The sequence below is a fragment of the Streptomyces sp. BK340 genome, from assembly GCF_007827595.1.
Lineage (GTDB): Bacteria > Actinomycetota > Actinomycetes > Streptomycetales > Streptomycetaceae > Streptomyces.
Genome location: NZ_VISR01000029.1, coordinates 114,562 through 161,977, shown reverse-complemented (window position 1 = coordinate 161,977; position 47,416 = coordinate 114,562). Strand labels below are relative to the sequence as shown.

The following is a 47,416-nucleotide window of genomic DNA, read 5'->3' as shown; positions in this document are numbered from 1 at the left end:
ATCCGCAACTTCGGTGCGAAGTCCATCGACGAGGTCAAGGCGAAGCTGGCCGGCATGGGCCTGGCCCTCAAGGACAGCCCGCCCGGATTCGACCCGACCGCCGCCGCCTTCGACGCGGACGACAACGGGGGCACGGGCTTCATGGAGACCGAGCAGTACTGAGCGCCTACCGGGCGGTCTTGCTCCGCAAGGCCGCCCGCACGTCCGACCGGGACGGGCAAAGTCGAAGGGCCCCACTGCGAACAGTGGGGCCCTTCGACATCGTGCCCGGTGAGGCACTGGCGGAGGATACGAGATTCGAACTCGTGAGGGGTTGCCCCCAACACGCTTTCCAAGCGTGCGCCCTAGGCCTCTAGGCGAATCCTCCGGTGGGAACATTACATGACCGAGGGGAGTGCTCGCGAACTCGTTCCCGCAGGCTGTCATCGGGTGCAGTACCCGGGCCGCGATCGGGTACTGTGGGGCCCAGCCCCTCACGCGGCGCTATCTGACTGAACTCCCCCAGGGCCGGAAGGCAGCAAGGGTAGGTCGGCTCTGGCGGGTGCGTGGGGGGCGCTTGCGTGTGCCGGGCGGAAGCCTTCGGCGGGGTGGGTTGTCGGTGGGCGCCTATAACCTCGTATGCGTGTCGTCTCTCGCGCTGTACCGCCGCTATCGCCCGGAGACCTTTGCCGAGGTCATCGGGCAGGAGCATGTCACCGACCCGCTGCAGCAGGCGCTGCGGAACAACCGGGTCAATCACGCGTACCTGTTCAGCGGGCCGCGTGGCTGTGGCAAGACGACCAGCGCGCGGATCCTGGCGCGCTGCCTGAACTGTGAGCAAGGTCCCACGCCCACCCCGTGCGGCGAGTGCCAGTCGTGCCAGGACCTGGCGAGGAACGGGCCGGGGTCCATCGACGTCATCGAGATCGACGCAGCGTCGCACGGTGGTGTGGACGACGCCCGTGAGCTGCGCGAGAAGGCCTTCTTCGGGCCCGCCTCCAGCCGGTACAAGATCTACATCATCGACGAGGCCCACATGGTCACGTCGGCCGGCTTCAACGCGCTGCTGAAGGTCGTCGAGGAGCCGCCGGAGCACCTCAAGTTCATCTTCGCCACCACCGAGCCCGAGAAGGTTATCGGGACGATCCGGTCACGTACGCATCACTATCCGTTCCGGCTGGTGCCCCCGGGGACGCTGAGGGAGTACCTCGGCGAGGTGTGCCGGCGGGAGGACATCCCCGTCGAGGAGGGTGTGCTGCCGCTCGTCGTGCGGTCCGGCGCCGGCTCCGTGCGTGACTCCATGTCCGTCATGGACCAGCTCCTCGCCGGTGCGCGGGAAGAAGGTGTGACCTATGCCATGGCCACCTCCCTCCTCGGCTACACCGACGGCTCGCTCCTCGACTCCGTCGTCGAGGCCTTCGCCACCGGTGACGGCGCCGCCGCCTTCGAGGTCGTGGACCGGATCATCGAGGGCGGCAACGACCCGCGTCGTTTCGTCGCCGACCTGCTGGAGCGGCTGCGGGACCTGGTGATCCTCGCGGCCGTGCCGGACGCGGTGGAGAAGGGGCTCATCGACGCCCCGGCCGACGTCCTGGAGCGCATGCAGGCCCAGGCCGGCACCTTCGGCGCGGCCGAGCTGAGCCGCGCCGCGGACCTCGTCAACGAGGGCCTCACCGAGATGCGCGGCGCCACCTCGCCCCGCCTCCAGCTCGAACTCATCTGCGCCCGCGTCCTGCTCCCGGCCGCCTACGGGGACGAGCGGGCCGTGATGGCCCGCCTCGACCGTCTGGAGCGCGGCGTCAACTTCGTGGGCGCGGGTGCCGCACCCGCCATGGGGTACGTCCCCGGCCCCGAGGCCCACGCGGGCACGGCCCAGGGCGGTGCGCCCGTGCAGCCCGGCGGCGGACCCGCCGCCGCTCGTGCGGCCGTACGGGCCTCGGGTGCCCAGGGTGGCCCCGTCGGCCCGGGCGGCCCCGGCGGCCCGTCTGGAGGGGCGCCCACGGCCCCTGCGCCTGCTCCTGCGCCCGCCCCGGCACCGGCTCCGGCACCTGTGGCGCCCGCTCCGGCGGCCGTCGCCCCGGCCGCCCCTGCCCCGGCGGCCCCTGCCCCGGCGGCGGCCTCGGCTCCGCCCGCCGCTGCCGCCCCCGGCGCGTGGCCCACGGCAGCCCAGGCCGGCGGCGGCCGACGTCCGGGCGGCTGGCCCACGGCCGCTCCCGCGGGCGGCGCCCCGCAGAGCCCCGCGCCGGCCCCGCCCCAGACCCCGTACCAGGCACCCGCTGCCCCGGCGGCGCCCTCGGCCCCGGCTCCGGCCGCCGCCCCCGCCGGGGGCCTCGACCCCCGCATGCTCTGGCCGAACATCCTGGAGGCCGTCAAGAACCGCCGCCGCTTCACCTGGATCCTGCTCAGCCAGAACGCCCAGGTGGCCGGCTTCGACGGCACCACCCTCCAGCTCGGCTTCGTCAACGCCGGCGCCCGGGACAACTTCGCGAGCAGCGGCAGCGAGGACGTGCTGCGCCAGGCGCTGGCCGAGCAGTTCAACGTGCAGTGGAAGATCGAGGCGGTCGTCGACCCCTCGGGCGGCTCGGCGCCCCCGCCGTCCGGCGGCTCCCCGGGCTTCGGCGGAGGCGGCGGCGCGGCCTACGGCGGCGCGCCCGCCGGCGGTGGCCACGGCGCCCCGGCCGCGACGCGCCCCGCGGCACCCCAGCCGGCGGCCCCCGCGCCCGCCGCGCCCCAGGGACCCGCCCGGCCCCAGTACCAGGCACCCTCCGCGCCGCAGGCCGCCTCGGCCCCCGAGCCGCCCCCCGTCGCCCCCGAGGACGACATCCCCGAGGACGACGACCCCGACCTCAACGAGTCGGCCATGTCCGGCCACGAACTGATCGTGCGGGAGCTGGGGGCGACGGTGGTGGAGGAGTTCTCGAACGAGTAGGTGCGGGCACGAGAGCGGCCCGTCCGGCGTTCCGGGACGAGGCCGTCCGTGCCGAAACGGTGGGCCGGGGGCGGCAGCCCCCAGGCAGAGGCCCGCACCGGCACCACCTCGTTCGTAGGAAGGTACAGCTTCCCCGCCCCCCGACCTTCGGCAACCTTGCCATTAGGCTGACCCCCGTGAAGGTCCTCGTCATCGGTACCGGCGCCCGCGAACACGCCCTGTGCCGCTCCCTGTCCCTCGACCCCGACGTCACCGCGCTCCACTGCGCTCCCGGCAACGCCGGCATCGCCGAGGTCGCCGAGCTGCACCAGGTCGACGCGCTCGACGGCAAGGCCGTGGCCGCGCTGGCCGGCCGGCTCGAAGCCGACCTCGTCGTCGTCGGTCCGGAGGCCCCGCTGGTCGCCGGTGTCGCCGACGCCGTGCGCGAGGCGGGCATCCCGGTGTTCGGCCCCTCCGGGGAGGCCGCGCAGCTCGAGGGGTCCAAGGCCTTCGCCAAGGACGTCATGGCGGAGGCCGGGGTGCCCACGGCCCGGTCGTACGTCTGCACCACGGCGGAGGAGGCCGCCGAGGCCCTCGACGCCTTCGGCGCCCCCTACGTGGTCAAGGACGACGGGCTGGCCGCCGGCAAGGGTGTCGTCGTCACGGACGACCTCCAGGCCGCCAAGGACCACGCCGCCGGCTGCATGGGGGAACCTCCCGCGCCTTCGGGGCAGCGGGGGAGGGTCGTCATCGAGGAGTTCCTCGACGGGCCCGAGGTGTCCCTGTTCGCCATCACCGACGGCCGTACCGTGGTGCCGCTCCAGCCCGCGCAGGACTTCAAGCGCGCCCTGGACGGCGACGAGGGCCCGAACACCGGCGGCATGGGCGCGTACTCCCCGCTGCCGTGGGCGGACCCCAAGCTGGTCGAAGAGGTGCTGGAGACGGTGCTGCAGCCGACGGTGGACGAGCTGCGCCGCCGTGGCACGCCCTTCTCGGGTCTGCTCTACGCCGGGCTCGCGATCACCTCGCGCGGCGTCCGGGTCATCGAGTTCAACGCCCGCTTCGGCGACCCCGAGACCCAGGTCGTGCTGGCCCGCCTGAAGACCCCGCTGGCCGGTGTCCTGCTGGCCGCCGCGAACGGCACCCTGGACAACCTGCCGCCCCTGCGCTGGAGCGAGGACGCGGCCGTCACGGTGGTCATCGCCTCGCACAACTATCCCGGCACCCCACGCACCGGCGACCCCATCACCGGCCTGGACGAGGTGGCCGCCGAGGACGCCCCGCACGCCTACGTCCTGCACGCCGGGACGAAGCGGGACGGTGACGCCGTCGTCAGCGCGGGCGGCCGGGTGCTGTCCGTCACGGCGACCGGCGAGGACCTCGCCGAGGCCCGCGACCGGGCCTACCGGGCGGTGGCCCGCGTCCGCCTGGACGGTTCGCAGCACCGCACGGACATCGCGGCGAAGGCTGCGGGCGCAAAGGAAGCCGAGTCGGCCGGGGAGTCGACGGAGGCGTAGAACCGCCGGTCAAGCGCATCCCGTACCCACTCAGGCCCCGGACGAATATCCGGGGCCTGATCTTTGCTGTCTGTCATCCACCTCTGACCAAAGCCATTCCATCGAGTGAGCAATCGCCCATCCGGCTGACGGGGGCCGAGGCCCCAACTAGGGTGCGGCGCAAGCGTTCCGGCACTTGGCCCACCGGCATTGCGATGTCGGTGCCGGGTGCCACAGTGGGGGAGTGAGCAACGCCAGGACAGCGTGGGATCCGCAGGGAGGGGGTGGAGTCCGCTCGTGACCGGAATCGGTGTGGAGGTGGGTGCGCAGGCCGCGCGCTCGCGGGCCCTCGCCGTGCTGCGCATCCGCGGCCGGGCGCTGGCCGTGGCCGTGCTGCCGGCGGCCGCCGAGGTGATCCTGCTGACCGGCGGTTCCACCGGCCATTTCGTCGGCCCGGTCTGGTCCGCCGCCCGCTTGGTCGTGGGCGTGCTGGCCGTGGTCGTGCTGCTGGCCGCCGCCGGTATCGCCCTGGTCGTGGCCCGTGCCCGCCCCGCCGTGACCCCCACGGTCCCGATCCCGGAGGACTCCGCCCCGGACCTGTACCGGCTGGTGCGCGACCTCGCCGACCGGCTCGAAGTCCCCGCGCCCTCGGCGATAGCGCTCACCCCGGACTGCGACAGCTGGCTGGAGGACCGCACCCACCCGGCCCACGGCCCGCCCCCGCGGCCGGTGCACGACGAGCTGGCGGGCCCGGGCCAGGGCTCCGGTCTCGGCGCCCACCGCCGAGCCGTCACCGCCCCGGTCCTCGTCATCGGCTCCCCGTTCCTGTGGTGGATGCGCGTCGGCGAGCTGCGCGCGGTACTCGCCCCGGTCGTCGCCGGTACGGGCCCCTCCGCGCACCCGGACATAGCCGCCGCCCGTCGCTTCGTGCGCGGTCTGGACGCGGCGGTCGCCGTGGCCTCGACGCCCGGCCGCTGCCCGCTCACCCGGGTCGTGTGCGCGGCCGTCGGCTGGGTCGCCCGGCTGCTGCTGCGCGGCTGCCGCGAGCACGCGGCCCTGATGGAGCGCGGGGTCGCGGCGGCGGCGGCCGAGCGCGCGCAGACCGTGGACTACGGACTGCGGATCGTCGCCCAGGAGCAGGTCGGTCTCGCCTACGCGGGCTGGGACCGGCTGCTGACCCGGGTGGCGCTGCCCGCGTGGCGCATGGGCCGCTGGCCGGCCCGGCTGGACGCGGGCGTCGTGGCCGCGCTCACCGAGCTGTCCCGGCGCGACCGGCTGGCCGAGGGCTTCGCCTCCCGCCTCGGCGAGCGTCCCGCCTGCGATCTCCTGGAGGAGCCGGGCACGGTGGACGAGGCCGCCTCCCTGCTCGCGGCCCGCCTCTTCCACGGCGGCCCGGCCGAGTGCGGCCCGGACTGGGCCCCGGTGGACTGGCAGGCGTACCCGGAGGAGGTCGTCGACCGCACCTGGCGCGCCGACGCGGCCCGCCTGCACCGCGTCCTGGACTCCCTGGGCGTCCGCCCCACCGCCGACCCCACGGCTCCCGAGGCCGCCGGCCCCACCTTGGCCCGCGTCCTGGACCACCTGACCGACCCCCCCGATCGGAACGCCCCGCCGGCCGCCGGCGCCGAGCACGCCCCACAGGGGCCACTCGCACCCGGCGACGACAAGGAAGCCGAGGCGGACCCGCCCGAGGACGCCGACCCCGGTACGGAACGCAGCGCCGCCCTGGCCGCGGTCCTGACCGCCGCGCTGGCCCGCGAGGAGGCCGCCGTGCCGAGAGGCGCGACCGCCGTCGGCCAGGGCCCCGACAGCGCCCTGTGGGACGACGGTGCGCTCCCCCTGTTCCCGTTGCAGCCCCCGCGTACCGCCCGTGACCTGCTCGCCGATCACGTCACGGCGATGGTGTGCTGCGCCGCCGTCGACACGGCCGGGGCGGTCCCCGGTCTCGACTGGCTCGACGGCCCCTCCCTGCTGCTGGGCGGCGAACGAGCCGGCGACCTCGCGCCCAAGGTGCTCAGCCTGATCGAGGAGGGAGATCCGGGCCCCCTGCGCGACTGGCTGGCCGCGTCCGGGATACGCCCGGAGAAGCCGGTGCGGCTCGTCTGAATCCGGACAGAGTCGAATGCCGTGGAGTACCCGGCGGCCTGGGCGTTGTAACGGAGAAGCGTCTTCCACTTCAGGTCAATTCGCAACGAATAGTGACCAGACCCATGCGTTATGTGATGTGCTGGGGATCGACCTCGCACATGGCAAGCGCATGCGACATACGACAGCATCACCGAGCACCACACCGCACCACCGTCAGAGCGACACGGGGGCATGAGGGAGGGGAGCGACCATGGCCTCGGACCACATCCGCCGCTGGGAGTCCGGAGCACTCGCGCACGCCGTCACGGACCCCTTCGGCCTGGGCCCGGTCCCCTGGCTGCGCGGCAGTGAGACCTACTTCGACGACACGGGACACGTCGTGCCCTGGTACGTCGACCCGAGCCCGCAGCAGCCGGCCGGGGAGCGGCCGCGCGTCCCGGCGCCGCGCACGGCAGGCTCCGGCCCCCGCTCGGCCGACGACGTGCACCGGCAGATCAAGGGCTTCACCTCCTCCGGCGCGGTCACGCCCGGCGCGGCGATCGACTTCCACATCACGGTCGACCCGCCCCAGCAGTTCAGCGTGGACATCTACCGCATCGGCCACTACGGGGGCGACGGCGCTGCCAAGATCACCACGAGCCCCCGGCTCTCCGGCATCGTCCAGCCCGCGCCGCTGGCCGCCGACCGCACGGTCTCCTGTCACCACTGGTGGCTGTCCTGGCGCCTCCAGGTGCCCTCCCACTGGAGCATCGGCGCCTATGTGGCCGTCCTCACCACCGTCGACGGCTACCGCTCCCACGTGCCGTTCACGGTCCGCGACGACCACCCGGCCGACCTGCTCCTGCTGCTGCCCGACATCACGTGGCAGGCGTACAACCTCTACCCGGAGGACGGCCACACGGGTGCCAGCCTCTACCACGCCTGGGACGAGAAGGGCCGGCTGCTCGGCGAGGCGGACGCGGCCACCACGGTCTCCTTCGACCGCCCGTACGCGGGCGCGGGCCTGCCCCTGCACGTCGGCCACGCCTACGACTTCATCCGCTGGGCCGAGCGCTACGGCTACGACATCGCCTACGCCGACGCCCGCGACCTGCACGCCGGCCGCGTCGACCCCAGCAGGTACCGGGGCCTGGTCTTCCCGGGCCACGACGAGTACTGGTCGCTGCCGATGCGCCGCGCCGTGGAGGACGCCCGTGACCGCGGCACCTCGCTGGTCTTCCTCTCGGCCAACACCATGTACTGGCAGGTGGAGTTGGGGCCCTCGCCGTCCGGTGTCCCCGACCGGCTGCTGACCTGCCGCAAGCGCAAGGGCCCCGGAAGGCCGGTGCTGTGGCGCGAGATCGACCGGCCCGAGCAGCAGCTGGTCGGCATCCAGTACGCGGGCCGGGTCCCCGAGCCGTACCCGCTGATCGTCCGCAACGCGGGCCACTGGCTGTGGGAGGCGACCGGCGCGCACGAGGGCGACGAGATCGAGGGCCTGGTCGCCGGGGAGGCCGACCGCTACTTCCCGCGCACCCCGCTGCCCGAGCACGAGGAGCGCATCCTGCTCGCGCACTCTCCCTACACCGACAACGACGGAGCCCTGCGCCACCAGGAGACCTCGCTCTACCGCGCCCCCTCCGGCGCCTGGGTGTTCGCCTCCGGCACCTTCGCCTGGTCCCCGTCCCTGGACCGCCCGGGCCATGTGGACCCCCGTATCCAACGGGCCACGGCGAACCTGCTGGACCGCATCTGCAAACGGGACTGACCCCCGGCGGACCGCCACCGCCCCCCTGGCCGAAACCGAGCGTCCGCATAAGGGAGAATCGAGGCACTTGGACAGAACCACGGGGAGGAACCGTGTCCGGATTCGTAGAAAAGCCCGAGCCGATCCAGGTTCCGGGCCTGGTGCACCTGCACACCGGAAAGGTGCGCGAGCTGTACCAGAACGAGGCGGGCGACCTCGTGATGGTCGCCAGCGACCGAATGTCCGCGTACGACTGGGTGCTGCCCACGGAGATCCCGGACAAGGGCCGCGTCCTCACCCAGCTCTCCCTGTGGTGGTTCGACCAGCTGCGCGACCTGGCCCCCAACCACGTGCTGAGCACCGAGCTCCCGGAGGGCGCCCCCGCCGACTGGGCGGGCCGCACGCTGGTCTGCAAGTCCCTGAAGATGGTCCCGGTGGAGTGCGTGGCCCGCGGCTACCTCACCGGCTCGGGCCTGGTCGAGTACGACGAGTCCCGGACCGTCTGCGGCCTCGCCCTGCCCGAAGGACTGGTCGACGGCTCGGAACTGCCCGGCCCGATCTTCACGCCGGCCACCAAGGCCGAGGTCGGCGAGCACGACGAGAACGTCTCCTACGAGGAGGTCGCCCGCCAGGTCGGCGCCGAGACCGCGGCCCAGCTGCGCCAGGCCACGCTCGCCGTGTACTCCCGCGCCCGGGACATCGCCCGCGACCGGGGGATCATCCTGGCGGACACCAAGTTCGAGTTCGGCTTCGAGGGCGACACGCTCGTCCTCGCCGACGAGGTCCTCACCCCGGACTCCTCGCGCTTCTGGCCGGCCGACCAGTGGCAGCCGGGCCGCGCGCAGCCGTCGTACGACAAGCAGTTCGTCCGCAACTGGCTGACCTCGGCCGAGTCCGGCTGGGACCGCAGGAGCGAGCAGCCCCCGCCGCCGCTGCCGCAGCACGTCGTGGACGCGACCCGGGCGAAGTACGTGGAGGCGTACGAGCGCCTGACGGGCATGAGCTGGGCGTAACGCGAAAGGCCCCCGGTGAGAACCGGGGGCCTTTCGCTGTGGAGCGGACGACGAGGCTCGAACTCGCGACCTCAACCTTGGCAAGGTTGCGCTCTACCAACTGAGCTACGTCCGCAGTGCGCCGTGGCGCGAGGCCAACTATACCCAACCTCGGTCGCGTGCGAGACGCACTGCCGCATGACGGTTCTCCGCACCGAGTTTGGTGACGGCCGAGGAGAGGTAGTTCCGCACGGTTCCCGGCGACAGCGCGGCCCGCTCGGCGATCTCCGCGACCGGCGCGCCGTCGGCCGCCAGCTCCAGCACCTCGGCCTCCCGCGCGGTCAGCGGGGAGTCCCCGGCGGAGATCGCGTCGGCGGCCAACTCCGGGTCGACGTAGCGGTTTCCCGCGTGCACGGTCCGGATGATCTCGGCGAGCCGCTGGGCGCTGACCGTCTTCGGGACGAACCCCCGCACACCGGCCGCGAGGGCCCGTTTCAGGTGCCCGGGCCGACCGTGACCGGTGACGATCAGCACCTGACAGCCGGGCAGTTCGGCGCGCAGGGATGTGGCGACCTTCACACCGTCGGCGCCCGGCATCTGCAGATCGAGCACGGCCACGTCGGGTTCGTGCGCGCGCGCCATCGCCAGCGCCTCCGGCCCGCTCGCCGCCTCCGCGACGACGATCAGGTCGTCCTCCAGGGAGAGCAGGGCGGTCAGTGCGCCCCGGATCAGATGCTCGTCGTCGGCGAGCAACAGCCGTACCGGGCTGCTCATGAGGTGACTCCACTCACTTCCTGTTTCACCGGTACCTCGGCCACCAGCCGGAACCGGTCCCTGCCGACGAGCCCGGCCTCCAGCGTCCCGTCCACGGCGGCCAGCCGTTCCCGCAGTCCGGCGAGTCCCGAGCCGCCCCCGCCCGTCGGGTCCGCCGCCCCGTCGTTCTCCACCGTCAGCACCACACGTCCCTCCCGCACCCCCAGCCTCAGCGCACACCGCCCCGCGTCCCCGTGCCGCAGCACGTTGGTGGCCGCCTCGCGCACCACCCAGCCGAGCGCGGACTGCACCTCGGCGGGCAGCCCGCCGGCCTCGGCGCGGACCTCGCAGACGATCCCGGCAGCCGTCAGCACGCCCTGCGCACCGGCGAGTTCGACCAGAAGGTCGGCCTCCCGGTAGCCGCGTACGACGTCCCGCACCTCCCGCTGCGACTCCTGGGCGATGCGCTGCACCTCGATCATCTGGTCCACGGCCTCCGGCCGCCCGCGCCGGGCGAGTTGGACGGCCAGCTCGCTCTTCAGGGAGATGACGGAGAGGTTCCGCCCCAGCACGTCGTGCAGATCGCGGCCGAAGCGCAGCCGCTCCTCGGCGACGGCGAGCCGGGCCTCGATCTCCCGGGCGCGTTCCGCCTCCCACAGCACGGCGAGGGTCCAGGCGCCGCAGCGGCCCGCGAGCAGCGCGAAGACCACCTGGAAGGCGATGATCAGGGCGGTCGCCACCAGGCCGGGGGCGTCGCGGTCGGCGAGCCCGATGACAGCCGTGAGCAGGACCGTGAACACCGCCGACCGGCGCAGGAACACCCCGACCGGGACCGTGAGTCCGTAGAGCAGCGCGAACGGGAGCAGCAGGCCGCCGATCGAGAACCGGATCGCCATCGGGGTGGCCGCGTCCAGCCCGGCGAGCGCCACGAGCAGCGCCAGGGCCAGCCCCAGCAGGACGGCCGGGGTGCGGTACGTGCCGGCCGGCAGGTCGGCGCGCCCGAGGTAGTGGTCGAGCGCGGTCCTGGTGAGCTTGTTCGAGAGCACGCACTGCAGGATCCCGGCGAGGGCGACGAGGGCGCCGAGGACGACCGCCACCGGCCGGTGGGCGAGACCGCCGCCGACCAGCGGCAGCAACAGCCAGCAGCCCATGATGAACCAGACCGTGCTGTACCAGGTGAGGAGGCTGTACAGCTCGACCCGCTCGGCCTTGCTGCGCTCTCCCCAGTGCCGCTGCTGCCACCGCCGTATCCGCCCGACCATGTGTGCCCCCGTGCTCAGCGCCGCGGCTCCCACCGGAACCACCGCCGTACAGCAAACACCGCCACGACGGTCCAGGCCAGGGTGGTCGCCACGGCGCCCAGCACCTCGTACGTGCTCAACTGGCCGGTCCAGCCCGCGCGGACCAGCCGGATCGCGGGGGACAGCGGAAGGAGTTCGCAGACGGAGGCGAGCCGGTCGGGCAGGACCTCGGTCGGGATCGCGATGCCGGAGCCGATCATCGAGAAGAGCACCAGCGGCAGCGCGGTGACCTGGCCGCTCTCCACGCTTCGGGTCACGGACGCGGTGAGCGCGGCCAGCGCGGCGCTCAGCACGAGCCCCGCCACCAGCCCCAGCAGGGTCAGGTACGGCGCCTTGGGCGCCCCGGTGTGCAGCAGCACCGCGCAGCCCGCGCACAGCAGCAGGGACTGGGCGAGGCCGATGCCGACGGCCGGCAGGGCCGTGCCGGTGAGGATCTCGGCGTCGGAGAGTTCGCCGGTGCGCAGCCGTTTGAGGACGAGTTCCTCGCGGCGGGCGACGTAGGCGTTGACCAGGGAGGTGTAGACGGCGAAGAGGAAGGAGAAGCCGACCGCGGCCGTCATCATCACCGCGCCGACGGAGAGCCCTTCCTTTTTCAGGTCTATCTGGTCGAGGGCCGGCCGCACGCTGAACGGCAGGGCGAGCGGCATGACGAGCGCGGTGAGGACGACGCCGCGGTTGCGGCCGAGGAGGGCGAGTTCGGCGCGGGCCAGCGCCCGCAGCCGTCGGCCCGCCGGTGCCCACGTGAGAGTGCTCATGCCATGACCTCCTGCTCCCGCGCGATCCCGAGGAACGCCTCCTCCAGCGAGGCCGAGCGCACATCGAGCCGGCGCAGCTCGACCCCGGCCCGCTCGGCCCAGGCCAGCACCCCGGCGGCGGTCCGCTGCAGCTCCCGGGTACGCAGCCGTACGAGGCGGCCGTCGTTCTCGTGCCCGCAGACGCCGAGGTCGGCGAGGGGCGGCAGATCGCCGAGGAAGTAGCCGTCGGGCAGTTCGAAGGACATCCGGGAGGGCCGGCCCGCGGTGACCTCGGCCGGGGTTCCGGACGCGGCGATGCGCCCCTCGTGCAGGATGGCGAGCCGGTCGGCGAGGCCTTCCGCCTCCTCCAGGTAGTGCGTGGTGAGCAGCACGGTCGTGCCCGCGGCCCGCAGGCCGCGCACCAACTCCCAGGTGTCCCGGCGGCCTTCGGCGTCGAGCCCGGTCGTCGGCTCGTCCAGGAACAGCACTTCGGGGTCGCCGAGCAGGGCGAGCGCCAGGTCCAGGCGCCGGCGCTCGCCACCGGACAGCTGCTTGACCCGTACGTCGCCCTTCCGGGCCAGCCCGACCAGCTCCAGCACCTCCGCCGCCCCATGACTCGTTCGCCTCCGGGGCGCTCCAGTCGGTGTCGAGGGTGCGACCGTGCTCAGCCCTTCGGGCCTCCGCGCCGTCGCACCCTCGACACCGACGCGCCCCTTCGGCTCACTCGCGACGGGCCGGGCCCCGCTGGTGCAGCCCGCCCACATCCGGGCGGTCTCGGCGATGGTCAGGTCGGAGGGGAAGCCGCCCTCCTGGAGCATCACCCCGGTCCGCGGGCGTACGGCGGCCCGCTCCCGGTAGGGGTCGTGGCCGAGGACGCGGACCTGGCCGCCGACCGGTGCCGCGAGGCCTTCCAGCAGTTCGACCGTCGACGTCTTGCCCGCGCCGTTGGTGCCCAGCAGGGCGAAGATCTCCCCGCGTGCCACGGAGAAGGTGATTCCGCGTACGGCCTCGAACCCGCCCCCGTAGACACGCCTGAGGTCGGTGACCTCGATCACGTGCTCGTGTTCGTTGGTGTTCATGTCTTCAGCGTCCCGGCGCGCGGGCCGGAAGAGCAGTGCGCGGTGTCATCACCCCGCGTGACAAATGTCAGACGGCGGAGGGCACACGAAAAGACCCCGGTCCAATGGACCGGGGTCTCATTCCCGAGCGGACGACGAGGCTCGAACTCGCGACCTCAACCTTGGCAAGGTTGCGCTCTACCAACTGAGCTACGTCCGCACTGCCCCCGACCGGCTCCCACCGATCGGTGCGAGCACCAGCCTACCTGATCCACAGGAGTGGTCGTGTCGACCGGTGCCAGAGCGGGTGACAGGAATCGCACACTGCGCCTTCCCCCTGGAAGGGGGATGTTCTGCTACTGAACTACACCCGCATGTCCGTGGGATCCGGCCTTTCGGCCTCGCCCCTCGGCGTGCCCCAGACATTAGCTGATCAGCAGGGGGGTAGCGCAAGTCGGTTCCCGGCGCGGCCAAGTGCACGGTCCTCAGGGTCCGCTGACGAACCCTGAGGACCGCCCCTTCGCGGGCTTCACTGCGCGGCGCTGAACGCCTCGTAGACCTTCTTCGGGATGCGTCCGCGCGCCGGCACGTCCATCTTGTTCGCCTGGGCCCAGGCCCGGACGGCCGCCGGGTCGGGAGCGACCTCCGTCTGCTTGTACGCCTTGCCGGAGCGCGAGCGCTTGCGGCCGGCGTCCACGTAGGGCGCGAGCACCTTGCGCAGTTTCTTGGCGTTGGCTTCGTTCAGGTCGATCTCGTACGACTTGCCGTCGAGTCCGAAGGCGATCGTTTCCGCCGCTTCCGAGCCGTCGATGTCGTCAAAGAGAGTGACCACGACCTTTTGCGCCACGAATATCGGTCCCTTCGTGCGGCACGTCGATACAGCTCATCGGCGATGACGTGCCGAGTATCGGCTATTGCCAATTCATTTGTACAGTGCCCGGCAATGCAAAGTGAAGCCCGACTAAATCCGTCAGCGTGTCCCAGTGCAATAGGCGTCGTGGGTGGACCTGTGGAACTTTCCCAGAACTTTTCGCGAGGGTGCCCGCCTGTCACCCGATCGTGATGCGCCTCACGTAGTTTCCTACAACTCTACTCGCGTAGAAATTTTGTGCGGGTAGTCTGAAGGAACCTGCTCAGCACCACACACCGGGAGTGCCAGTGGCACGCGTCGTAGTCGACGTCATGCTCAAGCCGGAGATCCTCGACCCCCAGGGCCAGGCGGTCCAGCGTGCGCTGCCGCGCCTGGGTTTCGAAGGGATCTCGGACGTACGTCAGGGAAAGCGTTTCGAACTGGAAGTTGACGGGCCGGTTGACGAGGCCGCGCTCGCCCGCATCCACGATCTTGCGGAATCCTTCCTCGCCAACACCGTGATCGAGGACTTCACCGTCAAGGTGGAGGAAGTCGCGGAGGCCGCGAAGTGACCGCTCGTATTGGCGTCGTCACTTTCCCGGGGAGTCTCGACGACCGGGACACCCAGCGCGCGATCCGCCTCGCGGGTGCCGAACCGGTCGCTCTCTGGCACAAGGACAAGGACCTCAAGCAGGTCGACGCCGTGGTGCTGCCCGGCGGTTTCTCCTACGGCGACTATCTGCGGGCCGGTGCCATCTCCCGGTTCTCGCCGGTGATGGAGTCCGTCATCGAGCAGGCGAAGGCCGGACTTCCGGTCCTCGGTATCTGCAACGGCTTCCAGGTCCTCACGGAGGCCCACCTTCTTCCGGGCGCGATGCTCGGCAACAACCACCTCCACTTCATCTGCCGCGACCAGAAGCTGCGGGTGGAGAACGCGGGGACGGCCTGGACCGGCGACTACCGCGCGGGCCAGGAGATCCACATCCCGCTGAAGAACATGGACGGCCGGTACGTCGCCGACGAGTACACGCTCGACAAGCTGGAGGCGGAGGGCCGGGTCGTCTTCCGGTACCTCGACTTCAACCCGAACGGCTCGCTGCGGGACATCGCCGGCATCACCAACGAGGCCGGGAACGTCGTCGGTCTCATGCCGCACCCCGAGCACGCCGTCGAGCCGCTGATCGGTACCGGCCGTACCGACGGCCTCCCGTTCTTCACCTCGATCCTCAAGAAGCTGGTCAACGCATGAGCCGGACGCCTCTGGACACGGTCGAGCACGCGGCCGCGACCCCCGACGTCGAGCTGCCCTGGGCCGAACTCGGTCTGAAGAAGGACGAGTACGAGCGGGTCGTGGAGATCCTCGGCCGCCGGCCCACCGGTGCCGAGCTCGCCATGTACTCGGTCATGTGGTCCGAGCACTGCTCGTACAAGTCCTCCAAGGTCCACCTGCGCCAGTTCGGCGAGAAGGCCCCCGAGAACGACGCCCTGCTCGTCGGCATCGGCGAGAACGCGGGCGTGGTCGACGTCGGCCAGGGCTACGCGGTCACCTTCAAGGTCGAGTCGCACAACCACCCGTCCTACGTCGAGCCCTACCAGGGCGCGGCCACGGGTGTCGGCGGCATCGTGCGCGACATCATCGCGATGGGCGCGCGTCCGGTGGCCGTGGTCGACCCGCTGCGCTTCGGCGCGGCCGACCACCCCGACACCAAGCGCGTCCTGCCGGGTGTCGTCGCCGGCATCGGCGGCTACGGCAACTGCCTGGGTCTGCCCAACATCGGCGGCGAGGTCGTCTTCGACGCCTGCTACCAGGGCAACCCGCTGGTCAACGCCGGTGCCATCGGTGTGATGCGGCACGAGGACATCCACCTCGCCAAGGCCTCCGGCGCCGGCAACAAGGTCATCCTGTACGGGGCCCGGACCGGCGGCGACGGCATCGGCGGCGCCTCGATCCTGGCCTCCGAGACCTTCGACGACGCCAAGCCGTCGAAGCGCCCCGCGGTCCAGGTCGGCGACCCCTTCCAGGAGAAGCTCCTCATCGAGTGCACCCTGGAGGCCTTCCGGGAGAAGCTGGTCGTCGGTATCCAGGACCTCGGTGCGGCCGGCCTGTCCTGCGCCACGTCCGAGCTGGCCTCCAACGGCTCCGGCGGCATGCGCGTGACCCTGGACGACGTACCGCTGCGTGACTCGACTCTCTCGCCCGAGGAGATCCTCATGAGCGAGTCGCAGGAGCGCATGTGCGCGGTGGTCGAGCCGGAGAAGGTCGACCGCTTCCTGGAGATCTGTGCCAAGTGGGACGTCATCGCCACCGTCATCGGTGAGGTGACCGACGGCGACCGCCTCGAGATCTACTGGCACGGCGGCAAGATCGTCGACGTCGACCCGCGGACCGTGGCCCATGAGGGCCCGGTGTACGAGCGCCCGTACGCCCGCCCGTCCTGGCAGGACGAGCTGCAGGCGGACGACGCGAACAAGCTCGCGCGCCCGCAGACCGCCGAGGAGCTGAAGGACCAGGTCCTGAAGCTGGTCGGCTCGCCCAACCAGGCGTCCAAGAAGTGGATCACCTCGCAGTACGACCACTTCGTGCAGGGCAACACGGTGCTGGCCCAGCCCGAGGACTCGGGCATGATCCGCATCGACGAGCAGACCGGCCTCGGCGTCGCCATCGCGACGGACGGCAACGGCCGCTACGCCAAGCTCGACCCGTACACGGGTGCCCAGCTGGCGCTGGCGGAGGCCTACCGGAACGTGGCGACGACCGGTGCCAAGCCGCTCGCCGTCTCGGACTGCCTGAACTTCGGCTCGCCCGAGGACCCTGCGGTCATGTGGCAGTTCGCGGAGGCGGTGCGCGGTCTCGCCGACGCCTGCCAGCAGCTGGGCACCCCGGTGACCGGCGGCAACGTCTCCCTCTACAACCAGACGGGCGAGGTGGCCATCCACCCGACCCCGGTGGTGGCCGTGCTGGGCGTCATCGACGACGTCGCCCGCCGCACGCCGGTCGCCTTCCAGGAGGAGGGCCAGCTCATCTACCTCCTCGGCGACACCCGGGAGGAGTTCGGCGGCTCGGCCTGGTCCCAGGTGGTCCACGACCACCTCGGCGGCCTGCCTCCGCGGGTCGACCTGGAGCGCGAGCGCCTGCTGGCCGAGATCCTGATCTCCGCCTCCCGCGACGGCATGATCGACTCCGCGCACGACCTGTCCGACGGCGGTCTGGTCCAGGCGGTCGTGGAGTCGGCGCTGCTCGGCGGCAAGGGCGCGCGTCTGGTCGTACCGGACGGGCTCGACGCCTTCACCTTCCTGTTCTCCGAGTCGGCCGGGCGTGCGATCGTCGCGGTGCCGCGCTCGGAGGAGGTCCGCTTCAACGACATGTGCGGTGCCCGGGGCCTCCCGGTCGCCCGTATCGGTGTCGTGGACGGCACGGCGGCCGACGCGGATGCGGTGGTCGAGATCCAGGGTGAGTTCGCGCTGACCCTGGCCGAGCTGCGCGAGGCGCACGAGGGCACCATCGAGGCGCTGCTCGCCTAGGCGGCGGCACGACGCGAGGGGCCCGCCCGGATCCGTCCGGGCGGGCCCCTCGCCGTCTGAGCCGCGCGGTCACCGAGGGAAGCCGGCGCCGGGCGTCCGCTGCCGGTTCACGAGGCCCGAGTGCCGTGTCGGACGTCCGCGGGGCCGGACGGGACCCGGTCCTCGGCACGGAGTCCGCGGGCCGTTCCGGTCTCCGCCGGCGGGACCGGAGCCTGCGCCGGGCGGGACCGCGGCAGGCGCAGCGCCAGCACCAGGCACAGGGCCATCACCGCGGCCCCGCACAGGAACACCGAGTCCATCGCGGAGACGTACGCGGCCACTCCCCGGGCGTGTGCGGCGCCCCGCAGGGCCACGAGCGAGCCGATGTCGCCGGGACCGTCGTACAGGCGGCCCAGGAGGGTGCCGAAGAGGGCGGCGCCGAGGGCCGTGCCGAGGGTCTGGAAGAAGCGGATCGCGGTGGTGGCCACGCCGAGCTGGTGGCGGGGCGCCGCGTTCTGCACCAGCTGGATCAGCTGGCCGAGCAGCTGGCCGAAGCCGATGCCGACGAGCAGCAGGGCGGCGCGCAGCTGCCACAGCGAGGTGTTCGTGCCGGTGGCGGCGAGGAGCAGGAAGGCGCCCGTGGTGACCACGGACCCGCTGATCACGAAGGTCCGCTGGGACCAGCCGCGTTCGGTGAGCCGGCCGGTGACGGTGCCGACCGCCATGATCCCGGCCGCCATCGGGATGAGGAACAGCCCGGCGGAGGAGCTGGCGACGCCGCGGGCGACCTGGAGGTAGACCAGGACGTAGTACATCGCGCCGGTCATGGCGATGCCCATCAGCCCCTGGATCGCGAAGCCAAGGCGCAGCTCGGGGACGCGGAACAGCGAGGGCGGCAGGATCGGTTCGGCGGCGGTGGACTGGCGGTGCAGGAAGAGGGCGAGCGCGGCTGCCGAGGCCAGGCCCAGGGCGAGGATCTGCGGCGAGGCCCAGGCGTACTGATTGCCGCCCCACTCGGTGACCAGCAGCAGCGTGGTGGAGAACGCGGCGGCGAGGGCCGCGCCGGGGAAGTCGATGGCGCGGCTGTGCGTGTCGCGCGGGAGCCTGAGGACCACGGCCGCGGCGGCGAGGGCCGCGATGCCGAGCGGCAGGTTGATGCAGAAGGCCCAGCGCCAGCTCGCGTGGTCGGCGAGGAAGCCGCCGAGCCAGGGGCCGACGGCCATGCCGCCGCCGGCGACGATCCCGCCGGTGCCCGCGCCCTTGTTCTTCTTGTCCCCGGGCCCCTGCAGCTGCGCGATCACCACCATCGTGACGCTCATCAGCCCGCCCGCCCCGATGCCCTGCACGGCCCGGGACGTGATCAGCCAGCCGATCGAGGGGGCCGCGCCGCACAGCGCCGAGCCGGTCAGGAAGGCGCCCAGGGCGCCGAGGAAGACGCGCCCCGCGCCGAGCACGTCGCACAGCCGGCCGTACAGGGGCAGCACCGCGGCCGACGCCAGCGAGAAGGCGCTGACCAGCCACGGGATCTTGTCGACGCCGTGCTCCGGATCGAGGTCCCGGACGATCGGCACGGTCGCCGCGGACACGATCTGCATGTCGAGGACGGCGAGAACGATCGTGACGAGACAGACGAGGAAGCCGATCTTGCGCTGGGTTTCGGTCATGGGCATCACCATGCCGTGTGTTCATGGACCGAGTCAATATTTCAGCTCGGCTCAATCTTCATCCCGGCATAAATTTCATCGCGGTAAGGTGTCCGCATGGCTGAGGCGATGGGGCTGCGCGAGCGCAAGAAGCTGCAGACGGCGATGCGGATCTACCAGGTCGCGATCGGCCTGTTCGTCGAGCGGGGCTTCGACAACGTCTCCGTGCAGGAGATCGCCGACGCCGCCGAGGTCTCCAAGATGACCGTCTTCAACTACTTCGGCACCAAGGAGGACCTGGTCTTCCGGCCGATGGAGGAGCACTTCGGCGACGCGGCACGGGCCGTGCGCGAGCGGCAGCCGGGCGAGTCCGCCGTGGCCGCCGTGCGCCGGCAGTTCCTGGAGATGGTGCAGAGCCGCGACCCCTCCATCGGGCTGAACCCCGAGCCGTTCGCCCGCCAGGTGCGCCATCTCGTGCGGGAGACCCCGGTGCTGATGGAGCGCGCCTTCCTCGCCGCGCAGAAGGGCACCCGGGAGCTGGCCGCCCTGCTGGCCGCCGAGACCGGCGACCGGATGCAGGCCACGATCGCGGCCGCCACCCTCAGCGCCGCCCGCAACGCCCTGATCGAGGAGCACCACTTCCGGATCGCCGAGGGCGAGAGCACCGACCAGGTCGCCGCCGACGCCGCCGAGCGCGCCCGCGCCGCCTTCGCCCTGGTCGAGAACGGTCTGAAGGACTACGCGGTGAAGCAGTAGGCGGCCCTCGCACAGCAGAGGGGCCTGCGCGGCCGGGGCGAAATCCGGCTGAAGCCGCGCCCTCGGCAGGCATAGGGTCACCGCATGCCACCGGCCAAGAAGCGCGCCCGCAGCTACGACCCCGCCAAGACCCGCGCCGCGGTCTTCGCCCAGCTCGGCAACGTACGGGAGGCCGTACGCGGTCTCACGCCCGAGCAGTTCGCCCGGCCCACCCGGCTCGGCGACTGGACCGTACGGGAGCTGGTCGCGCACATCGGCATGGCCGTCACGGCCGTGCGCCGGTCCCTGGACCTGCCGGCCCCGCCGAAGCAGGACGTCCAGGTGGTCGAGTGGCCCTTCGCCACCGCCGCCGCCTCCGCCGCGATCGCCGACTTCACCCGGAACCTCGCCGCCGAGCACCCCGACCTCGACAGTTACCTCGCCGACGTCGAGCAGAGCCTGCGCGCCCTGCTCGACGCACACCCCGGCAGCCGGCTCCTGCAGACCAACGCGGGCGCACTGCCCCTGGACGACTACCTGGTCACCCGGGCCGTCGAGCTGGTCGTCCACACCGACGACCTCAACGCCGCCGTCCCCGGCCTCCAGGTGGCGTACGACCGCCAGGCCCTGGCCGCCGCCACCCGGCTCCTCGCCGACGCCCTCGCCGTGAAGGCGCCCGGCGGCTCCACCGAGGTGCGCGTGCCGCCGTACGCCGTCGTGCAGTGCGTCGAGGGGCCCCGGCACACCCGCGGCACCCCGCCCAACGTCGTGGAGACCGACCCGCTGACCTGGATCCGGCTCGCCACCGGCCGCGTGGCCTGGACGGACGCCGTCGAGGAGGCCCAGGTCAGCGCGAGCGGGGAGCGTGCGGACATCGGGGTCCTGCTGCCGCTCATGTCGTGACGGAACCGGCGGCCCGGACCGGCCGTCGAATCCGTATGAACCGGTACGAGCAACTGAACCGGCACAGGCAACCGAACCGGCACGACCGGCCGAACCGGCACAAGCAGCGCATGACCCTGACGGCGGCCGCCGTGCTCGTCCCGCTCACGCTGGCCTGCGGCAGCAGCCGGGCCGGGCAGGCGGAGGACGGCCGGCCCGCCGCACGGCAGCCCGTGACCGGCGTCGACTGGCGGGTGGACAGTCTCACCGCCGACGGCACCACCCGGCAGGCGCCCGCCACGGCCCACATCCGGATCGGCGCGGACGGACTCGCGGCCGGCAACCTCGGCTGCAACCAGTTCGGCGCCCGGGCCACCGTGCGCGGCGACCGCATCACGATCGGGGACATCCGCGCCACCAGGATGGCCTGCGCCCCGGAGCGGATGGACTTCGAGCGCGCCTTCGCCCGCACCCTCACCACCGGTACGCTCACCGCCCGGACCGACGACGGGAAGCTGACGCTCACGGACGGCGACGGTGATGTCGTGCACCTCGGCCGCGGCGCACCAGAATGATGTGCGACACCTCACTCATGCATGCGGTGAATGGGTCCGGAGCTGCCGTCCACAGGGCCGCCGACGGTCGTCCCGGCCGCCTCGGAGCCTTGCTGACCTGCAGAAACGAAGAAACCGCCAAGGTGATCGGCAAGCCCTCACCCGTTGCCGTCGCGCATCCCCAATTCGGACCAGTGGTCGACCTCGCCTACACTCGGTGCCGTGCCACGTGGTGACGGTCGACTCAATCACGATCTGCTTCCCGGCGAAAAAGGCCCCCAGGACGCTTGCGGCGTCTTCGGTGTCTGGGCTCCGGGTGAAGAGGTCGCAAAGCTCACGTACTTCGGGCTCTACGCCCTCCAGCACCGGGGTCAGGAATCCGCGGGAATCGCGGTCAGCAATGGCTCCCAGATCCTCGTCTTCAAGGACATGGGCCTCGTGTCCCAGGTCTTCGACGAGACCTCTCTCGGTTCGCTCCAGGGTCATATCGCGGTCGGACACGCCCGCTACTCGACCACCGGTGCCTCCGTGTGGGAGAACGCCCAGCCGACGTTCCGTGCCACCGCGCACGGCTCGATCGCGCTCGGCCACAACGGCAACCTGGTCAACACGGCGCAGCTCGCCGAGATGGTCGCCGAACTCCCGAACGACAGCAACAGCCGTTCCACCCGGGTCGCGGCCACCAACGACACCGACCTGCTGACGGCCCTGCTGGCCGCTCAGGTCGACGAGGACGGCAAGCCGCTGACCATCGAGGAGGCCGCCCACACGGTCCTCCCGAAGGTGCGGGGCGCCTTCTCCCTCGTCTTCATGGACGAGCACACCCTCTACGCCGCCCGTGACCCGCAGGGCATCCGCCCGCTGGTCCTCGGCCGGCTGGAGCGCGGCTGGGTCGTCGCCTCCGAGTCCGCCGCCCTCGACATCTGCGGTGCGAGCTTCGTCCGCGAGATCGAGCCGGGCGAGTTCGTCGCCATCGACGAGAACGGTCTGCGCACCTCCCGCTTCGCGGAAGCGAAGCCCAAGGGCTGTGTCTTCGAGTACGTGTACCTGGCCCGCCCGGACACCGACATCGCCGGCCGGAACGTGTACCTCTCCCGGGTCGAGATGGGCCGCCGCCTGGCCAAGGAGGCCCCGGTCGAGGCCGACCTGGTCATAGCGACCCCGGAGTCCGGCACCCCGGCCGCCATCGGCTACGCGGAGGCCTCCGGCATCCCCTTCGGCGCCGGTCTGGTCAAGAACGCCTACGTGGGCCGCACCTTCATCCAGCCCTCGCAGACCATCCGTCAGCTGGGCATCCGCCTGAAGCTGAACCCGCTGAAGGAAGTCATCAAGGGCAAGCGCCTGGTCGTCGTCGACGACTCGATCGTGCGCGGCAACACCCAGCGGGCCCTGGTCCGCATGCTGCGCGAGGCGGGCGCCGCCGAGGTCCACATCCGGATCTCCTCGCCGCCCGTGAAGTGGCCCTGCTTCTTCGGCATCGACTTCGCCACCCGCGCCGAGCTGATCGCCAACGGTATGACCATCGAGGAGATCGGCACCTCGCTCGGCGCCGACTCCCTGGCGTACATCTCCATCGACGGCATGATCGACGCGACCGCGATCGCCAAGCCGAACCTGTGCCGCGCCTGCTTCGACGGCGAGTACCCGATGGAGCTGCCGGACCCGGAGCTGCTCGGCAAGCAGCTGCTGGAGACCGAGCTGGCCGCAGGTCCGGCCGCCACGGCCGCGGCCGACGCGATCCGTCGCCCGTAAGCCCCCGTAGGACGACACGAAAGTTCTCAAGGTCATGTCAGCTGAGTTTGATCAGCGTGCCCCGCACGCGGCCACTGGTGCCAGCTACGCGAGCGCGGGCGTCGACATCGAGGCGGGCGACCGCGCCGTAGAGCTGATGAAGGAGTGGGTGAAGAAGACCCAGCGCCCCGAGGTCCTGGGCGGCCTCGGCGGCTTCGCCGGGCTCTTCGACGCCTCCGCCCTCAAGCGCTACGAGCGCCCGCTGCTCGCCTCCGCCACGGACGGCGTCGGGACGAAGGTCGACGTCGCGCGCCGGATGGGTGTCTACGACACCATCGGCCACGACCTGGTCGCCATGGTCATGGACGACATCGTGGTGTGCGGTGCGGAGCCGCTGTTCATGACCGACTACATCTGCGTCGGCAAGGTCCACCCCGAGCGGGTCGCCGCGATCGTCAAGGGCATCGCGGAGGGCTGTGTGCTCGCCGGCTGCGCCCTGGTGGGCGGCGAGACGGCCGAGCACCCGGGTCTGCTGGGCGAGGACGACTTCGACGTCGCCGGCGCCGGTACGGGTGTCGTGGAGGCCGACCGGCTGCTGGGCGCGGATCGTATCCGGACGGGTGACACCGTGATCGCCATGGCGTCCTCCGGGCTTCACTCGAACGGGTACTCCCTGGTCCGTCACGTGCTGCTGGACCGTGCGGGGCTGGCCCTGGAGTCGGAGGTCGCGGAGCTGGGCCGCACGCTCGGCGAGGAGCTGCTGGAGCCCACCAAGATCTACTCGCTGGACTGCCTGGCGCTGACCCGCACCACCCAGGTGCACGCGTTCAGCCACATCACCGGCGGCGGGCTCGCGGCCAACCTGGCCCGGGTCATCCCGGACGGGCTGCACGCCACCGTCGACCGGTCCACCTGGACCCCGGGCGCGATCTTCGACCTGGTCGGCAGGACCGGGAACGTCGAGCGCCTGGAGCTGGAGAAGACCCTGAACATGGGCGTCGGCATGATCGCGATCGTGCCGGAGGAGTCCACGGACGTGGCCCTCACGACCCTGGCCGACCGCGGGGTCGACGCATGGGTCGCGGGCGAGATCACCGACCGGGGCGACAAGGAGACCGGCGCGGAGCTGGTCGGGACGTATTCAATCTAAAGGCGCCGCCGTCTGAACCTGCGGGTAGCACAGAACCCGGTCGGTGGCTGTGCCACCGACCGGGTGAGTGCTCAATGCAGGGTCAAGCGCCGCGACGGTGTTGTGAGGGACCTTCGTCCTCGTCCTCGTCGTCCTCATAGAGGTCGGCGTATCGAGAGTAGAGATCGTCCTCGTCATGCTCATCGTCCTCGAACGGCTCGCCGTTCGGCGGCTGGCTCGAAGTTGATGCGCCCAGTTCATTGGCCAGACGTGACAGGTCAGTCCCACCGCTGTTGTACTTCAGCTGGCGGGCGACCTTTGTCTGCTTGGCCTTGGCCCGGCCGCGCCCCATGGCTCGACCCCCTCGGTGACGGGGCTTGACGGCCCCAGAGTCTGACACGCGTTCATGATCCGGAACGGACCCTCCGCAGAGAGGCCGGTCCGTAGGGCTTCCACGGTACCTGAGCCCGCGCCCATACGGTACGTCGCCCGCAGCACGCGCGTGTGCACAGGACCCTCGAGGTGCCCTGTCCTCGCTGGTCAGTGGCGATTTTAACCACTTATCGGGGTACGACCCGCCGGTGGAAGTGAGAGTTCTCTCCAAGTTCCCGCCGGCGGGTACCGCTCATGCGTGCGATCGGACACCCGATCGCGAGCGTCAGCGTGCCGCGCGGGCCTCGGCCATGCGCTGCTCGGCGATCCGGTCGGCCGCGGCGGCCGGCGGGATCCCGTCTTCCTTCGCACGTGCGAAGATGGCCAGCGTGGTGTCGAAGATCTTCGCCGCCTTCGTCTTGCACCGCTCGAAGTCGAACCCGTGCAGCTCGTCGGCCACCTGGATCACGCCACCGGCGTTCACCACGTAGTCCGGCGCGTAGAGGATCCCGCGGTCGGCGAGGTCCTTCTCCACACCCGGGTGGGCGAGCTGGTTGTTGGCGGCGCCGCAGACGACCTGGGCGGTCAGCACCGGCACGGTGTCGTCGTTCAGGGCGCCGCCCAGGGCGCAGGGGGCGTAGATGTCGAGGCCCTCGACGCGGATGAGCGCGTCGGTGTCGGCGACCACCTGCACGGTCGGGTGCTGGTCGGAGATCCGCCCGACGGCCTCGCGCCGCACGTCCGTGATGACGACCTCGGCGCCCTCGTCGAGCAGGTGCCGGACCAGGTGGTGGCCCACCTTGCCGACGCCCGCGATACCGACCTTGCGGCCGCGCAGCGACGGGTCGCCCCACAGGTGCTGGGCGGAGGCGCGCATGCCCTGGTAGACGCCGAAGGCGGTGAGCACCGAGGAGTCGCCGGCGCCGCCGTTCTCGGGCGAGCGGCCGGTGGTCCAGCGGCACTCGCGGGCCACGACGTCCATGTCGGCGACGTACGTGCCGACGTCGCACGCGGTGACGTAGCGCCCGCCGAGCGAGGCGACCATGCGGCCGTAGGCGAGCAGCAGTTCCTCGGACTTGTCGCGCTCCGGGTCGCCGATGATCACGGCCTTGCCGCCGCCGTGGTCCAGGCCGGCCATGGCGTTCTTGTAGGACATCCCGCGCGCGAGGTTGAGGGCGTCGGCGACGGCCTCGGCCTCGGTCGCGTAGGGGTAGAAGCGCGTTCCGCCAAGGGCCGGGCCCAGGGCGGTGGAGTGGATGGCGATCACGGCCTTGAGACCGCTGGCGCGGTCCTGGCAGAGCACGACCTGCTCATGGCCGCCCTGGTCCGAGTGGAACAGGGTGTGCAGGACATCAGCAGATGCGCCGGTTACGTCGGTCACTGTGGTGACTCCTGTGTAAATAGCGGCGAGTGGGGCTCAGCTCCCGTGCGGGTGGCGGGTGCTGTGGCATGAGCGTAGAGCCTGTGCCCACCAGCCATCCTCGCAGTGTTCAGGATCACTCTGCCGTGCCTTTGGCGTACGCATGACCGTGGCACGATTTGCAGTGGTTTCGAGCCGGGTCCGATGGGGAGGGAGCAGGCGTGCCCAAGGTGTCCTCCGTGGTCGTCCCCTATGCCGCGTACCTGCGCGTCTACGAGCCGCTGGCCGCCTTCCCGGAGCCGGAGCGCACCCACTGGGCGCGTTACGCCCGGCGCCCCGACCGCCCCTCCTACCAGGACGAACTGCGCCGTTCGCTGGCCGACTTGCTGCCCACCCCGCCGATCCCGGTGCCGGTCCACGAGAGCAGCGACGCCTTCGTGCTGGACATCGACGGAGTCGTCTGCGTCTGCCCCTGGCGGACCCGGCTGCGTGGCTGGCAGGCCCTCGGCGAGCTCGCCGAGGAGCTGCCGGCTCCGGTGCTGGACGCGGTGCTGCCGCCGCTGGTGCGCCACCAGGCCGCCCAGGACTACGAGCGCTGGCTGGCCCGCAACCCGGACGCCCGCCCCTGGATCCGCACGGCGACCTGGCAGGTCCCGCTGAACTGGTTCGTGCTGGTCTCCGACGAGGAGCGCCGGTACGAGAAGGGGTCCGGCGAGGTGCCGCCGATGCTGCGCTACCGCACCCCGATGGTGCAGGCCAGGCGCCGGGTGGCGCGGGCGCTGCGCACGCTGAGGGACACCATCCAGGAGGGGCCGCTGATCGACGGCCTGGTGGACGTCGGCCGCTGGCTGGAGGAGTTCCACCCGCGCTCGCTGGTCGAGCTGGACTACGGCGGCCTGGTGCACGCGGTGCCGGCCGGCGAACTGGAGGGCGACCACTCGGCGGCCGACGTCGCCGACGGCATCGAGGCCCTGCGCCGGGGGGACGGGACGGCCGCAGGGGAGGCCTACGGGCGGCTGGTGGAGCGGTGGCGGGCGGTACGGGACCGGCGCTCCGCGAACTGAGTGACGCACGTCACGGTCAAAACAGCCCTGAACAACGTACGGTCTACCGCACTTGACCACCTGACGGGACGTTGATCCCGATCCGGGCTTTTGTCCCAAGGGTGATGGACGGCACTTACACGGCTCTTGCGCCGCTTGCCACCCCTCATGCCAAAATAGGACAAGGAGTCCGGGGAGGGCTCTGTCCGTCCAACTATGCTCCACTCTGGGCGGAATCCCAGCATTGCGAGCTTTGGGGGGTCTGGTGCCTCCTGATCGCCCTGTGACTGATCGTCACAGTGGCGTGACTGTCCGCTATGGCATGGTCCATCGGCTTCCGCGGCTGATGAACACCTGGGAGGGCAATTCCATCGGTTTGGCCGACGTGGCTGGACAGATGGTGTAGTTGTAGTGCCGAGGACAAGCCGTTCGTCCTATAACCGACTCGGCCCGCGTCCGCCATTTCGGGCAACGTGGGTCAAGGTGCAGAATTTAGAGGAAAGAACCGAGAAGGTTCGGTTCTCCCGAGGAGGCCGCTCATGACCGCTCGCACCCCTGATGCCGAGCCGCTGCTGACCCCGGCTGAGGTCGCCACGATGTTCCGCGTGGACCCGAAGACGGTCACGCGGTGGGCGAAGGCCGGCAAGCTCACTTCGATCCGTACGCTCGGCGGGCACCGCCGTTACCGCGAGGCCGAGGTCCGCGCTCTGCTCGCGGGCATCCCGCAGCAGCGCAGCGAGGCCTGAACAACTGAATAACCGGGCAAACCGGCTGGTCCCCCAACTGACCGAGGTGCCCGGAACCCTAGCTTCAAGCGACGCGGGACCTGCCCCAACAGGGCCCACGCCCAAGCCGAAGAGCACGTTGTAGGCAGCGACACAGGGTGCGTCGTAGATCGCGCTGGACTCCGCCGGGTCCAGCGCGATCTTTTTTGTGCGCCGACCGTGGGGGTGCCGAGGTCGCCGTGAGCGGCCTTGTCGGAGTCTGGGGAGGGCTGTCGGAACTTCTGTGCACGGTCCCTGAGTCGAGTGCAATTGCACATATTAAATTGACCAGTTGTAGGAGGGGGGTAAGTTCCACCGTTTCAAAAAGTCATGCGGTGACTCCCGTCACACGCCAGGGATCTTGTTGCCTCCGGCACCGGTGCGGTAGTGGAACCACCCCTTCCAGCGTGCCACGTCCGGGCGGGTGTTGGGTCCGCCGCCGGTCACGCGCTCCGGGGGCTGTCGTCCTTCAGGGCCTCTTCGCCCGTGTCCTCGGGTCGCGGGCCGGTGTCCATCGCCAGCCGAAGCAGGTGATGGCAGATCGGGCAGTGTCGGGTGAGGTGCCGCCGGTAGGACGAGGCGGCCGACAGATGCGCCCTGAGCAGCGCCCGTGTCTCGTGCCTGGCCGATGCCGCCATACACCACCTCCAGGGGCCGCACAGGGGGGCGGGCCCTGGTTTCTGGGTACCGGCGGAATGTGACGTCGTCAATCCCCGGGGGGCGGGCTGGGTGCAAGAAGAAAGCCCCCATCCGGATCGGATGAGGGCTTCTTCGTTGCGGTCCTGACGGGATTTGAACCCGCGGCCTCCACCTTGACAGGGTGGCGAGCACTCCAAACTGCTCCACAGGACCAGGTTTCGCGGCGCTCTGCTTGCTGCGTTGCGCTGCGAGAAGGACTGTACAGGAGGGTGAGGGTCCTGGTCGAACTCACCCTCCGTACGCGCGTGATCACGGTGCGGCGGCGTCGATCGCCTTCACGATCCGCTTGTCGGAGACCGGGTACGCCGTGCCCAGCGCGTGGGCGAAGTAGCTGACCCGGAGCTCCTCGAGCATCCAGCGGATGTCCAGGACCTGCTGCGGTACCGGCCGGCCCTGCGGGAGCTGTTCCAGCAGCCAGGCGTACTCGTCCTGCATCTCGTGGACCTTCTCCATGCGCGTGGTGTCCCGCTGGACGCCCGTCGGCATCTGCTGCAGGCGCCGGTCCGCGGCCACCAGGTAGCGCATGAGGTCGGGCAGGCGGCGTATCCCCGCCCAGGTCACGAAACCGGGCTTCACAAGGGCGTCCAGCTGCTTGCGGACGTCCGTGAGGTTCGCCAGCAGGACGGGGCTGCGGGTGGCCTTCAGACGGCGCTCACAGGCCTGCCAGGCGGCGAGGACCTGCTGCACCTGGGCGACCGTACGGACCGTCGTGTCGACGATCTCCGCCCGCACCTTGTCGTACAGCTTCCGGTACGACTCCTCGTCCCACACCGGCCCGCCGAAGTCCGCGATCAGCTTGTCGGCCGCGGCCATCGCGCAGTCGTCGAAGAGGGCCTGGATCGAGCCGTGCGGGTTGGCGGAGAGCGCCAGCTTCTGGGCGTTCGTCAGCTTCTCGGACGCGAACTTCGCCGGGTTCACCGGGATGTTGCGCAGGATGAGGCGGCGGGTGCCCTTCCACATGGCTTCCGCCTGCTCGGCCTCCGTGTCGAAGAGGCGGACCGAGACCGTGTCGCCGTCGTCCACCAGCGCCGGGTAAGCCTTCACCGGCTGTCCGGCCCGGCGGGTCTCGAAGACCCGGGTGAGCGTGCCGATCGTCCAGTCGGTCAGGCCCTTGCGCTCCAGGGACTCCCCGCCCTCGCGGGAGGCGGTCGCGGCCGCCGCCTGGGACAGGGCCTTGCGCGCCTTCGGCTTCAGCCGGAGCTTCAGCGCCTCCAGGTCCTTGTCCTCGGCGAGCCCCCGCCGCCGCTCGTCCACGATCCGGAAGGTGATCTTCAGATGGTCGGGGACCTTCGCCCAGTCGAAGTCGTCCGCCTCGAAGGGGACGCCGACCATGCGCTTCAGCTCGCGGGTCATGGTGACCGTCAGGGGCTCCTGCAGCGGCACCGCGCGCTCCAGGAACGCCTTCGCGTAGTTCGGCGCGGGCACGTAGTTGCGGCGGATCGGTTTGGGGAGGGTGCGGATCAGCTCCGTCACCACTTCCTCGCGCAGACCGGGGATCTGCCAGTCGAAGCCCTCGTCCGTGACCTGGTTGAGGACCTGCAGCGGGATGTGGACGGTCACACCGTCCGCGTCCGCGCCCGGCTCGAACTGGTAGGTCACCCGGAACTTGAGCTGCCCCTGCCGCCAGCTGTCCGGGTAGTCGGCCTTGGTGACCGCCTCCGCCGACTCCCGGATGAGCATCTCCCGCTCGAAGTCCAGGAACTCGGGCTGTTCGTGCCGCTTCCGCTTCCACCAGGAGTCGAAGTGGGCGCCGGAGACGACGTGTTCGGGCACCCGCTGGTCGTAGAAGTCGAACAGCGTCTCGTCGTCCACGACGATGTCCCGGCGCCGCGCCCGGTGCTCCAGCTCCGCCACCTCGCCGAGGAGTCTGCGGTTGTCGGCGAAGAACTTGTGGTGCGTGCGCCAGTCGCCCTCGACGAGCGCGTTGCGGATGAACAGCTGACGGGAGACCTCGGGGTCGACCCGGCCGTAGTTCACCTTCCGCTGGGCGACGATCGGGACGCCGTACAGCGTGACCTTCTCGTACGCCATCACGGCCGCCTGGTCCTTCTCCCAGTGCGGCTCGCTGTACGTCCGCTTCAGGAGATGTCCGGCGAGCGGCTCGACCCACTCCGGCTCGATCTTCGCGTTGACCCGGGCCCACAGACGGGACGTCTCCACCAGTTCGGCGGACATCACGAAGCGGGGCTGCTTCCGGAACAGTGCCGAGCCGGGGAAGATCGCGAACTTGGCGTTGCGGGCGCCCAGGTACTCGTTCTTGTTGCCGTCCTTCACGTCCTTCATCCCGATGTGGGAGAGGAGGCCGGCGAGGAGGGAGACGTGGACGCGGTCGGCGGGGGCGTCGTCCTCGTTGAGGTGGATGCCCATCTGCTTGGCGACCGTGCGCAGCTGGGTGTAGATGTCCTGCCATTCGCGAATGCGCAGGAAGTTCAGGTACTCCTGCTTGCACATCCGGCGGAAGGACGACGAGCCGCGCTCCTTCTGCTGCTCGCGGACGTACCGCCACAGGTTCAGGTAGGCGAGGAAGTCGCTGGTCTCGTCCTTGAAGCGGGCGTGCTGCTGGTCGGCCTGGGCCTGCTTCTCGGCGGGGCGCTCGCGGGGGTCCTGGATGGACAGCGCGGCCGCTATGACCATGACCTCGCGGACACAGCCGTTCTTGTCGGCCTCCAGGACCATCCGGGCAAGACGCGGGTCGACGGGCAGCTGGGCGAGCTTGCGGCCGTTGTCGGTGAGCCGCTTGCGCGGGTCCTTCTGGGCCGGGTCCAGCGCGCCCAGCTCCTGGAGCAGCTGCACGCCGTCGCGGATGTTGCGGTGGTCCGGCGGGTCGATGAAGGGGAACTTCTCGATGTCGCCGAGGCCGGCCGCGGTCATCTGGAGGATGACGGAGGCGAGGTTCGTGCGGAGGATCTCGGCGTCCGTGAACTCCGGGCGGCCGAGGAAGTCGTCCTCGGCGTAGAGCCGGATGCAGATGCCGTCGGAGGTACGCCCGCAGCGGCCCTTGCGCTGGTTGGCGCTGGCCTGGGAGATCGCCTCGATGGGCAGCCGCTGGACCTTGGTGCGGTGGCTGTACCGGCTGATCCGGGCGAAGCCGGGGTCGATGACGTACTTGATGCCGGGCACGGTGAGGGAGGTCTCGGCGACGTTGGTCGCCAGAACGATCCTGCGCCCGGTGTGCGGCTGGAAGACGCGGTGCTGCTCGGCGTGGGAGAGACGGGCGTAGAGCGGCAGGATCTCCGTGAAGCTGTACTGCTTCTTCGTCAGCGCGTCCGCCGTGTCCCGGATCTCCCGCTCACCGGAGAGGAAGACGAGGATGTCGCCCTTCCCCTCGGCCATCAGCTCTTCGACGGCGTCGGTGATCGCGGTGATCTGGTCCCGGTCGGCGTCCTCGGAGTCCTCTTCGAGGAGCGGCCGGTAACGGACCTCGACCGGATAGGTGCGGCCGCTGACCTCGATGATCGGGGCGTCGCCGAAGTGCCGGGAGAAGCGCTCGGGGTCGATGGTCGCCGAGGTGATGACGACCTTGAGATCGGGCCGCTTCGGGAGCAGCTGGGCGAGGTAGCCCAGCAGGAAGTCGATGTTGAGGGACCGCTCGTGCGCCTCGTCGATGATGATCGTGTCGTAGGCGCGCAGCTCGCGGTCGGTCTGGATCTCGGCGAGCAGGATGCCGTCCGTCATCAGCTTGACGAAGGTGGCGTCCGGGTTCACCTGGTCCGTGAAGCGGACCTTCCAGCCGACGGCCTCGCCCAGCGGGGTCCGCAGCTCCTCCGCCACCCGCTCGGCGACGGTGCGGGCCGCGATACGGCGGGGCTGGGTGTGCCCGATCATGCCGCGGACGCCGCGCCCCAGCTCCATGCAGATCTTGGGGATCTGCGTGGTCTTGCCGGACCCGGTCTCGCCGGCGACGATCACGACCTGGTGATCGCGGATGGCCTCGGCGATCTGGTCCTTCTTCTGGCTGACGGGCAGCTGCTCGGGGTACGTGACGGCGGGCACGCGGGAGCGCCGCTCGTCCATCCGGGCCTCGGCCTTGGCGATCTCGGCCTCGATCTCCACGAGGACGGCGTCGCGGGCCTCCGGCTTACGGATCTTGCGCGCGCCCTCGAGCCGCCGGCCGAGGCGGTGCGCTTCGCGCAGCGACAACTCGGTCAGGCGGTGGGCGAGGGTGCCGAGGGCGGGGGCTGGGTGCGTAGACATACGCGGTCCAGGATCGCACCTCGGGGAAATCACTGGCGAACGATTTGCCCCGGGGCGCTCAGGGCGTGCGCTGAGCGGGTGGCGCCGGCTCCGTGCGCTGGCGGCCCGACGTGTCCCCGAGGGCGATCGACTTCGCGGTGTTGGACACGGCCTTGATGCCCAGGTAGGCGGTGGTCAGGCTGGTCACCGCGGTGAACGCGGCGGTCAGCACGCCGACGATCACGGCCTTGTCCCCGTCGAGCCGCCACACCCCGAAGATCGCGACTCCGGCGATGGCGAGATTGCTCACGACGACCGCGAGCAGCCCGTAGCGCGCACGGTCCTTCTCCAGCTCCGTGTCCCGAATGGCTCTGGCCTCGTCCCGGCTCATCGTCCTGCCCCCGACGGTCCCGCCCGATCATCCAGAACGTAGCGCTGCCGGGGTCACCTGCCAAGAGTCCGCCCGGTCAGCCCCGCAGCTCCGCCAGCCGGGCGTCCACCTGCGCCCGGTCGTACCCCCGTCGGGCGATGTCGAACACGGGCGGTGCCCCGGGCGCGGTGCCGGCGGCCAGCCCGGCCAGGTAGGCGTCGACCTGTGCCCGGTCGTATCCCCGTCGCACGATGTCGAAGCCCCGGAAGTCCTCTGCCACCTCTGCCTCCCCCAGTGCCGGAACGGCGAAGGCCCCGTTCAGCTGAACGGGGCCGCACCGGCAGCCTTCGCCGTCGGCGCAGCCGCCGTCAAGCAGGGTAGTCGCGGACCATACGAGAACACCCCCTCCGGAATCTCCCGGAGGGGGTGTCTGCCCTCATGGGGCGATTGTGGCTGGGGCCGGGGTCGAACCGGCGACCTATCGCTTTTCAGGCGATCGCTCGTACCAACTGAGCTACCCAGCCACGAGGCTTCCGGGGAAACCTCAGCGGTCCTGACGGGATTTGAACCCGCGGCCTCCACCTTGACAGGGTGGCGAGCACTCCAAACTGCTCCACAGGACCAAGCGTTTGTGTGCAACAGTGTCGCACGCGGTGTTGCGCGCCCCATGGTGTGTCCCTGCTCACGGTGGTCAAGTCGGGCGCGGCCTACGTCCCGATCGATCCCGATCGACCCCGACTACCCGGCCCGGCGTTCAGTTCCTTTCGGCCGATGCCATCCGCCGGATCTCGTCCACGAGTTCCGCTTGGCGCAGCGCGTCCTGGGCGTGATCCTCGAACCCGTCCCCGGACAGCGCCGTCGCGGCGAAGCAGCGCATGGCGAGAGCGAACTGGTCGGCGGCGGGCAACCGCAGCTCCTCGGCCTCGCCCCCGCGCTCGATCCTGATCACCGGCGTGTGCCCGGGCGGAGGAGTGAAGGCCCGGTCCACCCGGATCACCCCTTCGCTGCCCCATACCTCGTAGGCGCACTGGTAGGCGTTGTCCAGCCCGAACGTCAGCTGCGCCACGGTCCCGCCCGGGGTGCGCAGGAGAGCGGCGCCGCCGACATCCACACCCCGGGCCGGGTCGTGGGTGAGCACCGCGCCCATCACGGCCGGCGGCCCGTCCAGCAGGAGCCGGGCCGCGCGCAGCGGATATCCCGCGACGTCGAGCAGGGCACCGCCGCCCAGCGCGGCCTGGTAGCGGATGTCGTCGTCGGGCCGTCGCGGGATGGTGAAGGCGGCGTGAAACGCCCGGGGTGCGCCGATCGCGCCCTCGGCCACCAGTCTCCGCACCTCGGCGTGGAGCGGGTGCCGGACGAACATGAAGTTCTCCATGAGCAGCAGACCGCGTTCGCGAGCTGTCGTCACCAGCGCGGCAGTCGCCTCCGCGCTGGTGGTCAGGGGCTTCTCCGCCAGTACGTGCTTGCCGGCCCGCAGTGCCTTGTCCGCCCATTCGGCGTGCAGTCCGGAGGGCAGCGGGATGTACACCGCGTCGATGTCCGTACGGGCGAGCAGCGCGTCGTAGCCTTCGACCGCGTCGCAGTGGAACCGTTCGGCGAAGGTCCGCGCTTTTGCCCCGTCTCGGGAGGCCACAGCCGCCAGGCGGACCCCTGGGGTCGTGAGCAACGCCGGAATGCCCCTTCGCAGGGCGATGTCGGCGCACCCGAGCACACCTACCCCGAGCACCGCGCTCTCCTCTGTCATGCCGCCACCTCGGTCGCTTCCGCCGTCCTGGTTCCCGTGCCACCCGGGCCGCCAGGGGTGCGCCGATCCTCGGCCGGAGGATTCGAGCCCGCGTAGGGGCCCGCTCAAAGACGGCTGCCTACGCTCCCCGTCATGGAGATCACACCTCTTCGCGTGCCCGACAGCTTCCTCATCGAGCCACGTCAACTGCGGGACGAGCGGGGCTGCTTCTACGAGTCCTTCTCGTACGAGGCGCTCGCCGCAGTCGGCCATCCCCGACCGCTGGCACAGGTCAACTACTCGGTCTCCCGGCGCGGTGTGGTCCGGGGGATCCATGGCGTGCTGCTGCCGCCCGGCCAGGCGAAGGTCGTGAGCTGTCCACGCGGCGCGGTCCGCGACTTCGTTGTCGATCTGCGGCTGGGCTCACCTACGTTCGGCCGGTACGACACGACCCTTCTGGACGCCGAATCGGGCCGGTCGGTGTACATCGCGGAGGGGCTCGGCCACGGTTTCGTGGCCCTCACGGACGACACCCTGGTGAGCTACCTCTGTTCGTCCGGCTATGTGCCTGGCACCCAGCTCGACATCAACCCCTTCGACTCCTCCCTCGCCCTGCCCTGGGACGTGGCGGGCGAGCCGATCGTCTCGGCCAAGGACGCCGCCGCGCCCACGGTCGAGGAAGCCACCCGGGCCGGGCTTCTGGCCACGTACGAGGAGTGCCAGGAGCTCTACGAGCAGTTCGCTCGTGAGGACCGGTCCGCTTCGAACGGTTCTCCAACCGCACCCCCGACCATCGGTCCGTCGGCCGCCGCGGCGCTGTGAGGACGGGGCGGCCTCAAGCAGGTGCCTTGAGCAGGCACGACAGGGAGATACTCATGACCGATGACGCGGCCGATGACGGCCTCCGCCTTACCCGCTCGGCCCTTGCCGCCGAATCCCCGCTGACCTCCGACGACGCGCTGGAGTCCTGGCTCCGCGAGCGGGCGGTGGCGCATGACTTCGACGTGACCCTCAGTGCGCTGAGCGAACTCGACGGCTGGTTCTTCGAGCCCGAGTACGGCGACCTGGTCCACCGGAGCGGCCGGTTCTTCTCCATCGAGGGCCTGCGGGTGAACGTCGGGGAGAGCGGGTGGGACCAGCCCATCATCAACCAGCCCGAGACCGGGATCCTGGGCATCCTGGTCAAGGAGTTCGACGGGGTCCTGCACTGCCTCATGCAGGCGAAGATGGAGCCCGGGAACGTCAATGTGATCCAGCTGTCGCCCACGGTGCAGGCCACCCACAGCAACTACACCGGGGTCCACGGTGGTCAGCCGACGCCGTACGTCGAGTACTTCCGCGCCCCGCGCCCCGGGCGCGTGCTGGTCGACACGCTCCAGTCCGAACAGGGCTCCTGGTTCCTGCGCAAACGCAACCGCAACATCGTCGTGGAGACCACTGAGGACGTACCGGAGCACGAGGACTACCGCTGGCTCACGCTCGGCCAGGTTCTGCGGCTGCTGACCGTGGACAACGCCGTCAACATGGACGCGCGCACGGTCCTGTCGTGCATGCCGTTCGCCGCGCCGCCGGAGTCCGGGACCGAGGACGGTTACCGGGCGGCGCTGCGCCGCTCGATCGACCACGCCCCCGGCCGCCACAGCACCCAGGAGGTTCTCGGCTTGCTGACCGAGCAGCGCGTCGTGCAGCGCCATGTGCAGCGCCGCATACCGCTCGGCCAGGTCGCGGGCTGGGACTGCTCCGACAAGGAGATCACTCATGAGGACGGCCGGTATTTCCGGATCGTCGGCGCCCATGTGAAGGCGGCCAACCGGGAGGTCGGGCGCTGGTCGCAGCCGCTGCTCGAACCGCGCGGGCCGGAGGTGTCGGCCTTTCTGACCAAGGAGTTCGACGGGGTGCTGCACCTTCTCGCCCGGGCGCGGACCGAGGCCGGTTCGCTCGCCGGGGCGGAGCTGGCCCCGACCGTTCAGTGCAGCCCCGGTGATCTCCGGGGCCTGTCCTCGCCTCCCTATCTGGAGGAGGTGCTCGCCGCGACCGGCGACCGCGTGCGCTACGACTCCACGCAGTCGGAGGAAGGCGGCCGTTTCTATCACGCGCAGAACCGCTATCTCATCGTCGAGGCGGGCGAGGACACCCCTGCCGACGCCCCCGACGGCTTCCTCTGGATCACCGTCGGGCAGGCCATGGACCTGCTGAAGCACAGCAATTACCTGAACGTGCAGGCGCGCAGTCTCATCGCCGCCCTGCACACCACCTGGTAGCGGGCGGCGCCCGCGCGATCGCTGCTCCAATCGCCCTCCAACGCCCGGCCACACCATCGTCATCGCACCGACGAACTCCATGGAAAGGGCAGGCATGACGAGGCTGGGACTCGAAGGGCGTGTCGCCCTGGTGACCGGGGCGACGCGGGGACTGGGCCTGGCGACTGCGCGGAAGCTGTGCGCCGCCGGATGCCACGTGTACCTCAACTACGGGCACTCCTGCGCCGATGCGGACGCCGCTGTGGCCTCACTCGGGCAGCTCGGCGGTACCGCCACCGCGCTCAAGGCCGACGTCTCGCGGCCTGAGGGGATGCGGACCGCGATCGAGCAGGTGGCCAAGGACCACGGTTCCCTGGACGTCTTCGTGCACAACACCTCGTTCCTGCGGCCCATGCGGGCGGCCGAGCCGGATCTCGACGGTTTCCAGGACACCCTGGAGGTGTCGCTCGTCCCTCTGCTGAGCGCGGCGCCCGCACTCGCCGAGGCGATGACCAAGGGCTCCGGCAGGATCGTGGCGGTCTCCAGCTCCGGCGCCGGACGGGTCGTGCCGGGCTACGTCGGTCTGGGGGTCGCGAAGGCGGGCCTGGAAAGCTTCGTGCGCTACCTCGCCGTCGAGCTCGCGCCCCATGGCATCGCAGTCAACGCGGTGTCCACAGCCAAGCTGGACAAGGGCGAGGCGACGACGGCATCGGAGGCGGCGCGCGTGCTGGCCACCCGTACACCTGCCGGACGACTGACCACACCCAGCGATGTGGCCGACGCCATCGCCCTGCTGTGCACCGACGAGGCCGCCTGGATCCAGGGCCAGACCGTCACCGTGGACGGTGGCCTGGGGCTCCGCGCCTGAGGCGCGGTGGGGGAGACTGAGTTGAACGAGATCAAGACGGACTTCTGCATCGTGGGAGGCGGCCCCGCCGGGCTCGCCCTGGCGCTCATGCTGCTGCGCTCGGGCGCCCGCGTGCTGGTCGCCGAGCGGTCCCTTTCCCTCGAACGCGAGTACCGCGGCGAGATACTCCAGCCCGGTGGGCTGCTGCTGCTCGACCAGCTCGGGGTTCTGGACGGCGCCCAGAACCGGGGGTGTTTCCGGCACTCCAAGTTCCGGTTGGTCGAGGGCGACCGTACCCAGCTCGACATCGACTACCGCAAGCTCCCGGAGCCGTACAACTACCTCCTGAGCATTCCCCAGCGGCATCTGCTCAGCGAGCTCCTTGACCGGTGCCGTGCATACGAGGGCTTCACCCTGCTCGCCGGGGGCAAGGCCAGCGCGCTGCTGGAGGAGGGCGGAGCGGTCAGGGGGATCGTGGCCAAGGGCCCCGAGGGCGAGTTCACCGTCCACTCCCACTGTGTGATCGGCGCGGACGGCCGCTACTCGAAGATCCGGCGGCTGGCCGACATCGAACACGAGCGGAACGACGTCTTCGACTTCGACGTCCTGTGGTTCAAACTCCCCGCTCCGCCGCCCACGGACCGCGATCCGGATGTGCAGATCTTCCGCTACGAAGGCAGCCCGGTCATCGTCTACCACTCCTGGCCCGGCAGTGTGCAGATCGGCTGGACCCTTCCCCACAAGGGCTACCGGGAGGTCGCGAAGCACGGCATCGAGCACGTGCGGGAGGAGATCGCCAGAGCGGTCCCGCCCTACGCCGGTCTGATCCGCTCCGGGCTCACCAGCCTGCACGACCTCACGCTCCTGGACGTTTTCGCGGGTGCGGCGAAGAGCTGGGTGCGCGACGGGCTTGTTCTCGCCGGTGACAGCGCCCACACCCACAGCCCGCTCGGCGCCCAGGGCATCAACCTCGCCCTCCAGGACGCGGCGCTCCTGCACCCCGTCCTCATGGAGTCGCTGCGCGAGGGCACCGCCGACGCAGGCTTCCTCCGGCGCTACGAGGACGCTCGCCGTGGCGACATCGACACGGTGATGCGGATGCAGGTGATGCAGGCCAAGGGGATGTTCGCGCAGGGCAGCGGTCCCGCGGCCGTGCTGCGGCCGCTGATCGGCAAGCTCATCACCAAGACCCCCATCGGCATGAAGATCACCCGCCGGATCGCCTACGGCCCCACGCCGGTACGGGTGCGGACCGACCTCTTCACGACCGACTGACCCATCCCCCGATCCGACTGACCGAAGGAGTCAGAATGCGCTTGATCGATCTTTCCTCACCGGTCGACGCGGCCGGCTGGGAGCCCGAGCCGATCTCCCACACGGTCATGACCCCGGCCGAGGGCGCCGTGCACATGAGCGAGGAGATGCGCGAGCACTTCGGCATCGACTTCGACCCGTCGGTGCTGCCCGACGGCGAGCTGCTCTCCATCGACACCCTGAGCCTGACCACGCACACCGGGACGCATATCGACGCGCCGTCCCACTACGGGTCGAAGGGGCCCGACGGGGCGCCGCGCCACATCGACGAGATGCCGCTGGAGTGGTTCCACAACCCGGGCGTCGTCCTGGACCTGACCGGCCTGGAGCCGGGTGCGGTGGACGCCTCGTACGTGGAGAAGGAGCTGGCCTCCATCGGCTACACGCCCAGCGCACTCGACATCGTGCTGCTGAAGACGGGCGCCTCGGAGCTTGTGGGTACCCCGAAGTACTTCACCGACTTCGTCGGGCTCGACCGCTCGGCCGTGCACCTTCTCCTCGACATGGGCGTGCGGGTCATCGGCACCGACGCCTTCAGCCTGGACGCGCCGTTCACCAACATGATCGAGCGCTATCAGGCCGGCGGGGACCGCGGGGTGCTGTGGCCCGCCCACTTCGCGGGCCGGGAGCGCGAGTACTGCCAGATCGAACGGCTGGCGAATCTCGACGCGCTGCCGAGTTTCGGTTTCACCGTGTCCTGCTTCCCCATCAAGATCGTCGGTGCGGGGGCGGGCTGGACCCGTGCCGTCGCGATGATCGAGGACTGAGGCCGACCGCGGCGGCGGCCCGCCCCTGACGGAGAGATCCGGGGGCGGGCCGCTGCCGTGTGCCTCAGGCGCGCAGCGCGGCCTCGCGGAGGTCGCGCCGTACGATCTTCCCGTTGGGCGAACGCGGGATGGCCTCCACGGCCGTGACGCGCTCGATCCGCTCGTAGTACGGCACCTGGCCGTTGACGAAGGCCGCGACCTCCTCGACCGGCGTGGCAGGGTCCGACAGGACGACGAGCGCATGGGCGACGGCGCCGCTCTGCTCGTGCGGGTAGTCGAAGACCACGCACTCGCGCACGGCCGGATGGCGGGCCAGCACGCGCTCGATCTCCGTGGGCGACACCAGCCAGTTGTCGTGCTTGAACACGTCCTTGAGCCGATCCACGAGGAAGAGCCGGCCCTCCTCGTCCTGGTAGCCGAGGTCGCCGGTGGAGAACCAGCCGTCGGCGTCCAGCGGCGACGGCAGACCGAGGTATCCCTTCATCAGCTGCGGGCCCCGGACCTGAACCTCGCCCTTCTCGCCCGCCTCCAGTGTCGTCCGGAGGTCGACGTCGACGATCCGGCATTCGGTGTCGCCGACGACGTGCCCGACAGAACCCGGCACCGGAGCGTCAAGACGGTCGGAGTGTGTCAGCGGAGACGTCTCGGCCAGTCCGTACCCCTGGGCCACCGGAACGCCGAAGTGGGCGGAGAGCGTGCTCGCGGCGGCCACCGGCAGGGCCGCGCCGCCGGACTGGATGCCCCGGACGGTCGTCAGCGCCAGACCGGGCAGCCGGGGGTCCTCGGCCAGTCTGATCAGTCGCACGGGCAGGCTGTAGTAATGGGTCGCGCCGTGCCGGTTGGCCATCTCGACCGCCACCGCCGAGTCGGGCGCGGCGCACAGGATCTGCTCCGCGACCGCGTGCACGCCCGCGTTGAGATGCATCGGGTGGAAGTTCGGCAGGTGGTTGAGCATCTTCGAGTCGGCGTCCAGGCCGTGTGCGTCGGCGATCTGGGCGGCGTTGACCACCAGGTTGCGGTGCGTGAGCTGCACGCCCTTCGACGGGCCGGTGGTCCCGCTGGTGAACTGGACGCACACCACGTCGTCCGGATCGTGGTCCTTGCGGGCTCTGGCGGCGGGGCCGTCTGCGTCGGCGCGCAGCAGTTCGTCGAAGGCGGGGCTGCCGAACTCGATCAGCCGCTCCACGGCCGGGGGCAGGCCCTCGGCGTCCTCACCGAGCCGCTGGGCGACCTCGGGGGTGGAGATCAGCACCCTGGCCGCGGACAGGGTGAGCACGTGCCGCAGGGCGGCACCGCGCAGCAGTGGGTTCACGATCGCGGCGACGCACCGGGCGCGCGCGATGCCGTAGTACGCGGCCGCGAACGCCGGGTCGAGCGTGGAGACAAGGGCGACCACGTCACCGGGCTCGGTGAACCGGGACAGCCCCGCCGCACACGAGCTCGCGGCCGCGTCCAGCTCACGAAAGGTGACGGTGCGGTCCGCGGTGACGATGGCGGCCCGGTCCGGCGCTTCCTCGGCGGCGTCGAACAGCAGCGCGTCCAGCGATCGGTCTGATCTGGCGGACACCATGAATCGGACTCCTTCTCACAGAAGCGAACGGTTGGCCGACCCTTCTTAACCGCCGGGCGGCGAGCGCCGTTCGAAGGCCGCTTGAGCGACGGGCCGTCGCGTCGACCCCCCCTGGATCCACCCTCCAATCACCCTGCGAATCCTGAGGGGGGCAACTGGAACAAGGGCGAGAGACCTGGGGAACGCATGAGTGACGAAGCGGACGGCCCGACGCAGGTACTGATCGCGGGCGCCGGACCGGTCGGGCTGACGACGGCGTACGAGCTCCACCGCCGGGGCGTCCGGGTGCGCCTTGTCGACGCCGCCGACGGGCCGGCCACGACCAGCCGCGCCGTCGCCACACACGCCCGCTCGATGGAGATCTACGACCAGATGGGCCTGGCCCCCGCGCTGCTGGCCCGTGGCCGGCGCATGCAGGCGTTCAGCATGCACAAGGGCGGCACCCGGCTGGCCCGGATGGGCGCCGACTACAGCGCGCTGCCCACGCGTTATCCGCAGACGACGCTGCTGGAGCAGGCGGGCACGGAGGAGGTCCTCCGCGACGCCCTGGCCGCACGCGGTGTGAAGGTCGAATGGGGCGTGCGCCTCGGGACGTTCAGCCAGGACGACCGTAGTGTCACCGCGACGCTGCACCACGCCGGGGGCGACGAGGAGACCGTCGAGGTCCCCTGGCTGGTGGGCTGCGACGGTGGCCGCAGCCACGTCCGCAAGAGCCTGGGGCTGCGCCTGGTCGGGGACTCCACCGAGACCTGGCTGATCGCCGACGCCGTCATCGACATGGACGTCCCCGACGACAGCATCCACTGGCTGCACGTCGAAGGCGGCACGATCATGGCGGTGCCCTTCCCGGAGACCGGCAAGTGGCGGCTGCTCGACACGGTGGACGTGGACTACGACGGTGACCCCGCCGAGGTCGCCGCGCGGTTCTCGCGCAAGCTCGCCAAGGGCTTCGGCGTCCGGGCGGTGGTGCACGAGCCGAGCTGGGTCTCGGTGTTCACGATCCAGCAGCGGATGATCGAGAGGATGCGGGTGGGCCGGTGCTTCGTCGCAGGCGACGCCGCCCACGTACACAGTCCCGCTTCGGGCCAGGGCATGAACACCGGCGTCCAGGACGCCTTCAACCTCGCGTGGAAGCTCGCGATGGTAGTGCGGGGCCAGGCGGACCAGGAACTGCTCGACAGCTACGCCGTGGAACGCGTTCCCGTCGGCCGGGCCCTGCTCGGCGCCACCAAGAAGGCCACCGCCCTTGTCGCCCTCAAGGGAGCCCTCCAGGAGGTGATGCTGCCGGTCGCCTTCGCGGTCGTCAGGAACACCCCGCCCCTCAAGGGCCGTATCGAGCGGAAGATCATGGCCGCGATGTCGGGGCTGAAGCTGTCCTATCCGCAGAGCCCGCTCACCACGACAGATCCGGGCGGTCGCCTGCCGCGGCCGGGTGAGCGGGTCACCCGCATGACCGAGGAGGACACGCGACGCTCCCCCGGCTGCGCCGCCCTCGTCGAGGCGCTCCGCGATCCCCGCTGGACCCTGCTGGTCTTCCCCTCCACGGCCGGTGCGCCCGACGCCGCCGAGACCGTACGCGGAGCGGACTGGCTCTCGGTGCGCGTCGCCACAGCCGACCTGCCCGACCCGGACAGTGGCCTGCGCTCCGCGCTGGGGGTGGGGCGCGAGGGGTGGCTCCTGGTCCGGCCCGACGGCTATGTGGCCGCGCGCGGTGATCGTGTCACGCCGGACGCCCTCCGCGCGGCGACGTCCTTCGGCTGGCGGGTGACGACGCCCCGGCCGGAGGGACACGGGCCCGCCTGACCCCGGCACGGGGCGCTGCTGCCGCAGCGCCCCGTGCCGGGCAGGGCGCTGCAGGCGGACACATGGCTGCCCCCGTCCGTCGGGGGTCCTGGACGGGGGCAGCCGGTTCGGGGTGGCTCAGGCCAGGTCGTCGCGGGAGACCTGGCGGTCCTGCACGAGCCAGCCGTCGCCGTCGCGGACCAGCCGGTCCACGCACAGCGTGCTGACCCGGATCGCGGCCTGCCCGCCACGCGGAGTCTCGATCACCAGGGCGTAGCAGCGGGCGTTGGCCGACCGCTCGTCGACCGGCTCGACGGAGACCATGCCGAGCCAGTGCCTGCGCTGTACCCCCTTGGCGGCGTACTCCTCGGTGGCCCGTGCCGCCGCCGCGGTGATGGCGGCGCGGCCCACGACCGGTTCGGGGTGGGCGTTGGCGGCGAACACGCCGTCCTCGGTGAAGGTCCCGGCCCACTCCTCGACCCGGCCGTCGTCCAGGAGCTGCATCTGCTGCGCATAGAACTGCTGGACTTCGTAGTAGAGCGTGGCGGCGCTGACTGCGGTCGCCTCGTCCGTCGCGGTCATGGGGTCCTCTCTGCACACGGTGATCTGCACACGGTGAACTCGCTTGTCCTGTACCGATGATGGGCGCTCGGCTTCGTAGCGCTTTCGAGAACCGGTCGACCGGCGGGCGTCCATCGCTCCTCGAACCCGTTTCAAAGGCGTCGCGACATGCTCGGTCTCGATCATTTCTTCGGGAGGAGTACGAGCATGACAGGCACTGAGCAGAGGGTCGCCCTGATCACCGGGGCGACCAGCGGCATCGGCCTTGCGGCGGCGCGTGAGCTGGGCCGGGCCGGTCTGAAGGTCTTCATCTGCGCACGTGGCGCCGAGGCCGTGGAGCTCACGGTGAAGGAACTGCGGGCGGAGGGCTTCGACGCCGACGGCCGCACCGCGGACGTGCGCGATCCGGAGAGTGTGCGGGCCTTGGTGGGCACGGTCGTCGAGCGCCACGGCCGCGTCGATGTGCTGGTCAACAACGCCGGCCGCAGCGGCGGCGGCGTCACGGCCGACATCGAGGACGAGCTGTGGGACGACGTCATCGCCACCAACCTCACCAGCGTCTTCCAGGTCACCCGCGCCGTGCTGAAGCAGGGCGGGATACGGGAGCGCGGCTGGGGCCGGATCATCAACATCGCGTCCACGGCGGGCAAGCAGGGCGTGGTCCTCGGGGCCCCGTACTCCGCGTCGAAGCACGGCGTCGTGGGCTTCACCAAGGCACTCGGCAATGAGCTGGCCCCCACCGGGATCACCGTCAACGCCGTCTGCCCCGGCTATGTCGAGACACCCATGGCCCAGCGGGTGCGCGCCGGGTACGCGGCCGCGTACGACACGGACGAGGCGGCGATCCTCGAGAAGTTCCAGGCGAAGATCCCGCTCGGCCGCTACTCCACCCCCGAGGAGGTCGCCGGCCTGGTCGGCTACCTCGCCTCCGACACCGCCGCCTCCATCACCTCCCAGGCGCTGAACGTCTGCGGCGGACTTGGCAACTTCTGAGCCGAAGGGAATCACTTCATCATGACCGTTCGTGAGGTCGAGCACGAGATCACCGTGCGCGCACCCGCCGCCGAGGTCTACCGCCTGATAGCCGAGGTGGAGAACTGGCCCCGGATCTTCCCGCCGAGCGTGTACGTCGACCACGTCGAGCGCGGCGAGACCGAGGAGCGCATCCGGATCTGGGCCACCGCCAACGGCACGGCCAAGAACTGGACCTCCCGCCGCACACTGGACCCCGCGGCGCTGCGGATCGTCTTCCGGCAGGAGGTCCCGGCCCCGCCGGTCGCCGCGATGGGCGGGACCTGGATCATCGAGCCGCTGTCCGGGGAGGAGTCCAGGATCCGGCTGCTGCACGACTACCGGGCCGTCGGCGACGACCCGGAGAACCTGCGCTGGATCGACGAGGCCGTGGACCGCAACAGCCGTTCCGAGCTCGCGTCCCTGAAGGAGAACATCGAGCGCGTCACGGAATCGGCCGAGCTCACGTTCTCCTTCGAGGACACCGTGCGCATCGGCGGCTCGGCGAAGGACGTCTACGACTTCCTCAACGAGGCGCAGCTGTGGACCGACCGCCTGCCGCACGTCGGCCGTGTCGTCCTCACCGAGGACACGCCGGGCCTGCAGACCCTGGAGATGGACACCGTCGCCAAGGACGGCTCGCAGCACACCACGAAGTCGGTCCGGGTCTGCTTCCCCCACCGCCGCATCGCCTACAAACAGATCACCCTGCCCGCCCTGATGACCCTCCACACCGGCTACTGGGAGCTGGCCGAGGACGGCGACGACGTCCTGGCCACGTCCCAGCACACCGTCACCCTCAACACGGCGAACATCACGAAGATCCTCGGCGAGGCGGCCGGTGTCGCCGAGGCGCGGGAGTTCGTGCGCGGAGCGCTGAGCACCAACTCCCGGGCCACTCTGGGCCACGCCAAGGCATACGCGGAAGAGCGCCGCGGCTGAGCCCGACGGGTGCCGGCGGAGCGCTCACCGTCCAACGGCCCTCCAACACGCTTTGAACCTCACGGGCGATGCTCGCCCATCACACCCTTCAGTCCGCGAAAGGCGACAGCCATGGCCGACAAGCCCGCTGAGGAGCAGTCTCCCAGCAAGCTCTTCACCGTGATCAACACCTTCACCCTCAAGGACCCCGCAGGCGCACAGGGGTTCGAGCGCCGGTTCCTGGAGCACGTGGAGTGGATGCGCGCGCAGGAGGGCTTCCACGCGCACCAGGCCGTACGCGTCACCGAGCGCCCCGACGTCTATGTCAACCTCGGCTGGTGGCGGGAGCCCGAGGCGTTCCAGCAGGTGCTGCGCAGCGAGGTGTTCCAGTCGCACGCCAAGGAGTTCCACCAGCTCGTCGACGTCGCCGCCGACCCGTCCATGAACGTGCTCCGGATCGGGGCGGGAGACCTCACCGACGCGGTGATCGTCATCGAGCACCTGACCACCGAGGCGGGCGCGGAGGAGTTCGAGCGTACGTACAAGGAGTACGCCGAGGCCGCGCACGGCGCGACCGGCCTCGCCCGCCTCGACCTGGCCCGTGCCCTGACCCGGGCGGGCGCGTACACGGCCATCACCTGGTGGCGGTCGGAGGAGGACCGCCTCAAGGCCCGGGAGAGTGCGGAATTCGCCGCCGTCGGCAGGGTCGCGGAGGTGCGCTCCGAGCGCGCCGCTCACGTGGCACGGAACATCGCCGCGGGGAAGTAACCGCCACTGACGGTGTCCATGGAAGAGGGCCAGGCGCACCGCCTGGCCCTCTTCCATGTGCGCGCCGGGTGCGGGCCGTCAGCCGCTGACCTCGTCCGCGAGGAAGGCGAACGACTCGGCGCCGTCGAGGGCGGCCGGCGCCGTGGCGAGCGCCGCGCGGAAGGCGTCCTCGTCCCGCCACCAGGTCAGCAGGTAGCGGCCGTCCTCCTCGTCGGGCTGTACGAGCTGGTCCGCCAGGAAGCCGTCCAGGCCGTGCAGGGCCTGGAGGACGGGGTTCTCCTCGGTGGCGGGCAGCTCGGTCAGCGCCACGACCGCGTACGGCACGTCGGGGAGGCCGCCCGCGATCGAGTCGCCATTGACCTTGTCGTGCCGGGCCATGGTGAAGTACTTGATGCCCACGTTCCGGAAGAGGGCGGGGTCGCTCATCATGGCCTGCCGGGCCTCGGAGTCCCGCCACCAGGTCAGCTGGAGGTACCGCCCGGACGAGGTGGTGGAGGAGGCGAGGCCGGTGCGGAGCGTGCCCTCCGCCGCCTTGGCGGCGGCCACGTACGTGGGGAAGAGCGCCTCGAACTCGGCGCCCTTGGCCGCGAACTCGGTCTTGAGCGTGAAGCGGGCGATCGAGACGGCCTGGCCGCCGGTGGGGTGGGACATGATCAGTGGGACCTTTCGTAAGAAGGGGCGGTCTGCTCCGCGTAATTCCGTACGTACTTGTCGAGCACGGCGCGGTGATAGTCGGGGCCGAAGCCGATGTCCTGGACGGACGGCAGGAGCCGGCGGAGTTTGCCGATCGAGACCGGCTGGGCGGCGCCGGCGGCGTCCAGGAACTCGCGCTCGGCACGGACGCCGAGGCAGGTCTCGATGTGGCCGACGATCTCCTCGACCGGCGCCGCGCGGCCGGAGGCGACGTTCACCACCTCACGGGCGATGCCCGTGCTCAGCAGCCCGTCGACGATGTGCACCACGTCGCTGACGTCGATCAGATCCCGTCTCGCGCCGCGGTGGATCCTGACCTTGCCCGAGGCGACCTGCCGGGTGAGCGACGGCAGGAGCTGGTGAGCCGGCTGGTGCGGA

At 70.9% G+C, this 47,416-nt stretch carries 41 protein-coding genes, 7 tRNA genes, 1 other RNA gene and 1 pseudogene (1 of these 50 cut by a window edge); 26 read left to right on the top strand and 24 right to left on the bottom strand.

The window, feature by feature from the left end:
- A pseudogene (locus tag FB157_RS37725) lies at positions 1–162 on the top strand (DNA-directed RNA polymerase subunit alpha); the annotation flags it as partial.
- A 117-nt stretch (positions 163–279) separates the two neighbouring features.
- Here FB157_RS37725 and FB157_RS37720 read toward each other — a convergent pair.
- Positions 280–367, bottom strand: a tRNA-Ser gene (locus FB157_RS37720).
- A gap of 97 nt (positions 368–464) precedes the next feature.
- Here FB157_RS37720 and ffs point away from each other — a divergent pair.
- The 6 genes from ffs (at position 465) to FB157_RS37690 (ending at position 9,210) form a co-directional block, all read left to right on the top strand.
- An RNA gene (gene ffs, locus FB157_RS37715) (signal recognition particle sRNA small type) lies at positions 465–563 on the top strand.
- Between the two features lie 59 nt (positions 564–622).
- Positions 623–2,908, top strand: coding sequence for a DNA polymerase III subunit gamma and tau (locus FB157_RS37710; RefSeq protein WP_145885233.1), 2,286 nt, complete (start codon positions 623–625; stop codon positions 2,906–2,908).
- 176 nt (positions 2,909–3,084) lie between these two features.
- Entirely contained in the window at positions 3,085–4,404 is a 1,320-nt protein-coding gene (gene purD / locus FB157_RS37705; protein WP_145885232.1) for a phosphoribosylamine--glycine ligase, read from the top strand.
- A 276-nt stretch (positions 4,405–4,680) separates the two neighbouring features.
- Entirely contained in the window at positions 4,681–6,489 is a 1,809-nt protein-coding gene (locus FB157_RS37700) for a hypothetical protein (RefSeq protein ID WP_145885231.1), read from the top strand.
- 232 nt (positions 6,490–6,721) lie between these two features.
- The gene (locus FB157_RS37695; RefSeq protein ID WP_145885230.1) at positions 6,722–8,218 is read left to right on the top strand and encodes a N,N-dimethylformamidase beta subunit family domain-containing protein; all 1,497 of its coding nucleotides are present in this window, start codon (positions 6,722–6,724) and stop codon (positions 8,216–8,218) included.
- Positions 8,219–8,310: 92 nt separating this feature from the next.
- Entirely contained in the window at positions 8,311–9,210 is a 900-nt protein-coding gene (locus FB157_RS37690) for a phosphoribosylaminoimidazolesuccinocarboxamide synthase (RefSeq protein ID WP_145885229.1), read from the top strand.
- Between the two features lie 39 nt (positions 9,211–9,249).
- On the opposite strand, the gene FB157_RS37685 is transcribed toward FB157_RS37690, so the two are convergent.
- From FB157_RS37685 to FB157_RS37650, 8 genes are all read right to left on the bottom strand, one after another.
- Positions 9,250–9,325 (bottom strand) — tRNA-Gly (locus FB157_RS37685).
- 23 nt (positions 9,326–9,348) lie between these two features.
- The gene (locus FB157_RS37680; RefSeq protein WP_145885228.1) at positions 9,349–9,963 is read right to left on the bottom strand and encodes a response regulator transcription factor; all 615 of its coding nucleotides are present in this window, start codon (positions 9,961–9,963) and stop codon (positions 9,349–9,351) included.
- Positions 9,960–11,204 (bottom strand): sensor histidine kinase, encoded by a 1,245-nt coding sequence (locus FB157_RS37675; protein WP_145885227.1) that lies wholly within the window; start codon positions 11,202–11,204, stop codon positions 9,960–9,962. The genes FB157_RS37680 and FB157_RS37675 overlap by 4 nt, the downstream gene beginning before the upstream one ends.
- Positions 11,205–11,218: 14 nt before the next feature.
- The gene (locus FB157_RS37670; RefSeq protein ID WP_145885226.1) at positions 11,219–11,998 is read right to left on the bottom strand and encodes an ABC transporter permease; all 780 of its coding nucleotides are present in this window, start codon (positions 11,996–11,998) and stop codon (positions 11,219–11,221) included.
- On the bottom strand, positions 11,995–13,056 hold the full coding sequence (locus FB157_RS37665; protein WP_145885225.1) for an ABC transporter ATP-binding protein: 1,062 nt from the start codon (positions 13,054–13,056) through the stop codon (positions 11,995–11,997). Before FB157_RS37665 ends, FB157_RS37670 begins: the two co-directional genes overlap by 4 nt.
- A 126-nt stretch (positions 13,057–13,182) precedes the next feature.
- Positions 13,183–13,255: transfer RNA gene (locus FB157_RS37660), tRNA-Gly, on the bottom strand.
- Between the two features lie 82 nt (positions 13,256–13,337).
- Positions 13,338–13,409: transfer RNA gene (locus FB157_RS37655), tRNA-Gly, on the bottom strand.
- 155 nt (positions 13,410–13,564) lie between these two features.
- On the bottom strand, positions 13,565–13,882 hold the full coding sequence (locus FB157_RS37650; RefSeq protein WP_145885224.1) for an Lsr2 family protein: 318 nt from the start codon (positions 13,880–13,882) through the stop codon (positions 13,565–13,567).
- Between the two features lie 311 nt (positions 13,883–14,193).
- Between FB157_RS37650 and purS the strand changes: the two genes are divergently transcribed.
- The 3 genes from purS to purL are packed head-to-tail and all read left to right on the top strand — an operon-like array spanning position 14,194 to position 17,407.
- Positions 14,194–14,457, top strand: a complete 264-nt coding sequence (gene purS / locus FB157_RS37645; RefSeq protein WP_015659417.1) for a phosphoribosylformylglycinamidine synthase subunit PurS — start codon at positions 14,194–14,196, stop codon at positions 14,455–14,457.
- Complete coding sequence (gene purQ, locus FB157_RS37640; protein WP_145885223.1) at positions 14,454–15,134, top strand: phosphoribosylformylglycinamidine synthase subunit PurQ; 681 nt, start codon at positions 14,454–14,456, stop codon at positions 15,132–15,134. The genes purS and purQ overlap by 4 nt, the downstream gene beginning before the upstream one ends.
- Positions 15,131–17,407: a phosphoribosylformylglycinamidine synthase subunit PurL gene (gene purL, locus FB157_RS37635; RefSeq protein ID WP_145885222.1), complete on the top strand. Its 2,277-nt coding sequence runs from the start codon at positions 15,131–15,133 to the stop codon at positions 17,405–17,407. The genes purQ and purL overlap by 4 nt, the downstream gene beginning before the upstream one ends.
- 107 nt (positions 17,408–17,514) lie before the next feature.
- Here the strand turns inward: purL and FB157_RS37630 are convergent, their stop codons facing one another.
- Positions 17,515–19,050: an MFS transporter gene (locus FB157_RS37630; protein ID WP_145885221.1), complete on the bottom strand. Its 1,536-nt coding sequence runs from the start codon at positions 19,048–19,050 to the stop codon at positions 17,515–17,517.
- A 96-nt stretch (positions 19,051–19,146) separates the two neighbouring features.
- Between FB157_RS37630 and FB157_RS37625 the strand changes: the two genes are divergently transcribed.
- The 5 genes from FB157_RS37625 to purM all read left to right on the top strand — a co-directional run bounded on the left by FB157_RS37625 (position 19,147) and on the right by purM (position 24,081).
- The gene (locus FB157_RS37625) at positions 19,147–19,785 is read left to right on the top strand and encodes a TetR/AcrR family transcriptional regulator (RefSeq protein WP_145885220.1); all 639 of its coding nucleotides are present in this window, start codon (positions 19,147–19,149) and stop codon (positions 19,783–19,785) included.
- An 84-nt stretch (positions 19,786–19,869) separates the two neighbouring features.
- Positions 19,870–20,667 (top strand): maleylpyruvate isomerase family mycothiol-dependent enzyme, encoded by a 798-nt coding sequence (locus tag FB157_RS37620; protein ID WP_145885219.1) that lies wholly within the window; start codon positions 19,870–19,872, stop codon positions 20,665–20,667.
- A gap of 110 nt (positions 20,668–20,777) precedes the next feature.
- Positions 20,778–21,221, top strand: coding sequence for an META domain-containing protein (locus FB157_RS37615; RefSeq protein WP_261386794.1), 444 nt, complete (start codon positions 20,778–20,780; stop codon positions 21,219–21,221).
- A 201-nt stretch (positions 21,222–21,422) separates the two neighbouring features.
- The gene (purF, locus tag FB157_RS37610) at positions 21,423–22,952 is read left to right on the top strand and encodes an amidophosphoribosyltransferase (protein WP_145885217.1); all 1,530 of its coding nucleotides are present in this window, start codon (positions 21,423–21,425) and stop codon (positions 22,950–22,952) included.
- 34 nt (positions 22,953–22,986) lie between these two features.
- The gene (gene purM / locus FB157_RS37605; protein WP_145885216.1) at positions 22,987–24,081 is read left to right on the top strand and encodes a phosphoribosylformylglycinamidine cyclo-ligase; all 1,095 of its coding nucleotides are present in this window, start codon (positions 22,987–22,989) and stop codon (positions 24,079–24,081) included.
- Positions 24,082–24,163: 82 nt separating this feature from the next.
- On the opposite strand, the gene FB157_RS37600 is transcribed toward purM, so the two are convergent.
- A complete protein-coding gene (locus FB157_RS37600; protein WP_145885215.1) occupies positions 24,164–24,412 on the bottom strand; it encodes a DUF3073 domain-containing protein in 249 nt (82 codons plus the stop codon).
- 306 nt (positions 24,413–24,718) lie between these two features.
- Entirely contained in the window at positions 24,719–25,813 is a 1,095-nt protein-coding gene (locus FB157_RS37595) for a Glu/Leu/Phe/Val dehydrogenase dimerization domain-containing protein (protein WP_145885214.1), read from the bottom strand.
- A 200-nt stretch (positions 25,814–26,013) separates the two neighbouring features.
- Between FB157_RS37595 and FB157_RS37590 the strand changes: the two genes are divergently transcribed.
- Positions 26,014–26,856: a hypothetical protein gene (locus FB157_RS37590; RefSeq protein WP_145885213.1), complete on the top strand. Its 843-nt coding sequence runs from the start codon at positions 26,014–26,016 to the stop codon at positions 26,854–26,856.
- 518 nt (positions 26,857–27,374) lie between these two features.
- Positions 27,375–27,581 (top strand): developmental transcriptional regulator BldC, encoded by a 207-nt coding sequence (gene bldC, locus FB157_RS37585; protein ID WP_003949541.1) that lies wholly within the window; start codon positions 27,375–27,377, stop codon positions 27,579–27,581.
- 461 nt (positions 27,582–28,042) lie between these two features.
- Here the strand turns inward: bldC and FB157_RS37580 are convergent, their stop codons facing one another.
- From FB157_RS37580 to FB157_RS37545, 8 genes are all read right to left on the bottom strand, one after another.
- Positions 28,043–28,237, bottom strand: a complete 195-nt coding sequence (locus FB157_RS37580; protein WP_145885212.1) for a DUF6274 family protein — start codon at positions 28,235–28,237, stop codon at positions 28,043–28,045.
- A gap of 139 nt (positions 28,238–28,376) precedes the next feature.
- Positions 28,377–28,451: transfer RNA gene (locus FB157_RS37575), tRNA-Asp, on the bottom strand.
- Between the two features lie 96 nt (positions 28,452–28,547).
- Positions 28,548–32,492 carry an ATP-dependent RNA helicase HrpA gene (gene hrpA, locus FB157_RS37570; protein ID WP_145885211.1) on the bottom strand — a complete coding sequence of 1,315 codons (3,945 nt, stop codon included), beginning with the start codon at positions 32,490–32,492 and terminating at the stop codon, positions 28,548–28,550.
- 58 nt (positions 32,493–32,550) lie between these two features.
- Positions 32,551–32,862, bottom strand: coding sequence for a hypothetical protein (locus tag FB157_RS37565; protein ID WP_186581868.1), 312 nt, complete (start codon positions 32,860–32,862; stop codon positions 32,551–32,553).
- A 76-nt stretch (positions 32,863–32,938) separates the two neighbouring features.
- Positions 32,939–33,121, bottom strand: coding sequence for a DivIVA domain-containing protein (locus FB157_RS37560; protein ID WP_186581867.1), 183 nt, complete (start codon positions 33,119–33,121; stop codon positions 32,939–32,941).
- 170 nt (positions 33,122–33,291) lie between these two features.
- A tRNA-Phe gene (locus FB157_RS37555) sits at positions 33,292–33,365 on the bottom strand.
- 24 nt (positions 33,366–33,389) lie between these two features.
- Positions 33,390–33,464: transfer RNA gene (locus FB157_RS37550), tRNA-Asp, on the bottom strand.
- A 131-nt stretch (positions 33,465–33,595) separates the two neighbouring features.
- Positions 33,596–34,585, bottom strand: coding sequence for a Gfo/Idh/MocA family protein (locus FB157_RS37545; RefSeq protein ID WP_145885209.1), 990 nt, complete (start codon positions 34,583–34,585; stop codon positions 33,596–33,598).
- Between the two features lie 132 nt (positions 34,586–34,717).
- On the opposite strand from FB157_RS37545, the gene FB157_RS37540 reads away from it, so the two are divergent.
- From FB157_RS37540 to FB157_RS37520, 5 genes are all read left to right on the top strand, one after another.
- Positions 34,718–35,386: a dTDP-4-dehydrorhamnose 3,5-epimerase family protein gene (locus FB157_RS37540; protein WP_145885208.1), complete on the top strand. Its 669-nt coding sequence runs from the start codon at positions 34,718–34,720 to the stop codon at positions 35,384–35,386.
- A 53-nt stretch (positions 35,387–35,439) separates the two neighbouring features.
- On the top strand, positions 35,440–36,825 hold the full coding sequence (locus tag FB157_RS37535; RefSeq protein WP_145885207.1) for an NDP-hexose 2,3-dehydratase family protein: 1,386 nt from the start codon (positions 35,440–35,442) through the stop codon (positions 36,823–36,825).
- Positions 36,826–36,919: 94 nt separating this feature from the next.
- Positions 36,920–37,672 (top strand): SDR family oxidoreductase, encoded by a 753-nt coding sequence (locus FB157_RS37530; protein WP_145885206.1) that lies wholly within the window; start codon positions 36,920–36,922, stop codon positions 37,670–37,672.
- Positions 37,673–37,693: 21 nt separating this feature from the next.
- Positions 37,694–38,926 (top strand): FAD-dependent monooxygenase, encoded by a 1,233-nt coding sequence (locus tag FB157_RS37525; protein WP_145885205.1) that lies wholly within the window; start codon positions 37,694–37,696, stop codon positions 38,924–38,926.
- Between the two features lie 35 nt (positions 38,927–38,961).
- A complete protein-coding gene (locus tag FB157_RS37520) occupies positions 38,962–39,732 on the top strand; it encodes a cyclase family protein (RefSeq protein ID WP_145885204.1) in 771 nt (256 codons plus the stop codon).
- Between the two features lie 64 nt (positions 39,733–39,796).
- Here FB157_RS37520 and FB157_RS37515 read toward each other — a convergent pair whose 3' ends face one another.
- Positions 39,797–41,302, bottom strand: a complete 1,506-nt coding sequence (locus FB157_RS37515) for a class I adenylate-forming enzyme family protein (RefSeq protein WP_145885203.1) — start codon at positions 41,300–41,302, stop codon at positions 39,797–39,799.
- 186 nt (positions 41,303–41,488) lie between these two features.
- Between FB157_RS37515 and FB157_RS37510 the strand changes: the two genes are divergently transcribed.
- Entirely contained in the window at positions 41,489–43,105 is a 1,617-nt protein-coding gene (locus tag FB157_RS37510; RefSeq protein WP_145885202.1) for an FAD-dependent oxidoreductase, read from the top strand.
- Between the two features lie 117 nt (positions 43,106–43,222).
- Here the strand turns inward: FB157_RS37510 and FB157_RS37505 are convergent, their stop codons facing one another.
- Positions 43,223–43,666 carry a nuclear transport factor 2 family protein gene (locus FB157_RS37505; protein WP_145885201.1) on the bottom strand — a complete coding sequence of 148 codons (444 nt, stop codon included), beginning with the start codon at positions 43,664–43,666 and terminating at the stop codon, positions 43,223–43,225.
- 186 nt (positions 43,667–43,852) lie between these two features.
- Between FB157_RS37505 and fabG the strand changes: the two genes are divergently transcribed.
- The 3 genes from fabG (at position 43,853) to FB157_RS37490 (ending at position 46,345) form a co-directional block, all read left to right on the top strand.
- Entirely contained in the window at positions 43,853–44,638 is a 786-nt protein-coding gene (gene fabG, locus FB157_RS37500) for a 3-oxoacyl-ACP reductase FabG (RefSeq protein WP_067316377.1), read from the top strand.
- A 21-nt stretch (positions 44,639–44,659) separates the two neighbouring features.
- The gene (locus tag FB157_RS37495; protein ID WP_145885200.1) at positions 44,660–45,598 is read left to right on the top strand and encodes an aromatase/cyclase; all 939 of its coding nucleotides are present in this window, start codon (positions 44,660–44,662) and stop codon (positions 45,596–45,598) included.
- 111 nt (positions 45,599–45,709) lie between these two features.
- Complete coding sequence (locus FB157_RS37490) at positions 45,710–46,345, top strand: antibiotic biosynthesis monooxygenase (protein WP_145885199.1); 636 nt, start codon at positions 45,710–45,712, stop codon at positions 46,343–46,345.
- A gap of 78 nt (positions 46,346–46,423) precedes the next feature.
- Here FB157_RS37490 and FB157_RS37485 read toward each other — a convergent pair whose 3' ends face one another.
- The gene (locus tag FB157_RS37485; protein ID WP_145885198.1) at positions 46,424–46,996 is read right to left on the bottom strand and encodes an antibiotic biosynthesis monooxygenase; all 573 of its coding nucleotides are present in this window, start codon (positions 46,994–46,996) and stop codon (positions 46,424–46,426) included.
- A gap of 2 nt (positions 46,997–46,998) precedes the next feature.
- A protein-coding gene (locus FB157_RS37480) for an NAD(P)-dependent oxidoreductase (protein WP_145885197.1) crosses the window boundary here: on the bottom strand, positions 46,999–47,416 show its 3' portion. 359 nt of this gene lie beyond the right edge of the window; only the last 418 of its 777 coding nucleotides appear in the window; its start codon lies beyond the right edge, outside the window; it ends in the stop codon at positions 46,999–47,001.

Coding starts and splice junctions, on each gene's coding strand:
- FB157_RS37580 (WP_145885212.1), bottom strand. CDS start 28,237: ATGGCGGCATCGGCCAGGCACGAGACACGGGCGCTGCTCAGGGCGCAT.
- FB157_RS37545 (WP_145885209.1), bottom strand. CDS start 34,585: ATGACAGAGGAGAGCGCGGTGCTCGGGGTAGGTGTGCTCGGGTGCGCC.
- FB157_RS37485 (WP_145885198.1), bottom strand. CDS start 46,996: ATGTCCCACCCCACCGGCGGCCAGGCCGTCTCGATCGCCCGCTTCACG.
- FB157_RS37565 (WP_186581868.1), bottom strand. CDS start 32,862: ATGAGCCGGGACGAGGCCAGAGCCATTCGGGACACGGAGCTGGAGAAG.
- FB157_RS37680 (WP_145885228.1), bottom strand. CDS start 9,963: ATGAGCAGCCCGGTACGGCTGTTGCTCGCCGACGACGAGCATCTGATC.
- fabG (WP_067316377.1), top strand. CDS start 43,853: ATGACAGGCACTGAGCAGAGGGTCGCCCTGATCACCGGGGCGACCAGC.
- FB157_RS37520 (WP_145885204.1), top strand. CDS start 38,962: ATGCGCTTGATCGATCTTTCCTCACCGGTCGACGCGGCCGGCTGGGAG.
- FB157_RS37515 (WP_145885203.1), bottom strand. CDS start 41,302: ATGGTGTCCGCCAGATCAGACCGATCGCTGGACGCGCTGCTGTTCGAC.
- FB157_RS37630 (WP_145885221.1), bottom strand. CDS start 19,050: ATGACCGAAACCCAGCGCAAGATCGGCTTCCTCGTCTGTCTCGTCACG.
- FB157_RS37620 (WP_145885219.1), top strand. CDS start 19,870: ATGCCACCGGCCAAGAAGCGCGCCCGCAGCTACGACCCCGCCAAGACC.
- FB157_RS37535 (WP_145885207.1), top strand. CDS start 35,440: ATGACCGATGACGCGGCCGATGACGGCCTCCGCCTTACCCGCTCGGCC.
- FB157_RS37495 (WP_145885200.1), top strand. CDS start 44,660: ATGACCGTTCGTGAGGTCGAGCACGAGATCACCGTGCGCGCACCCGCC.
- purL (WP_145885222.1), top strand. CDS start 15,131: ATGAGCCGGACGCCTCTGGACACGGTCGAGCACGCGGCCGCGACCCCC.
- FB157_RS37625 (WP_145885220.1), top strand. CDS start 19,147: ATGGCTGAGGCGATGGGGCTGCGCGAGCGCAAGAAGCTGCAGACGGCG.
- bldC (WP_003949541.1), top strand. CDS start 27,375: ATGACCGCTCGCACCCCTGATGCCGAGCCGCTGCTGACCCCGGCTGAG.
- FB157_RS37675 (WP_145885227.1), bottom strand. CDS start 11,204: ATGGTCGGGCGGATACGGCGGTGGCAGCAGCGGCACTGGGGAGAGCGC.
- FB157_RS37540 (WP_145885208.1), top strand. CDS start 34,718: ATGGAGATCACACCTCTTCGCGTGCCCGACAGCTTCCTCATCGAGCCA.
- purM (WP_145885216.1), top strand. CDS start 22,987: ATGTCAGCTGAGTTTGATCAGCGTGCCCCGCACGCGGCCACTGGTGCC.
- FB157_RS37505 (WP_145885201.1), bottom strand. CDS start 43,666: ATGACCGCGACGGACGAGGCGACCGCAGTCAGCGCCGCCACGCTCTAC.
- hrpA (WP_145885211.1), bottom strand. CDS start 32,492: ATGTCTACGCACCCAGCCCCCGCCCTCGGCACCCTCGCCCACCGCCTG.
- FB157_RS37490 (WP_145885199.1), top strand. CDS start 45,710: ATGGCCGACAAGCCCGCTGAGGAGCAGTCTCCCAGCAAGCTCTTCACC.
- FB157_RS37530 (WP_145885206.1), top strand. CDS start 36,920: ATGACGAGGCTGGGACTCGAAGGGCGTGTCGCCCTGGTGACCGGGGCG.
- FB157_RS37510 (WP_145885202.1), top strand. CDS start 41,489: ATGAGTGACGAAGCGGACGGCCCGACGCAGGTACTGATCGCGGGCGCC.
- FB157_RS37665 (WP_145885225.1), bottom strand. CDS start 13,056: ATGAACACCAACGAACACGAGCACGTGATCGAGGTCACCGACCTCAGG.
- FB157_RS37615 (WP_261386794.1), top strand. CDS start 20,778: ATGACCCTGACGGCGGCCGCCGTGCTCGTCCCGCTCACGCTGGCCTGC.
- FB157_RS37695 (WP_145885230.1), top strand. CDS start 6,722: ATGGCCTCGGACCACATCCGCCGCTGGGAGTCCGGAGCACTCGCGCAC.
- FB157_RS37670 (WP_145885226.1), bottom strand. CDS start 11,998: ATGAGCACTCTCACGTGGGCACCGGCGGGCCGACGGCTGCGGGCGCTG.
- FB157_RS37600 (WP_145885215.1), bottom strand. CDS start 24,412: ATGGGGCGCGGCCGGGCCAAGGCCAAGCAGACAAAGGTCGCCCGCCAG.